The sequence below is a fragment of the Paraburkholderia unamae genome (genome assembly GCF_003096875.1).
Lineage (GTDB): Bacteria > Pseudomonadota > Gammaproteobacteria > Burkholderiales > Burkholderiaceae > Paraburkholderia > Paraburkholderia unamae.
This window is the reverse complement of sequence record NZ_QEOB01000010.1, coordinates 1-56,532: the sequence shown is the minus strand read 5'-3', so window position 1 is coordinate 56,532 and position 56,532 is coordinate 1. Positions and strand designations below refer to the sequence as shown.

The 56,532-nt window shown below is 65.1% G+C and carries 55 protein-coding genes (1 of these 55 only partly in view); 41 read left to right on the top strand and 14 right to left on the bottom strand.

All coding sequences use genetic code 11. From position 1 onward, the window contains the following. Nucleotides 1-616, bottom strand: partial view of an AraC family transcriptional regulator gene (locus tag C7402_RS21175; protein ID WP_116611963.1) — the 5' portion only. It extends 278 nt beyond the left edge of the window; only the first 616 of its 894 coding nucleotides appear in the window; the start codon lies at nt 614-616; its stop codon lies beyond the left edge, outside the window. 149 nt (nt 617-765) lie between these two features. Here C7402_RS21175 and C7402_RS21170 point away from each other — a divergent pair, with 149 nt between their 5' ends. Next, nucleotides 766-1,509 (top strand): SDR family oxidoreductase, encoded by a 744-nt coding sequence (locus C7402_RS21170; RefSeq protein ID WP_116611962.1) that lies wholly within the window; start codon nt 766-768, stop codon nt 1,507-1,509. 25 nt (nt 1,510-1,534) lie between these two features. Here C7402_RS21170 and C7402_RS21165 read toward each other — a convergent pair whose 3' ends face one another. The 5 genes from C7402_RS21165 to C7402_RS21145 all read right to left on the bottom strand — a co-directional run bounded on the left by C7402_RS21165 (nt 1,535) and on the right by C7402_RS21145 (nt 6,848). Then, complete coding sequence (locus tag C7402_RS21165; protein ID WP_112171777.1) at nt 1,535-2,314, bottom strand: class II aldolase/adducin family protein; 780 nt, start codon at nt 2,312-2,314, stop codon at nt 1,535-1,537. 36 nt (nt 2,315-2,350) lie between these two features. Next, complete coding sequence (locus tag C7402_RS21160) at nt 2,351-3,232, bottom strand: amidohydrolase family protein (protein WP_116611961.1); 882 nt, start codon at nt 3,230-3,232, stop codon at nt 2,351-2,353. 45 nt (nt 3,233-3,277) lie between these two features. Further along, nucleotides 3,278-4,564 (bottom strand): MFS transporter, encoded by a 1,287-nt coding sequence (locus C7402_RS21155; protein ID WP_112171779.1) that lies wholly within the window; start codon nt 4,562-4,564, stop codon nt 3,278-3,280. Between the two features lie 355 nt (nt 4,565-4,919). Beyond that, a complete protein-coding gene (locus C7402_RS21150; RefSeq protein WP_112171780.1) occupies nt 4,920-5,789 on the bottom strand; it encodes an IclR family transcriptional regulator in 870 nt (289 codons plus the stop codon). A gap of 174 nt (nt 5,790-5,963) precedes the next feature. Then, nucleotides 5,964-6,848, bottom strand: coding sequence for a LysR substrate-binding domain-containing protein (locus tag C7402_RS21145; RefSeq protein ID WP_112171781.1), 885 nt, complete (start codon nt 6,846-6,848; stop codon nt 5,964-5,966). Between the two features lie 326 nt (nt 6,849-7,174). Between C7402_RS21145 and C7402_RS48030 the strand changes: the two genes are divergently transcribed. From C7402_RS48030 to C7402_RS21060, 17 genes are all read left to right on the top strand, one after another. Beyond that, on the top strand, nt 7,175-7,891 hold the full coding sequence (locus C7402_RS48030; RefSeq protein ID WP_165841943.1) for an amidohydrolase family protein: 717 nt from the start codon (nt 7,175-7,177) through the stop codon (nt 7,889-7,891). After that, on the top strand, nt 7,834-8,271 hold the full coding sequence (locus tag C7402_RS48025) for an amidohydrolase family protein (RefSeq protein WP_116611959.1): 438 nt from the start codon (nt 7,834-7,836) through the stop codon (nt 8,269-8,271). The genes C7402_RS48030 and C7402_RS48025 overlap by 58 nt, the downstream gene beginning before the upstream one ends. Beyond that, on the top strand, nt 8,261-8,614 hold the full coding sequence (locus tag C7402_RS21130) for a Rieske (2Fe-2S) protein (RefSeq protein WP_116611958.1): 354 nt from the start codon (nt 8,261-8,263) through the stop codon (nt 8,612-8,614). Before C7402_RS48025 ends, C7402_RS21130 begins: the two co-directional genes overlap by 11 nt. Before the next feature lie 39 nt (nt 8,615-8,653). Further along, nucleotides 8,654-9,055 (top strand): carboxymuconolactone decarboxylase family protein, encoded by a 402-nt coding sequence (locus C7402_RS21125; protein ID WP_112171784.1) that lies wholly within the window; start codon nt 8,654-8,656, stop codon nt 9,053-9,055. Then, the gene (locus C7402_RS21120; RefSeq protein WP_116611957.1) at nt 9,052-10,299 is read left to right on the top strand and encodes an NAD(P)/FAD-dependent oxidoreductase; all 1,248 of its coding nucleotides are present in this window, start codon (nt 9,052-9,054) and stop codon (nt 10,297-10,299) included. Before C7402_RS21125 ends, C7402_RS21120 begins: the two co-directional genes overlap by 4 nt. 15 nt (nt 10,300-10,314) lie before the next feature. Then, complete coding sequence (locus tag C7402_RS21115; RefSeq protein WP_112171786.1) at nt 10,315-10,635, top strand: 2Fe-2S iron-sulfur cluster-binding protein; 321 nt, start codon at nt 10,315-10,317, stop codon at nt 10,633-10,635. Between the two features lie 33 nt (nt 10,636-10,668). Next, nucleotides 10,669-11,583 (top strand): NAD(P)-dependent oxidoreductase, encoded by a 915-nt coding sequence (locus C7402_RS21110; protein WP_116611956.1) that lies wholly within the window; start codon nt 10,669-10,671, stop codon nt 11,581-11,583. Nucleotides 11,584-11,600: 17 nt separating this feature from the next. Next, nucleotides 11,601-12,935 carry an Nramp family divalent metal transporter gene (locus C7402_RS21105; RefSeq protein WP_244314905.1) on the top strand — a complete coding sequence of 445 codons (1,335 nt, stop codon included), beginning with the start codon at nt 11,601-11,603 and terminating at the stop codon, nt 12,933-12,935. 160 nt (nt 12,936-13,095) lie between these two features. Further along, nucleotides 13,096-13,827 (top strand): IclR family transcriptional regulator, encoded by a 732-nt coding sequence (locus C7402_RS21100; protein WP_116611954.1) that lies wholly within the window; start codon nt 13,096-13,098, stop codon nt 13,825-13,827. Nucleotides 13,828-13,870: 43 nt separating this feature from the next. Next, entirely contained in the window at nt 13,871-14,671 is an 801-nt protein-coding gene (locus C7402_RS21095; protein WP_116611953.1) for an enoyl-CoA hydratase/isomerase family protein, read from the top strand. Nucleotides 14,672-14,744: 73 nt separating this feature from the next. Then, nucleotides 14,745-16,370 (top strand): acyl-CoA mutase large subunit family protein, encoded by a 1,626-nt coding sequence (locus C7402_RS21090; RefSeq protein ID WP_116612177.1) that lies wholly within the window; start codon nt 14,745-14,747, stop codon nt 16,368-16,370. After that, nucleotides 16,367-16,825, top strand: coding sequence for a cobalamin B12-binding domain-containing protein (locus C7402_RS21085; RefSeq protein WP_224045232.1), 459 nt, complete (start codon nt 16,367-16,369; stop codon nt 16,823-16,825). Before C7402_RS21090 ends, C7402_RS21085 begins: the two co-directional genes overlap by 4 nt. After that, the gene (locus C7402_RS21080; protein ID WP_116611952.1) at nt 16,822-17,973 is read left to right on the top strand and encodes a CaiB/BaiF CoA transferase family protein; all 1,152 of its coding nucleotides are present in this window, start codon (nt 16,822-16,824) and stop codon (nt 17,971-17,973) included. Before C7402_RS21085 ends, C7402_RS21080 begins: the two co-directional genes overlap by 4 nt. Next, nucleotides 17,970-18,893, top strand: coding sequence for a GTP-binding protein (locus C7402_RS21075; protein WP_116611951.1), 924 nt, complete (start codon nt 17,970-17,972; stop codon nt 18,891-18,893). Before C7402_RS21080 ends, C7402_RS21075 begins: the two co-directional genes overlap by 4 nt. 66 nt (nt 18,894-18,959) lie before the next feature. Continuing rightward, the gene (locus C7402_RS21070) at nt 18,960-19,979 is read left to right on the top strand and encodes a TRAP transporter substrate-binding protein (protein WP_116611950.1); all 1,020 of its coding nucleotides are present in this window, start codon (nt 18,960-18,962) and stop codon (nt 19,977-19,979) included. 10 nt (nt 19,980-19,989) lie between these two features. Next, nucleotides 19,990-20,550, top strand: a complete 561-nt coding sequence (locus C7402_RS21065; protein ID WP_116611949.1) for a TRAP transporter small permease — start codon at nt 19,990-19,992, stop codon at nt 20,548-20,550. Next, nucleotides 20,547-21,857, top strand: a complete 1,311-nt coding sequence (locus C7402_RS21060) for a TRAP transporter large permease (protein WP_116611948.1) — start codon at nt 20,547-20,549, stop codon at nt 21,855-21,857. The genes C7402_RS21065 and C7402_RS21060 overlap by 4 nt, the downstream gene beginning before the upstream one ends. Here the strand turns inward: C7402_RS21060 and C7402_RS21055 are convergent. Together C7402_RS21055 and C7402_RS47015 are read right to left on the bottom strand one after the other, a co-directional pair. Beyond that, nucleotides 21,841-22,872: a ketopantoate reductase family protein gene (locus C7402_RS21055; RefSeq protein ID WP_116611947.1), complete on the bottom strand. Its 1,032-nt coding sequence runs from the start codon at nt 22,870-22,872 to the stop codon at nt 21,841-21,843. The genes C7402_RS21060 and C7402_RS21055 overlap by 17 nt on opposite strands. Before the next feature lie 9 nt (nt 22,873-22,881). After that, the gene (locus tag C7402_RS47015; protein WP_165841942.1) at nt 22,882-23,592 is read right to left on the bottom strand and encodes a 4-carboxy-4-hydroxy-2-oxoadipate aldolase/oxaloacetate decarboxylase; all 711 of its coding nucleotides are present in this window, start codon (nt 23,590-23,592) and stop codon (nt 22,882-22,884) included. 223 nt (nt 23,593-23,815) lie between these two features. Between C7402_RS47015 and C7402_RS21045 the strand changes: the two genes are divergently transcribed. The 7 genes from C7402_RS21045 to C7402_RS21015 all read left to right on the top strand — a co-directional run bounded on the left by C7402_RS21045 (nt 23,816) and on the right by C7402_RS21015 (nt 30,940). Next, the gene (locus C7402_RS21045; protein ID WP_116611946.1) at nt 23,816-24,712 is read left to right on the top strand and encodes an IclR family transcriptional regulator; all 897 of its coding nucleotides are present in this window, start codon (nt 23,816-23,818) and stop codon (nt 24,710-24,712) included. Between the two features lie 212 nt (nt 24,713-24,924). Beyond that, the gene (locus C7402_RS21040; RefSeq protein WP_112171798.1) at nt 24,925-26,145 is read left to right on the top strand and encodes an alpha-hydroxy acid oxidase; all 1,221 of its coding nucleotides are present in this window, start codon (nt 24,925-24,927) and stop codon (nt 26,143-26,145) included. Between the two features lie 41 nt (nt 26,146-26,186). Further along, nucleotides 26,187-27,191 (top strand): TRAP transporter substrate-binding protein DctP, encoded by a 1,005-nt coding sequence (gene dctP, locus C7402_RS21035; RefSeq protein WP_208948965.1) that lies wholly within the window; start codon nt 26,187-26,189, stop codon nt 27,189-27,191. A 4-nt stretch (nt 27,192-27,195) separates the two neighbouring features. Next, nucleotides 27,196-27,780 carry a TRAP transporter small permease gene (locus tag C7402_RS21030; protein WP_116611945.1) on the top strand — a complete coding sequence of 195 codons (585 nt, stop codon included), beginning with the start codon at nt 27,196-27,198 and terminating at the stop codon, nt 27,778-27,780. Then, nucleotides 27,777-29,081, top strand: coding sequence for a TRAP transporter large permease (locus C7402_RS21025; RefSeq protein WP_112171800.1), 1,305 nt, complete (start codon nt 27,777-27,779; stop codon nt 29,079-29,081). Before C7402_RS21030 ends, C7402_RS21025 begins: the two co-directional genes overlap by 4 nt. Nucleotides 29,082-29,103: 22 nt before the next feature. Further along, nucleotides 29,104-30,021 (top strand): SMP-30/gluconolactonase/LRE family protein, encoded by a 918-nt coding sequence (locus C7402_RS21020; protein ID WP_116611944.1) that lies wholly within the window; start codon nt 29,104-29,106, stop codon nt 30,019-30,021. Nucleotides 30,022-30,061: 40 nt separating this feature from the next. Further along, entirely contained in the window at nt 30,062-30,940 is an 879-nt protein-coding gene (locus C7402_RS21015; RefSeq protein WP_165841941.1) for a TauD/TfdA dioxygenase family protein, read from the top strand. Between the two features lie 29 nt (nt 30,941-30,969). Here the strand turns inward: C7402_RS21015 and C7402_RS21010 are convergent, their stop codons facing one another. Next, nucleotides 30,970-31,257 (bottom strand): hypothetical protein, encoded by a 288-nt coding sequence (locus C7402_RS21010; protein ID WP_112171803.1) that lies wholly within the window; start codon nt 31,255-31,257, stop codon nt 30,970-30,972. Between the two features lie 307 nt (nt 31,258-31,564). Between C7402_RS21010 and C7402_RS21005 the strand changes: the two genes are divergently transcribed. The 16 genes from C7402_RS21005 (at nt 31,565) to C7402_RS20935 (ending at nt 50,293) form a co-directional block, all read left to right on the top strand. Then, nucleotides 31,565-32,803 (top strand): porin, encoded by a 1,239-nt coding sequence (locus C7402_RS21005; protein WP_116611943.1) that lies wholly within the window; start codon nt 31,565-31,567, stop codon nt 32,801-32,803. 107 nt (nt 32,804-32,910) lie between these two features. Further along, the gene (locus tag C7402_RS21000) at nt 32,911-34,137 is read left to right on the top strand and encodes an alpha-hydroxy acid oxidase (RefSeq protein ID WP_116611942.1); all 1,227 of its coding nucleotides are present in this window, start codon (nt 32,911-32,913) and stop codon (nt 34,135-34,137) included. A gap of 93 nt (nt 34,138-34,230) precedes the next feature. Then, nucleotides 34,231-35,139: an NAD(P)-dependent oxidoreductase gene (locus C7402_RS20995; RefSeq protein WP_116611941.1), complete on the top strand. Its 909-nt coding sequence runs from the start codon at nt 34,231-34,233 to the stop codon at nt 35,137-35,139. A gap of 46 nt (nt 35,140-35,185) precedes the next feature. Next, nucleotides 35,186-36,634, top strand: coding sequence for an NAD-dependent succinate-semialdehyde dehydrogenase (locus C7402_RS20990; RefSeq protein WP_116611940.1), 1,449 nt, complete (start codon nt 35,186-35,188; stop codon nt 36,632-36,634). Nucleotides 36,635-36,670: 36 nt separating this feature from the next. After that, entirely contained in the window at nt 36,671-37,576 is a 906-nt protein-coding gene (locus tag C7402_RS20985; protein ID WP_116611939.1) for an alpha/beta hydrolase, read from the top strand. Between the two features lie 185 nt (nt 37,577-37,761). Then, entirely contained in the window at nt 37,762-38,679 is a 918-nt protein-coding gene (locus C7402_RS20980; RefSeq protein WP_112171809.1) for an SMP-30/gluconolactonase/LRE family protein, read from the top strand. Between the two features lie 125 nt (nt 38,680-38,804). Further along, nucleotides 38,805-40,124, top strand: coding sequence for an MFS transporter (locus C7402_RS20975; RefSeq protein WP_244314893.1), 1,320 nt, complete (start codon nt 38,805-38,807; stop codon nt 40,122-40,124). 12 nt (nt 40,125-40,136) lie between these two features. After that, nucleotides 40,137-40,760, top strand: a complete 624-nt coding sequence (locus tag C7402_RS20970) for a cadmium resistance transporter (protein WP_116611937.1) — start codon at nt 40,137-40,139, stop codon at nt 40,758-40,760. 174 nt (nt 40,761-40,934) lie between these two features. Further along, complete coding sequence (gene dctP / locus C7402_RS20965; RefSeq protein WP_208948964.1) at nt 40,935-41,939, top strand: TRAP transporter substrate-binding protein DctP; 1,005 nt, start codon at nt 40,935-40,937, stop codon at nt 41,937-41,939. 1 nt (nt 41,940) lies between these two features. Further along, nucleotides 41,941-42,531 carry a TRAP transporter small permease subunit gene (locus C7402_RS20960; RefSeq protein WP_116611936.1) on the top strand — a complete coding sequence of 197 codons (591 nt, stop codon included), beginning with the start codon at nt 41,941-41,943 and terminating at the stop codon, nt 42,529-42,531. Nucleotides 42,532-42,543: 12 nt separating this feature from the next. Further along, nucleotides 42,544-43,848 carry a TRAP transporter large permease gene (locus tag C7402_RS20955; protein ID WP_116611935.1) on the top strand — a complete coding sequence of 435 codons (1,305 nt, stop codon included), beginning with the start codon at nt 42,544-42,546 and terminating at the stop codon, nt 43,846-43,848. 22 nt (nt 43,849-43,870) lie between these two features. Continuing rightward, on the top strand, nt 43,871-44,788 hold the full coding sequence (locus C7402_RS20950; RefSeq protein WP_112171814.1) for an SMP-30/gluconolactonase/LRE family protein: 918 nt from the start codon (nt 43,871-43,873) through the stop codon (nt 44,786-44,788). A gap of 64 nt (nt 44,789-44,852) precedes the next feature. Further along, nucleotides 44,853-45,671, top strand: a complete 819-nt coding sequence (locus tag C7402_RS20945; RefSeq protein ID WP_112171815.1) for an IclR family transcriptional regulator — start codon at nt 44,853-44,855, stop codon at nt 45,669-45,671. Between the two features lie 66 nt (nt 45,672-45,737). Beyond that, a complete protein-coding gene (gene catC / locus C7402_RS20940) occupies nt 45,738-46,013 on the top strand; it encodes a muconolactone Delta-isomerase (protein WP_112171816.1) in 276 nt (91 codons plus the stop codon). 430 nt (nt 46,014-46,443) lie between these two features. Then, on the top strand, nt 46,444-46,638 hold the full coding sequence (locus C7402_RS46335) for a hypothetical protein (RefSeq protein ID WP_133254518.1): 195 nt from the start codon (nt 46,444-46,446) through the stop codon (nt 46,636-46,638). Between the two features lie 142 nt (nt 46,639-46,780). Next, complete coding sequence (locus tag C7402_RS20935) at nt 46,781-50,293, top strand: pyruvate carboxylase (RefSeq protein WP_116611934.1); 3,513 nt, start codon at nt 46,781-46,783, stop codon at nt 50,291-50,293. A gap of 158 nt (nt 50,294-50,451) precedes the next feature. On the opposite strand, the gene C7402_RS20930 is transcribed toward C7402_RS20935, so the two are convergent. The 5 genes from C7402_RS20930 to C7402_RS20910 all read right to left on the bottom strand — a co-directional run. After that, on the bottom strand, nt 50,452-51,768 hold the full coding sequence (locus C7402_RS20930) for an MFS transporter (RefSeq protein WP_116611933.1): 1,317 nt from the start codon (nt 51,766-51,768) through the stop codon (nt 50,452-50,454). Between the two features lie 82 nt (nt 51,769-51,850). Continuing rightward, complete coding sequence (eno, locus tag C7402_RS20925; RefSeq protein ID WP_116612174.1) at nt 51,851-53,143, bottom strand: phosphopyruvate hydratase; 1,293 nt, start codon at nt 53,141-53,143, stop codon at nt 51,851-51,853. Nucleotides 53,144-53,151: 8 nt separating this feature from the next. Then, nucleotides 53,152-54,570 (bottom strand): pyruvate kinase, encoded by a 1,419-nt coding sequence (gene pyk / locus C7402_RS20920; RefSeq protein WP_116611932.1) that lies wholly within the window; start codon nt 54,568-54,570, stop codon nt 53,152-53,154. A 12-nt stretch (nt 54,571-54,582) separates the two neighbouring features. Further along, a complete protein-coding gene (locus C7402_RS20915) occupies nt 54,583-55,899 on the bottom strand; it encodes a glycerate kinase type-2 family protein (protein ID WP_116611931.1) in 1,317 nt (438 codons plus the stop codon). Between the two features lie 195 nt (nt 55,900-56,094). Next, nucleotides 56,095-56,532, bottom strand: a 438-nt coding sequence (locus tag C7402_RS20910) for an isocitrate/isopropylmalate family dehydrogenase (protein ID WP_244314892.1), incomplete at its 5' end; no start/stop codon positions are given.

Below are 56,532 nucleotides of genomic sequence, written 5' to 3'. Positions count from 1 at the left end.
AATCTTCCCGGTAATGGCGCCGGATATAGGCCACGGCTTTCTGTATCCGCCTGATGCGTCCTGTCTGGTACACGATCTGGCGCAGCATGCCGGCTTGCGGCCCGCGCAACAGACGGTAAAGAATTTCGCGTTCGATCAGCGGCGCGAGCGCGCGCACGTCCTCGGGCGTATCGAGCAGATGGAGGAGGCGCGCGGCCGCGTCGATGAGTGGCGGCGTGGCCGTTCCCACCGCGATGGCGGGCGAGGCGCGCCCGGCGTCGTGCGGCGCGTGCGGCTCGTCGTGAATGAGCACGTCGGCGAGCGTTTCGCGGTTCAGCGGCAAGCGCACGCTGAGATACGGCGCGCCCGCGCTCGCCTCGACCACGGCGCCGATCACCGGCAGGTCGAGCCCGACGACCAGATAGTGCGCGGGATCGTATTGATACTCGCGGCCGCCGACGCTCGCGCGCTTGCGTCCTTGCGCAACGATGCAGCACGAGGGTTCGTAAAGCGTATGAACCGGCTCGGTTGCCGCCGACGCGCGCAGCAGGCCGACGCCCTCGATGGCGGTGTCGAGCGAGCCGTCCACGGGCGCATGGCGCGCGATCAGGTTCGCGAGATCGTCGATATTTTCCATGGGGCGAGTGTCGCATGGCAAGGCGCGTTGCGCATGAGCGCTCGCGCGGTTTCAGAGAATCGTGCAAGAAACTCGGAGGACCAGGCTAACGGTCGGACGTGCGCTCGCGCGATCCTGTCGGCTCATCCAGAACGAATCGGGAACCTGAAATGAATAGCGAGAACATCGAAACGAAAGTGGTGCTGATTACCGGCGCGAGCAGCGGCATTGGCGCGGAAACGGCGCGCTATCTGGGCGCGCGCGGCGCGCGGCTGCTGCTGGGCGCTCGCCGCACGCAGCGGCTTGCCGCGCTCTGCGAAGACATTCGTTCGAGCGGCGGGACGGCGGCCTGGCGCGCGCTCGACGTGACGCGCCGCGAGGACAACGTCGCGTTCGTGGAAGCGGCGCTGGCGGAGTATGGGCAAGTGGACGTGATCGTCAACAACGCGGGCGTCATGCCGCTTTCGCCCATGAATGCGCTCAAGGTCGACGAGTGGGACCGCATGGTCGACGTCAACATCAAGGGCGTGTTGTATGGCGTGGCGGCGGTGTTGCCGGTGATGAACCGCCAGGGCTTCGGGCAGATCGTGAATGTGTCGTCCATCGGCGGGCTGCGGGTGTCGCCCACGGCGGCCGTCTACTGTGCGACGAAATACGCGGTGCGGGCGATCTCCGACGGTCTGCGCCAGGAGAACGACAAGCTGCGCGTGACGAGCATTTGCCCCGGCGTGGTCACGTCCGAGCTTGCCGACACCATCACGGACCCGGCCACCGCCGCGGCGATGGCCGCGTACCGCAGTATCGCGCTGGACCCGCGGGCCATCGCGGCGGCCATCGCCTACGCCATTTCGCAACCGGCCGACGTCGATGTGAACGAGATCGTGGTGCGCCCCACCGCGACGGTGGGCGGCTGAAGCGAGGGTGGCTGCCGCGGCCTGATCAGTTTCGGTACGACGAATCTCGTCGGTCAAGAAAGCGAAGCATGGCGGGCCACTCCATTTCTCCGTACGGGCGCCGTGTGGATGGCTTGTACAAGTAGTTGGTCTTCTCGATGACCTCGTCGGTTGGAAGATGCAGCTCGGCCTGGCAGGACATGGCGTCGACTTGCGCGCGGCACGCATTCTCGAACCAGTAAGCGGCATTGAACGCCTGAGGAATGGATGCGCTGGCAACGAGCAGTCCGTGGTTGCGCAGCAACATCACTTCGGCGTTGCCGAGGTCCCGGGCAAGCGATTCGCGTTCCTCAAGATCGACAGCGACGCCTTGATAGTCGTGATAGGCAACGGTGCCGAATCGCATGGCCGTTTGCGTGAGAGGCAGCAGGCCGCATTTGAGCGCGCCAATGGCCATGCTCGCGCGGCTATGCGTGTGGATGACACACGTCACGTCCGGCCGGGCCGCGTGCACGGCGCTATGAATGACGTATCCGGCCCGGTTCGCACCATACGTGCCTTCCAGAGGATTGAGCAGCTCGTTGCCTTCCAGGTCGATCGCGATCAGGCTCGATGCCGTGATTTCTTCATACAGGTAGCCATATGGATTGATGAGGAGGCGTTCCTCCTCGCCGGGTACGCGAGCGGTAATGTGGTTGTAGATCAGGTCGCTCAAGCCGAAATGCGGCATCAACCGATAGCATGCGGCAAGGTTCACGCGCGTGGTCCACTCTTCGTCGGATACGAGGTCGCGGACTTTCGAGAGTTTGTCTGTCTTGGTCAACATGGGGGCGTTCCTGAAGCGAAAGAGAAGAATCGGATCTCAAGAAAACTGGTAGAGCTTGGCAGGGTTATCCACCAGCACCTTCTGCTGGACCGCTGGATCGGGCGCCCAGCGCATGAAGGCATCGAGCAATTCGCCGTCGTCGGGAATCGTGCCCTCGAATGAGGGATGCGGCCAGTCCGTGCCCCAGACGCACCGCTGCGGCGCGTACGCGATCAGGTTGGCTGCGATGTCGTCGACGTCTTCGAAGGGATACCCGGCGGCGGACGAACGGTACGCGCATACCTTGAGCCACACGCGGCCGCTGTCCAGGAGGGAGCGCAACGCGTCGTAAGCGGGGTGCTTCACGCCCCAGGTGCAAGGAACGTGGCCGAGGTGGTCGATCACGACTTCGGTTGGAAGTGCCTGGAGCGTCGGCGCGATCTCGGGCAATGCTGCGCCGTTGAGGAACACTTGCGTGTGCCATCCGAGCGGCGCGATCCGTTTGGCGAGCGCGCTCAAATGCGCGACCGGCGGCCCGCCCGGTGTGACCAGGTTGACGCGGACGCCGCGCACGCCCGCGTCGTGCATCCTCTTCAACTCGGCGTCGCTGATCGACGGATCGACGACCGCGACGCCACGGGCCCGCTTTTGCCCGAAGTGTTCGAGCGCGGCAAGCGTGCAGCGGTTGTCCGTGCCATAAACGCTTGCCTGGACGATGACGACCCGCCCTGTACCGAGAATGTCCTGCACGGCCTCGTATTGCGCGATCGACGCTTCGGGCGGCGTATAGGCTCGGCTCGGGCTCAGCGGAAACCGGGCGTGGGGGCCAATGATGTGAATGTGACAGTCGCAGGCGTTCGCGGGTGCCTTTTTCAGCGGATGGCGGATCGACTGCCTTGCGGGCTGGCAGAGTGGTGGAGCAGTTGTTGCGGCATGCATCGCGATAGAACTCCTTGCAATGTGCGAAGGGTGGGCGGAGCACGATCAGGCCGTGTACCCTCTCGTGGCGTCGTTGTCCGTCTCGGGTGAACCAGCGGCTTCGTCCTCGGGCAAACTGCGGCCCAGTGTTTCCGGCAGCGTGAGGATGGCGAGAACCATGACCGCGTAAGCGCCGACGCCAAATATGGCGATGGCGTTCGCCAGCCCGACCTCGCTCGTGAGTTTGCCGACCAGCGCCGGGAATAGCGCGCCGATACCGCGGCCGAAGTTGTAGCAAAACCCTTGCCCCGTGGCGCGGACACGCGTGGGGAAGAGTTCGGTCATGAACGGCCCCATCGGCGAGAACATCATGAAAGCGCACAGTCCGAGCGGGAACCCCAGAAACAGCATGGTTTCGTTGCCGAAGGGCACCAGCATGTAGAGGGCGAGCAGAATCGCGGCGCCCACCGCGCTGACGAAGAAGGTCTTCTTGCGGCCAATGAGGTCGGCGAGATAGGCGCCCAGCACAAACCCGACGAATGCGCCGGCGATCATGACGAAGGTATAGCCAGTAGTGCCAATGACCGAGAGGCCGCGCGTTGTTTTAAGGTAAGTCGGCAGCCAGATCAGGAATGTGTACGACCCGCCGATCGAACCTGTTGCCAGCGCCGACACGCGCAACGTGGTTGTCAGGTACTCGGGACGGAAGATCGCGAGCAGACCCGACGATTCAGCATGTTCTTTCCGGTTGCGCTGCTGCCCGAGATAAAGGTGCGACTCGGGAACGTGGCGCCGAACCCAAAAGACCAGCAAAGCAGGCGCGAGGCCGATCCAGAACAGCGCGCGCCACGCGATCGCTTCGGGCATGATCGAGAAGAACAAGCCGAACAGCAGCGCCGCGAGCCCCCAGCCTACCGCCCAGCCGCTCTGCACGATGCCCACGCTGCGGCCGCGATACTCCTTTCGAACGACTTCGCCAATCAGGACCGCGCCGGTCGCCCATTCGCCGCCAAATCCAAAACCCTGTAGCGCGCGACAGATGAAGAGTTGCTCGTAGTTCTGGGCAAAGCCGCTCAGAAACGTGAACAACGCGTACCAGAAAATCGTCACCTGCAATACGCGGACTCTTCCGAATCGATCAGCGGCGAAGCCCGAAAGCCATCCTCCCACCGCGGAGAGCAGCAGCGTGACGGTACCCAGCACGCCCGCCTGTGACGTATTGATATGCCACGTCAGCATGAGGGTCGGTATGACGAAACTGAAGATCTGGACGTCCAGCGCATCCAGCGTCCAGCCAAGGAAGCAGCCCGTCATCGTGCTTCGCTCAGTCTTGTTGAGATGCTTTATCCACATGCCTGTCTCCATTGCCGTGCGCTTTTGGCAGCGCTTTTTTTAAGGAACCTGGCGCGAACGCGATCAGGCGCGCGCAGGCCGCGCGTACCAGGTGGAGGAAGCTCCGGGTGCAGTCGATTCGTCAGTACACGCTAAATTGATGATACGGATTTTCCTCGGCCGCAACTTTCGCCGCCGAGGAATAGTTCACGGGTTGAAATTCGTTGCCTTACGCCGGCGTTTCGCCGTGGGTGTGCATTGCGCTGCACGATGGGCGATGGCGTGCGGGGGCGATGCGGCGCGTTGAGGTAGCGAGCGTACTGGCGAGAAGGATTGCTGCAATGCGATCAGCAGGCGCAGTTTCTGCGCCGTGCTTTCATGTTTCGAGAACCGCCGATTCAATCTCCAGCGCGTCGGCGACGCGGCGCAGCTTCAAGCGGAGTTCGTCAACGCTCGACTCGGGAAACTGCTCCGGCTTGCCCGTGATGACGAAGGCCGCAAATGTCTCGCCTGCACGATTGCGCACGGGCAGTGCATACGCGAATGAATGGGGCACGAGGTCGCCGAGATTGAGGCCCATGCCATATTGAGCGGAGCGCTCTCTCATTCGCTTGAGGCCGTTGAGCCGGCCGTGGCCATGCCGCTTGATTTCCTGCTCGGTGTTTTCAGCGACGATGCGGCTGGCTTCGCGCTCCGGCAACGTCAGCAGGATGGCAAGCCCGCCGGCCGAGGTGATCAATGGCCTGCGGGTGCCCGGATGCATCATGGTTCCCGTATGAAGCGCGCTGCCCTCGCGCACCGCGCACACGAAATCGTCACCGCTTCTCAGGAGCAGCATGGCAACGCAATTCATTTCGTGTGCGAACACGCGAAGTATGGTTTCCGCGCTGCGCTGAAACTGGGCGTGCTCGGGCAGGGCGAGTCCGAGTTCGAACAGCAATGGGCCCGGCAGATAGTGACGGTCATCATGGCGCTGCCGCACCAGCCGCTCGTCGACGAGGCGTGTCAATACGCGGTGCACGGTGGCCCGGTCCTCCTCGCATGCGTGGGCCAGGTCGCTGAGGCGCCATCCGATGCCTGGCCGGCTGGCGACCATGCGCATCACCTTGATGCTGCGCGAAAGACTGCGTGTGCCCGGCCGTTCCTGGGGCGCGCGAACCTGCTGCGCTTCGTTAGAGGGCGAGCCGCGAGACTCGGTCACCGCGCTGGCCACGCCGGTGGTGTGTGGATTCGCGACCTCGCGCATGACAGGACTCCAGGTTGGGGCGGGCTGTTGCTCCCCATGGCGCGGAGCGGTACAGCGTTTTATACGGGCTTGCCGGGCTTGTTGATCCGTATATGCATACGAGTCGTGGAAAGTACCAGGAGCGATGTGCGCCCGGAAAGCCCTGTTCCACGCCCTGGCGGGACGTTATTTCATTCACCCCGATCTTAGGGTTTCCATCAGGTCCCGCACGCAGCCAGGCATGCCGTCGAGTTCGCGCACGAGCAGGCTGCGCTCGCGTATCGCCCACGGCTCTTCGAGCGGTACGGTAACGAGCCGCATCGTTTTGCGGTGCCGCACAGCGGCGGACTCCGGAATAATGCCGATGCCGACACCCGATTCGATCATCCGGCAGATTGCCTCATAGCTGGCAAGCTGAATACGCATGGGCAATGTCCGGCCGAGGTTCTCCACGTGTGACGCGACAAGATCGAACAGCGTGCTGCCTTCACGATAGGTGATGTGAGGATAGTCGAGGGTCTCGGCGAGCGTGACGGAGGGCTTTGCCGCGAGCTTGTGGCCCTCGGGCAAGGCCAGCAGAAGCCGGTCGGTGCTGTGGTGAATGACTTCGAGCCCCTGAGCTTCCACTGGACCTGCGATCAGGCCGATGTCCGCCGAGCCATCGAGCACGCCTCTGACGATTTCGCGCGACAGCCGCTCCTGAAGATCCACGGTGACCGCGGGGCGGGTGGCCAGGAATTGCGCCAGCACCTCCGGCAGATGCTCCGTTACCGCGGTGGTGTTGGCAAAGATGCGAACGTGGCCAAAGAAGCCGCTCCCATACTCCGCGAATTCGCTCTTCACATAGTCGACCTGACGCAGGATCACTCTCGCGTGCGTCAAGAGTTTCTCGCCGGCGGGCGTGAGTGTCACGCCCCGGCTGTCGCGATAGAGCAGCCGGGCGCCAAGCTGGTTCTCCAGCGCCTTGATGCGCGCGCTGGTCGCGGCCGGCGACAGGTTGGCGCGCCGGGCGCCCTGGGTGACGCTCGACGACTCCGCTACGTGAATGAATACACGGATATCCGCGAGATCAAAGTGCATGCCGGATTGTTCCTGTTGCACGACGAGGGGCGCCCGACGGGCCGCTGCCTCGCGCGTCTGTGTCGGGCGGCGAGAGCTTGAGCGACGGCGGCAGTTCGCGAGCGTTCGGCTCAGCCGAATCCGGGTCCCCAAAAAGCAAGATTCGCCGAACGCGCGGCCAATAGTAGCATCATCGAACGCTCAACAACAACGCGATAAACGACAACGGCGGCGGCCAGGGCGTGGGTTGGAGCGGGTATCGCGAGGGCCCGGGAGAAGGTGCCGGAGCCGCCCATCATTACTTCACAGTACTAATGAGTTTGAAACGATCAATGGTGAATTCACGCATGAAAATCATCGATTCGGATGTTCACCCGTGGGTGCCGGGCGATATCGACGGCCTCAAACCTTATATGAGCAAGCACTGGCAGATGAAGTTCGAAGGCAAGCGCGCGACGCTGCCCGACCATCCGCTTCGTCCGCCGCTGGCGGGCGCGACCTCGATCCGCCGTGACGCCACGACACCGGCTGGCGGCATCGGCGGCTCCGACCCGCACTTCCTGCGCGAGGACCACCTGGACAAGCTCGACATCGAATATGCCGTGCTGTCGTCGATCCAGGCGGGCAAGCTCGTCTCGCTGCCGAACGCGGGTGAAGCCGTTGTCCTCGCGCGCGCCTTCAACGATTACTTCATCGACAAATGGCTGGACGTGGACAGCCGCTACCGCCTTGCCATGTGCGTGGCGGCGCATGACCCGCACGAGGCCGCGAAGGAGATTCGCCGCATTGGCGGCAGGGAAGAGATCGTGGCGGTGTACTTGCCGCTCGTGAACATCCTGATGGGCAACACGCACTATTTCCCCATCTACGAGGCCGCCGAAGAACTGGGCCTGCCGATCTTTCTCCACCCCACGGGTACGGAAGGCGCGTTTCAGACCAGCGTGGCGTTCGCGGGCGGCGTGCCCAGCAGCTTATCGAGCGGCATTCCTGTTTCCCGCAAATCGCAATGGGAAACATCGCCAGCCTCTTGTTTGAAGGCGTATTCGTGCGCTTTCCAAAGCTGATGATTCTCGCCGCCGAATTCGGCTTCGGGTGGGTGCCGCATATGCTCTGGCGCTTCGATCAGAACTGGCGCCAGTTCCGCCGCGAAGTGCCCTGGCTCGAAAAGGAACCGAGTACTTACGTGCTGGACCACGTTCGCTTCACCAGCCAGCCGCTGGAGGAGCCCGAAAAAGACGAGTACCTGACGCAGATTCTTGAAATGGTGCATGCCGAACGCACGATCCTCTTCAGCACCGACTACCCGCACTGGGACACGGACTATCCGCAGACCACCTTCCAGCGTTTGCCCGCGGCCATGAAGCAGCGCATTTTCCATGACAACGCGGCCGAGTTGTTCAACCTGAAATCGCACTGCGCATTGGGAGCCACACATGGAGCATAACGTCGGCCGTCTGGACGAACTGCCGGAAAACGACGCGTTGACGCTCGACGTGGACGGCAGACCCGTGGGTGTATTCAAGGTCGGTCACAAGGTGTACGCCGTGAGGAACCTGTGCCCGCACAAGCGGGCGCCGCTGGCGCGAGGCACCGTTGAAGGCACGATGCTGCCCACCGCGTGCGCAGGCGAATACCGCTTTGGCATGGAAGGTCAGGTGCTCAAGTGCCCGTGGCATGGCTGGGAACTCAACATCGAAACGGGCCAGTGCCTGTTTGGCGTGAGCGACAGCCGCGTCAAGACCTACCGGGTCTCCGTGCGGGACGGGGACGTGTACGTGGACATTTGAAAATTCCTTGAGAACCGCTCGAAATTATTGGGAAGCGATATGAACGAAGCAAAGCGAAGCGAGAAATTCGAACGAGGACTGGCAACGCGGCGTGCGGTGCTCGGCGACGAATACGTGGCGAAGGCGCTTGACAGCGCGACGGAATACAACTGGCCGATGCAGCAGCTCGTCACCGAATATTGCTGGGACGAAATCTGGAATCGCCCCGGGCTGAGCCGCCGGGATCGTTCGCTGCTCAATCTCGGCATGATCTCGGCGCTCGGCCGCATGACCGAACTGAAAGCGCATGTGCGAGGCGCGATCAATAACGGGTGGACCCGCGAAGAACTGCGGGAGGTGTTCATGCAGGTCATGGTGTATTGCGGTGTGCCGGCGGCGGTCGACAGCTTTCGGATAGTGCAGGAGGTGATCGCAGACATGGAAAGCGCCGGGAAATCATGAGGAGACCGAACGGAGGTGTCGTCATCGTCGGGGCGGGGCAGGCGGGTGTATCTTGTGCGTTCAAGCTGCGGGCGCTTGGCTACGCTGGCGAGATCACGATAGCCGGTGGCGAACCGCATTTGCCCTATCACCGGCCGCCGTTGTCGAAGAAATATCTGAGCGGAGACGGGGACGCAGCGCGCCTGCTGATCAAAAGCCGTGACCTTTACGAGAGCGAGCGCATACGGTTGCGGGTGGATTGCCCCGTCGTCGCGATCCACCGCGAGGAGAAACACGTCGAGTTGGCCGACGGCGGGGTGCTCGGCTATGACCATCTGATACTCGCAACGGGTGCGCGCCCTCGGTGCTTGCCCGTGGTTCATGGCGCGAGGGCGCCGAAAGTCCACCTGTTTCGCACGCTTGCCGATGCAGAGGCACTGCGCGAGAGCCTGGTGCGAGACCGGCACCTGCTCGTGGTGGGCGGCGGCTTTATCGGGCTCGAAACGGCGGCGGTGGCGAGGAATCTCGGCATGCGGGTTACCGTCATCGAGCGCGACCAGCGAATTCTCTCACGCGTGGCTTGCGCGGAAACCGCCGCATATTTCAGGGCGCTGCATGAGGACAATGGTGTGCGTGTGCACGAAGGCGTGGCGTTGACGCGGCTGGAGCAGGGCGAGAACGGGACGATTGCCGCGCGCCTGTCCAATGGCGTTTCGATCGAGCCGGACGTCGTGGTGGCGGGCATCGGCGTGGTGCCCGAAACGGGTCTCGCCGGGCAGGCGCACTTGCTGGTGGACAACGGCATCGTGGTTGACGGATCGGGACGCACGAGCGATCCCTTCATCTATGCGGCTGGCGACTGCGCGCGCTTTCCGTATCGGGGCCAGCGGGTACGGCTCGAGTCCGTTCAAAACGCGGTTGATATGGCCGAAGCCGTGGCGCGTGCGATCGTTGGCGAGAGCGTTGAATATCGGCCGGTTCCGTGGTTCTGGTCCGATCAGTATTCGACCCGGCTGCAAATCGCCGGCCTGAATCTCGGCTACACGCACGTGGCCGTGCGCAAGGCACAGGGGGCGGCGCGCTCCGTCTGGTACTACGAGGGCCCTCGCTTGCTGGCGGTGGACGCCATCAACGACACGAAAGCCTTCATGAGCGCGAAGCGGTGGCTGGAAGCCGGGTGGAGCCCCGTTGCGCACGAAATCGAAAATCCGAACGTGGCGTTGGCCGATGTTTCGTTGTCGGGACAAAGCGCATTGATCAATTGAAGCGGGAGCAACGTGATGCCCACCATCATTTTTATCGAGCCAGGCGGCAAGCAACGCGAAGTGAGCGCGGAGGCGGGCCAATCCGTCATGGAGGCCGCGGTCCAGAACGGCGTGAGAGGCATAGACGCGGATTGCGGCGGCGCATGCACTTGCGCCACCTGCCACGGGTATGTCGACGAAGCGTGGCGTGATCGGATCGCGCCTGCCGAAGCAGTCGAAGTCGACCTGCTCGACTTCGCATACATGCGCGCCGAGGGATCGCGGCTCACCTGTCAACTCAAGGTCTGCGACGGCATGGACGGTCTGTTGATCCGGCTGCCGGAATCGCAGGGCTGAAAAGCGGATCCATACAACGTGTCAGGGGCAATCATGAAGCAGCGTATTGCAGTTGTGGGGCTGGGGCAAATGGGCGGGCGCATCGCCGGAAGGCTGCTGGATACGGGCCACCGTATCGGCGTTTTCGACACCGATGGGAGCCGGGCACAAGCGCTGGCCGCACGCGGCGCGACGCCCTACGCCAACCTTCGAAGTCTCGGTTCGGAACATGACGTTGTCCTGACTGTTCTTCCCGATGCCGACATCGTCAGGCGTGTCGTGCTGGACGAAGGCGGGCTGGCAAGTGGCATGACCCGCAGCAGCCTCCTGATCGATGTGACGACTTCGGTGCCGTCAGTCACGAAAGAGATCGCCGGTGCGCTCGCGCAGCGCGGCATCCTCATGCTCGATGCGCCGGTGAGCGGCGGCGTGCAAAAGGCCGAGACCGGCGCCCTCACGATCATGGCCGGAGGCGACGCGGGGGTGCTGCGGCAGGCCATGCCGGTCTTGCAGGCGATTGGCGCGCAGGTGTTTCACATGGGCGCCATTGGGGCGGGCCACACCGCCAAGGCGCTGAATAATCTCATCACGGCGACGACGCTCGCCATCACGTCCGAGGCGATGGCGCTGGGCGTGAAGCTGGGCGTAGACGCGCAAACGCTGCTCGACGTCATTAACGCAGGTAGCGGGCGCAGCGCCGCGAGCGAAACCAAGTTCCCCCAGCAGATTCTTTCCAGAAAGTTCGAACCGGGCTTTTCGATGGCGCTCATGCTCAAGGACGTGGGCATCGCGCTTGCCATGGCGCGCGACGCGCATGCGCCCGCGCATGTCGGGGCGGCCGTTCATGCGCTTTGGAAGCACGGGGTCGATCAAGGTCGTGGCGGCATGGATCATTCAGCGATCGCCCTGGTCGTCGAGGAGATGGCCGGCGTGCAGATCGGCGCCGATTCGGCTCGCGCAAGCGCATGAGCAACCGGTCACTGCCTTTGGAGGGCGCGGACGCTGCTGTACGTGCGCCATGCAACAACGCTCGCGCCAGCGCGTGGCTACGCCGCTCGCTACGCGCGCGCACGCGCTGGTTCTCCTTGCGCGGCGCGGGCGCCCTGGTCGCGGTTGGCTATATGGACCCCGGGAACTGGGCCACGGCGCTGGGAGGCGGGGCGAAATACGGTTATCAATTGCTGAGCGTCGTATTCGCGTCGAGTTTGATGGGCTTGCTGCTGCAATGGCTGGCTTCGAAAGTCGGCGTGGTAACCGGGAAAGATCTCGCGCAGTTGTGCCGCGAGCGCTACAGTCCGCGCTTAACGATCATGCTTTGGCTCGGCTGCGAGATTGCGATCATCGCGTGCGACGTTGCGGAGGTCGTCGGCAGCGCGGTCGCGTTGCAGCTATTGCTGGGCGTATCGCTTTCGGCTGGCGTGATGCTTTCCGCCATCGGGACCTTTGCGATGCTCTCACTTCAGCGTCGTGGCCGCGCGCCATTGCAAACCGCCGTCACCGCGCTGATTTTCTTTGTGGCGTGCTGCTTCGTGATCGAACTGGCGCTGGCGAGCCCGTCATGGCATCGCGCGGTGGCCGGGCTCGTGCCGCCGGCCGCGCTGCTGCGCGATCCCGGCATGCTGTGGCTGGCCGCCGGCATGTTGGGCGCGACGGTGATGCCGCACAACCTCTACCTCCACTCCGCGCTCGTGAAAAATCACGCCCTCGGGCGCGATGACCGCCTGGTCTCGAAGGCCATCAAAGCCGTCAATGCCGACACGCTGATTTCCCTCAGCCTCGCCTTTCTCGTGAATGCCGCGCTGTTGATCGTGGCCGCGGCCGTGTTCCACGCGAGCGGCCATGACGAAGTCAGCGACCTGGCCGAGGCCCATCGCCTGATTGCGCCGCTTGTCGGCAGCCACTGGGCAAGCCTTGTTTTCGCGGCCGCGCTGCTGGCGTGCGGACTGAACGCGACGGTCACCGGTACGCTGGCCGGACAGGCGGTGATGGAAGGCTTCCTGCAATTGAGAAGCGCGCCGTGGGCGCGTGCGCTGCTGACCCGAACGCTCGCGATCGGTCCCGCACTGCTCGCCGTGAGCGCGTTTGGCGAGCAAGGGTCGAATCAACTGCTCATTGCCAGTCAGGTCGTGTTGAGTATTCAGCTGCCGTTTGCCGTCGTTCCGCTCGTGCGCTTTGCCGCCGACGCGGGCCTCATGGGGGCATTCCGCGTCAAGCGCATTCCGCTTGCCCTTGCGTGGGCGTGCGTTGCGATCGTCGTCGCATTGAATCTGGTGCTGGTTTGGCAGGTCGTGACGGACAGCCCGGCGCAAAGCCTGTTTTGATGCGGGGTTGAGAAGGCCGCTCGCACGCGTGTCGCGCTGCAACATGCAAGAGCCGCGCATTGACCAGGTAATCCACCAGGTATCGAAACTTTGGGACTTCCAGCGAGTTGTGCCTATACTGAATTCGAAATAGCAAATTACTTTTCGCCATTTCGAAAAAATGAAGCCTACCGACCGAGCATTGGGAATTTTTGAAGCCTTCGAGGCCGAGGGGCGGCCCATGACATTGAGCGAGCTCTCGCAGGCAGCGGGGCTGCCGGTCAGCACCAGTCACGGCATCGTGCGTGTGCTGATGGAGCGCGGCTACCTCTACCTCACGAGCCGCCGAAAGGACCTCTTTCCCACGCGCCGCCTGTATGACATGGCGGAAAAGATCATGGCGCACGATCCCTATCTGGAGCGGCTGGAGCCCTTTCTGGAAACGCTGCGCGACGCGACTCAGGAAACCGTTATCGTCGGCAAGCGCCAGCACGACGAGATTGTTTATCTGCGCGTGCTCGAAGGGCCGCAAACCATTCGCTACAGCTCGGCGGCGGGCGCGCTGAAGCCATTGCATTCGACATCGATAGGCAAGGCCATGCTGAGCCGTGTGGCGCCCGAGGAACTGCGCCGCCAGCTCGCGCAAGCGCCGTTGCCCGCCGTCACGGATCACACCCTGACTTCGCATGAGGCCCTGTTCGAGGAAATCGCTCAGGCGCGCGAGCACGGCTACTTCGTGACGCGCGGCGAAAGTGTGAGCGACGTCTACGCGGTTGCGGTTCCCGTGAACGTGAATCGCGACGTGCTCGGCATTGCGGTGGCCGGGCCGCGCCATCGCATGGAAGGCGTCATCGAGCGCGTTGCGGGGCTTCTGCTCGACGTACAGCGCGATATCGAGCGAGGCAACCCATGAGTGGGGCGCTTCATGGTGAGCACGCAATCAGGGAGCAACGCCGATGAGCGATGCCGAACGCCTGGTTGTCAGCCACACGCGCGACGGCGTCCTGTACGTGACGATCAATCGCGCGGAAAAGCGCAACGCGTTGAGCCGGGCGACACTGGCGGCATTGCGCGAAACGTTTGCGCACGCGGCGCGCGACGAAGCGTTGCATGCGGTGGTGCTCTCGGGCGCGGGCGATCGTTCGTTCGCGGCGGGCGGCGACTTGCGCGAATTCGACACGCTGCGCAGCGAGGCCGATGCGATCGCGCTGTTCGACCACGCCGCCGCCACGCTCGACGCCATTCGCGCCACGCCCGTGCCGGTGATCGCCGCGCTCAACGGCAGCGCGCTCGGCGGCGGGGCGGAACTGGCCATGGCCTGCGACTACCGCGTGGCCGCGCCGCACGCCGCGATCGGTTTTATCCAGGCCACGCTTGCGATCACCACGGGTTTCAGCGGCGCGGCCGATCTTTTCGCACTGCTTGGCGCTTCGCGCGCCATGCGCGTGCTGGCCGCCGCGCAGGCGATGGAGCCGCGCGAGGCGCAAGCGCTCGGGCTGATCGACGAGGTCTGCGGCGACACACAGCCGCTCGACGCGCTCGTGGCGAGCTTCGTCGCGCCCTTCACCGCGCGCCCGCCGCACGTCTTGCGCGCCATCAAGCAACTGGCGAACGCGCATCGGCGCGTTGCGTGGCAGGCGATGCGCGACGCCGAGCGCGACGCGTTCGCCGCGACCTGGATTGCGCCGGAGCACTGGGCGCGGGCGCAGCAGTTCCTGGAGCGACGACGCGCACCAGCGCACGGCGCGAGCACATAGGACCGCGAGAGCGGCTTCGAGGCGAGCAAGCCCGGCCACGATGCGGCTGGCGAGTTCTTGGGGAGTGCATGAAGTGAAGTCAAGTACAGCGGAACTCGACGAAGCGATGAGCGTGCCATACCCGGATCGCACGCCCTCCGGGCTGCGCGTGCCGGTGGTCGCGGGGCCGGCACAGGAAGACCCGCATGCGCGCATCGGCGAGCCTGGCCGTTTCCCGTTCACGCGCGGCATTTTTCCCGACGGCTATCGCGGCCGGCTCTGGACGATGCGCCAGTACTCGGGTTTCGGCACGGCGGAAGAGTCGAATGAGCGCTATCGATTTTTGCTCCAGCAAGGGCAGACAGGACTTTCCGTCGCGCTCGACTTGCCCACCCAATGCGGCCTCGATCCCGAGGACGCCATGGCGCGTTCGGAAATCGGCAAGGTGGGGGTGTCGCTTTCGAACCTCTCCGAAATGGAGTTACTGTTCAAGGGCATCGACCTGAGCCGCATTTCGACTTCGTTCACGATCAACGGCACCGCCGCGATGATCTACGCCATGTACGTGGCCTGCGCCGACAAGCAGGGCGTGCCGCGCGAGAAGCTCACCGGAACGATACAGAACGACATCCTCAAGGAATATGTCGCACGCGGAACGTGGATCTTCCCGGTGCGCCCCTCGATGCGCCTGATCGCCGACTCGATCCTCTACTCGAACGACGTGTCGCCGCGCTTCAACCCTATCTCCATCGCGGGCGCGCACATGCGTGACGCGGGCTGCACGGCAGTGGAAGAAATGGCCTATACGCTCGCCAACGGGCTCGCCTATGTCGATGCCGTCGTGGCGCGCGGTGGCGATGTGGCGAAATTCGCGCGGCGGCTGAGCTTTTTCTTCTACGTCCACATGGACCTGTTCGAGGAAGTGGCGAAGTTCCGGGCAGGGCGGCGCGTGTGGGCGCGGCTCATCAAGGAGCGCTACGGCGTGGACGACGAAAAGGCACAGATGTTCCGCTTCGGCGTGGTGTGCGGCGGTTCTTCGCTGACTTCCGCGCAGCCCTATAACAACATCGTGCGGGTAGCCATCGAAACCTGTGCGGCGGTGATGGGCGGGGCGCAGTCGGTGTTCACCTGCGCGTATGACGAAGCGTTCCAGATCCCAACCGAGTTTTCGGCCGAAATAGCGTTGCGCACGCAACAGATCATCGGCTACGAAAGCGGCATTGCCCGCTCGGTGGACCCGCTCGGCGGTTCGTACTTCGTTGAGGAGCTGACCGACCGCAGCGAGGCGCGCGTGCGCGAGCTGATGTCCGAGATCGATGACTACGGTGGCGCGGTGAAGGCGATCGAAGACGGCTGGCTGCAATTGCGCATCGCGCAGAGCGCGTTGCAGCGCAAGCGCGACACGGACGCGCAGGAGCGGATCGTGGTCGGCCAGAACTGCTTCAGGCGCGAGGACCAGGCCGAGCAGCCGGGCGAACTCTTTCACCTCAATCCGCAGGCGAGCGCGACGGTTCTCGAGCGCTTCGAGCGCCTGCGCGACACGCGCAACGAGGCCGAGGCGCGCAAAACGCTCGCGGCGCTTGGCGAGGCGGCGGCGCGCGAGGAAGGCAACCTGATGCCGTATCTTGTCGACTGCTGCCATGCCTATGCAACGGTCGGCGAGATGGTCGCGCAACTGAAGGCGCAGTGGGGCGAATTCGAGGAGCCGGTACATCTATGAACGCACTGGATCAAGCAGCACCCGCGGCGGGCGCCGCGCAGCGGGCGGGCACCAGCGCCACCCCGCTCAAGGGCAAGCGCATCCTGGTTGCGAAGCCGGGTCTCGACGGTCATGACATCGGTGCCAAGGTGATCGCCCTCGCGCTGCGCGACGCCGGCGCAAGCGTGATCTACACGGGATTGCGCAAGAGTCCTGACTATATCGTGCGGGTGGCCGTGGACGAAGACGTCGACGCCGTCGGCCTCTCCATTCTCTCGGGCAGTCACAACGAACTCGTCGCGCGTACCGTGGCGTTGCTCGCGCAAAGCGGCGCGGGCGATATTCCCGTGTTCGTGGGCGGCACGATTCCGGCCGATGACCGTGCGGCCTTCCTGCGCGCGGGCATTCGCGGCGTGTTCACGAGTGACATGCCGCTCGACGACGTGATCGACGCCGTGGCGAAGGTGCTGCGATGAACGCGCATTCGCGCGCGGCGCAAGGCGGCCCGCTCGCGGGCATCCGCGTGATCGAAGTCGGGCACATGCTGATGGGCCCTTACTGCGCGATGCTGCTGGCCGACCTCGGCGCGCAGGTCATCAAGATCGAACCGCCCGAGGGCGACATCGGCCGCGCGATCAGCCCGCATTCGATTGGCCCGCACAACGCGTATTTCGCAAGCTTGAACCGCAGCAAGGAAAGCGTCGTGCTCGACCTCGCGAGCGAAAGCGGACGGCGCTCGCTGGCGGCGCTCGCGCGCGACGCGCACGCGCTCGTGACCAACCTGAGGCCGCAGGCCATACGCAGGCTGGGCCTCACCTACGAGCATCTGCGCGAGTTCAACGAGCGCATCGTGTGCGTGGCGCTCACCGGCTTCGGGCTCGACAGCCCGCATGCGGACCTGCCCGCGTATGACTATGTGATTCAGGCGCTCACCGGCATCATGAATCTCACGGGCGATCCGGGCGGGCCGCCCACCAAGGCGGGCTACTCGGCCGTGGACAATTCCACCGGCATCATGGGCGCCGTGGGGCTGCTGGCGAAAATCGTGGAAGGACGCGGCGGCCAGGTGGACATCGCGATGTTCGACGTCATGGTTTCGCAACTGAACTACCTCGCAGGCGCGGTGCTCAATGGCGGCGAGACGCTCGTGCGCCATCCGCTGTCCTCGCATCCGTATATCGTTCCGGCGCAACTCTTCAAGACCCGCGACGACTGGCTCATGGTCTTCATCACCCACGACAACTTCTGGCGCATTTTCGCGCAGCGCGTGGGGCGCCCCGAGTGGGTCAAGCAGCCGGGGTTCGCGACCATGGCCGAGCGGCGCGCGCACCGCCCGGAGGTGCTGGCGGCCTTGTCTGCGCTGTTCGAGCGTGAAACCACCCAGCACTGGCTCGATTGCCTCGCATCGTCGGGCGTGGTCGTTTCGCGGCTCGCGAGCATCGCGGAGGCGCTCGCGAGCGCGCAGAGCGAGGCGCGCGAGATGGTGGTCGAGATCGAGTCGGAAGCGGGGCCGCTCAAGGTCGTCGGCAATCCCGTGCGCATCGACGGCGTGCGCACGCGCTATGGGTTGCCGCCGCTGCTCGGCGAGCATACGGCCGCCTGGGCGGCCGAGGTGCCGACATGAGCACGGCGCAGACGCGGGTGCAGCCAGACGAAGCCGGGTTGGCCGCGCGGCGCAGGCTCGCGCGCGACCTCTCGCGTCTCGCCGATGCTTCGGTAACCGAAGCATTGGCGGCGTTGTGCGACGAGCCGCAAGCGGCGGCCCGCCGCGTCGGCTTCACGGGGCCGCCCGGCGCGGGCAAGAGCACGCTGATCGGCCGCCTCGCCAGGCTGCGCGCCGCGCGCGGCGAGGCGCTCGCGATCGTCGCCATCGACCCGAGCAGCCCGAAGTCTTCCGGTGCGTTGCTGGGCGACCGCGTGCGCATGGACGCGCTGCTGGCGGGCACCGACGTGTATATCCGCTCGCTCCCTAGCGGCCGCTGCGCAGACGGTCTGAGCGATAACCTGGCCGACGTGCTGGCCGCCATCGCGGCCGCGGGCTTCGGCGAGATCCTGATCGAGACGGTTGGCGTCGGCCAGATCGAAGCGGGTGCACGCTCGCTCGTCGATACGCTCGTGCTGATGATGGGTCCGCAATCGGGCGACCAGATCCAGGCGATGAAGGCGGGCGTGCTCGAAACCGCGGACATCGTGGTTGTCAACAAGGCCGACCTGCCGGGCGCCGAGCGCATGGCGCAGGATATTCGCAACGTGCTCGAACGCCAGCGCGGCGCGGGGCGGCGCGTGCCGCCGGTGCTGCTCACGCAGGCGAGCGAGGGTGCGTCGATCGAAGGCCTGTCACACGCAATCGACGAGCATGAAGCGTGGCGCGCGGCCCATGCCGACCTCGCGCAGGCAGCCGAAACTCGCAGGCTCTGGCACGCGCGCGGCCTGCTCAACCGCCGTGTGGCGGAACTGCTCGATGCGCTTCCGGCTGGCGTTCGCGAAGCGGGCGTCGTGCAGATTTACGGACATGTGGCGCGCATGCTGAGCGAGCCACGCTGATCCGGCCGCGCCAGTCCGCCGGTTCGTTAGTCGGTCAACAACGCCATGTGATTGCAGGAGACACGGATGAGACGGTTTCGTAACCTGATGTTCGCCCTTTCTTGCGCCGCGCTGTGCCTGTGCGCGACCTTGCCCGCCGCCCGCGCGGACGACACGATCACCCTGAAAATGGCCCACCAGTGGCCCGACGATCCGAACGACTACGTGGTTGCCACGGGCAAGAAGTTTGCCGAGGAGGTGACGCAGCGCTCGGGCGGCAGAATCCACATCAACATCTTCCCTGCGGAATCGCTCGTCAAGGCGCTCAACATGCACACGGCGCTGCGCAACGGCAGCGTGGATCTCGCTATCTACCCGTATATCTACGCGGCCGGCGCGATTCCCCAGCTCAATCTGATCCTGCTGCCGGGTCTCTGGAAGACGCCCGAGGACGTCTACCGGTTCCGCACTTCCGCGCCGTGGAAGGAACTGGAGGCGAAGATCGAGGCATACGGCTTCAAGACGCTCTGCTGGATTCAGATCTCGGGCGGCATGGCCTCACGTTCGAAGCCCATCAATGTGCCCGGCGACCTGAAGCAGCAGAAGGTGCGCGGCGCGGGCAAGATGATGGAGGCCGCCTTGCAGAGCGCGGGCGCGAGCACCGTGTCGATGGCTTCGTCCGAAACCTATAGCGCGATGCAACTGGGCCTGCTCGACGGCTTGTGGACGTCGTCGGGCACGTTCGGCTCTTACCGGCTCTATGAAGTGGCGAAGTATTACAACTCGCCCGAGCAGTACAGCATCTACTACACGATCGAGCCCATCGCGATCAGCATGAAAACGTGGAACCGCCTCACGCCCGCGCAGCAGAAGATCATGACCGATGTGGGACAGAGCCTGGAGCAGGGCGCATTCGAAGGCGCCAAAGCTGACGACCGGCGCGTGGCGCAGCTATTCGCGAGCCACGGGGTGCAGATCCACAAGATGACGCTCGACGAGTGGAACCAGTGGGAGAAGCTGTTCCAGCAGGTGAGCTTCCCGAAGTTTCGAAGTGAAGTGCCGGATGGGGCGCGTCTGCTCGACGAGAGCCTGGCGCTCTACAAGTAGGGGCAAGGGCATGCAACGTCCATTCGAGCGGTGGGAGCGGCGGCTCGATGCGCTTTACAAAGGCATCGAGCTTTCGGTTGGCATGGCCGTGATCGCCACGGTCGCGGTGATCTCATACGGCGTGCTTGCGCGCGAGGTACTGCATTTCTCCGATGTCTGGGTGACCGAGGTGACGACGTATCTCATGGCGTACATGACGTTCGTCGGCACGGCGGCGCTCGCCTGGCAGTCGCGCCACCTCCAGGTGGATGTGCTCGGGCATTGCGTGGGCGAGGGCGCGCGGCGCGCTCTTGCGTTCGCCGCGGCGCTGGTCGCGACCGCCGTGGCGTTGGTGGTCGCCGTGCTCGCGCTCGAATTCTGGTGGGATGCGTGGACGAGCGGCGAGCGGTCGTGGGGCATGTTCTCGCTGCCGCTGTGGATTCCCTATCTATGTCTCGTAGCCGGCTCGGCCATGCTCGTGCTGGCCCAGGTCGCGCGCCTCGCTTCGCTCGCCTTCACGGCCAAAGGCGCGCGGCGAGCGCCGGGCGCACACGACAAGCTCGACGAGCTCGCGCTGGGGAGGGAGAAGTGACGCAGATCTTCATCGGTGCGGGCATGTTCGGCGGCCTGCTCGCGGTGCTCTCGTTTGGCGTGCCGATTGCGTTTGCACTGCTGTTCGTCGCGCTCGTCTCGCTCTTTGTGACTGGCGGCGGGTGGGACGCACTGAACCTGATCGCGAGCACGTATTGGGGATCGGTCGCGACGCTCACGCTTACTTCGGTGCCGATGTTCATGTTCATGGGCGCGATCGTTTCCGCCTCGGGCATGGGCGCGCGGCTCTACGGCGCGATGGCGACGATACTCGACGGCGTGCCGGGCGGTCTTGCCGTGGCGACCACTTTGGCCTGCGGCGTGATGGCCGCCGTGTCGGGTTCGAGCGTGGCGACGGCGGCTGCCGTGGGCGGCTTCGCGGTGTCGGAAATGCGCCGGCACGGGGTGCCTTCCGGGCAGGCTTGCGGGTCGGTGGCGGCCGGCGGCACGCTCGGCATTCTCCTGCCGCCCAGCATTCCGCTGATCGTCTACAGCGTGATTGCCGAGCAGTCCATCGGGCGGCTCTTCGTGGCGACACTGGTGCCGGGCGCCATCATGGCGGCCGCGTTCGGCGCGTATCAGATCGCGCTTGCGCTGCGCCGGCGCGAGCAGGGCGGCGCGGGCCGCACCCGGCCGCTCGCGCCGCTCAAGGCGCGTGTTCTCGCGCTCAAGGACATCGGTCCATTCGCACTGCTGATTCTCATCATTCTCGGTTCGCTCTACCGCGGTCTGGCCACGCCGCAAGAGGCGGCCTCGCTCGGCATCGTGGCGAGCCTTGTTCTGGCCGGTGTCGTGTATCGCGAGCTGACCTGGCAGAAATTTCGCGAGATTCTCGTGAACGCCGCGCAAAGCAGCGTGATGATTCTCGCCGTGATTTCCTCGGCCATCGTATTCGGCTATGTGATGACCACGAGCCAGGTGGCGATTTCGCTTACGCAGGCCGTGGCGGGGGCGCACGTCGCGCCGTGGGTGCTGTTCGTGAGCATCAATCTGCTGCTGATCTTTCTGGGCTGCTTCATGGAGACGATCGCGATCATCGTCGTGACGATGCCCGTTCTCGTGCCGGTGGTGCAGGCTTACCACTGGAATCTCATCTGGTTCGGCGTGGTGGTCGTCATCAACATGGAAATGGCGCTGATCCATCCACCGGTGGGGCTCAATCTCTTCGTCGTGCGCAGCGTCGCGCCCGACGTGCCGCTGCGCCGCATCGTGCTCGGCACGCTGCCCTATGTGTTCATCATGGCGGCGGTGCTCGCGCTGATCGGCGTGTTCCCGCAGCTGACCATGCTGATCACCCCGGCGACTTGAGACCGGGGGCATCCGCGTCCTCCGGCCGCGGAGCGTGTGCAAGACCGCGCAACAGCGCGAGTACGGTTGTGATGGCCGGACAGGGCACGCCGGCTTGCTCGCCGAGTTGCCTGACCAGGCCGACGATGGCTTCCACTTCGAGCGAGGCGCCGCGCAGGACGTCTTGCAGCATGGAAGGCTTCACGCCCTGCCATGGCGGCGTGCCCGCAGGCGCGCCGCCGCTCGCGAGCGCGGCCTCGATGCGCGCGGGCGCGTCCGCGATCTCCGCGCCGCATGCGTGGGCAATGGCCGCGACCTCGCAGGCAAGCTGGAGGCAAAGGTCGGGGAGGCCGGGTACGCCGCGAAGCGCATCGATGGGCAGCCGCGTGAGTGCACACACGACATTGAGCGGGACGTTGCGCGCCACCTTCGTCCAGATCTCGCGGCGCAGGTCGGTGCACGCCTCGGCGGCGAGCCCCGCTCGCGCGAGAAGTTCGGCTGTGGTTTGCAGACGCCCGCTGAGCCTGGCATCCGGCTCGCCGAACAGCCAGCGGTTCTGGCCGCTGTGGCGAATCACGCCGGGGGCGACGAATTCGTTGGCCGAGTAGACGACGCAACCCAGTGCGTGCTCGGGCCGCACGACGCTCCAGAGGCGCGCGTGCGGATCGACGAGCGGCAACGCAGCGGGCTGGCCGGTGCCATGCCGCCACCACCAGGGGATGCCGTTCGCGACGAACACGACCCAGCCCGAGGCCGCGCGCAAGCGCGCTATCGACTCGGCGGCGCCGCTCTGCGCAAACGCCTTCAGGGTGACGAACACGATGTCCTGCTCGGGCAACGCGTCTGGGGCATGCGTGGCGGCGGCCGGGTGCGCGACATATCGTTCGGTACCCGAAACGATGGTGAGGCCGTTGGCGCGTATGGCGGCCAGATGCGCGCCGCGCGCGACGATCGAGATCTCATGGCCGCCGCTCGCGATCAGGCGGCCGGCGAGATAGCCGCCTACCGCGCCCGCGCCGAAAACGGCGATTTTCATGGGGCGGGCTCAGGCGCCGCGCGGGCAGGGTGCGTCGATTTCCTCGACGTCGAGTTGCGCATAGGCGCTCGCGGCGCCGCTCGTGTGCCATGGGTGCGCGCCTTCGGCCACGGCGCGGATCGCGGCTTCGTCGCGCGCCATGCGCTGGAACGCGGCGTCGATGACCGTCTGCGCTTCGCCATGCGCGACGACGACGACGCCGTCACCGTCCGCGATCACGAGGTCGCCGGGGTGGACGAGCACGCCGTCGCAGGACACGGGCGTATTGACCGCACCGTGCCCGGACTTGAGCGGACGCGCGGGCGAGATCAACGTGGACCACACCGGAAATCGCATGTTTTCAAGCGTATTCGTATCGCGGATGCAGCCTTGGACCACCACGCCGCCAAGCCCCTTGGCGGCGGCGTAATGAGCGGCTACGTCGCCCCATTGCGCGCCCGAGCTTTGCGCGTGCGTGACGACCACCAGCACGTCGCCGCGCTGCGCGAGATAGAGCGCGCGGTGCATCATCAGGTTGTCGCCTGGCGCGCAGACGGCGGTGACAGCAGGCCCGGCGATCGTGAGTCCCCGGTTCAGGGGGCGCATGCGCGGCGTCATGAGGCCGCTACGGGCGTTCGGGCCCATGGCTTCGTGAACGTCCGCGGTGCTCAACTGAACGGCGCGCTCGCAAAGGGCTGCCGGTACGCGCTCGACTTGTGTGTAGACCTTCGAAATGCCCATGGTGTCCTCCGTGAAGATGGACTCCGATATTGAATGGCGCGATCGAGGCGGACAAGCACGCAGGCCGCGCGTGTTTTGCAATGTGAACCGTTGCCTGTTCAGCCGGTGCTTGCGGGATTTCTCTAGCGGTACTAAAGAGCGCATCGCGCTAGTATCGAAAGGCGCGCCCGCCGGCAGGGGGCTTTGCTTATTCCGGCAATGAGCGACTACGCGAGGACATGCGATGCGACTCGATACCTTTGACACTGCCGCGATAGCCGCCACGTCGATCCAGCGGATCGTGGCGGGCGGTTTGGCCGCGGCTTGCGCGCCAATGGACGAAACGTCTGCGCCCGATGAGGCGGGGCGCCCTCGCTCGGGCACGCAGAGCCTGGAGCGCGCCGTTTGCCTGCTGCGCGAGCTGGCCTCGCGCAATCGCGCCGGCTGGCGGCTCGGCGAACTGGCGGCGCGCTGCGGCATCGACAAGGGCTCGGCGCACCGGTTGCTCGCCTGCCTGGTGCGCGAGCGCCTCGTCGAGCAGCGATCGTCCGACCGGCGCTATCAGCTCGGCCCGCTGTTGTGGGAGCTCGCGCTTTCCGCGCCGGCCCGCGCCGCATCGCCCGACGTTTGCCGCGAGCGTCTCGCGGGCGTGGCGAAGCGCTTTGGCGGACTCGCCTTCCTGATGGTCAAGAGCGGCAACGAGTACGTGTGCGCAATGCGCACGGGCCACGCGGAACTTCGCGCGGTGTCGGTCGAAGCGGGCACGCGCCGTCCGCTCATCACCTCGGCGGGTGGCGTTTCCATTCTGCTGGCGCTGCCGGAAGCCGAAGCGAATTGCATTCGCGAAAACAATATCCGTCAGGAGCTCTCGCGCTGCGGCGACGTGCGCATGCGCAGTCTCGACCAGATGTACCGGCGCTCCCAGGCCTTCGGCTACGGCGTGAATCTCGGCGACGTGGTGCCCGGCATTCATGCCGTGGGCGTGCCCGTGTTCAGCCGCCCCGGAAAGCCGGTCGCCTCGCTTTGCCTCATGACGTGGTCGGCCAGTCTGCCCGAGGCGCGGGTGGACGAAGCCTGTGAGGCGCTCATGGCGCAAGCGCCCGCCGCCGCGGCGTGTTGCACTGCTGAAGCGGCGCCCTGACTTTGCTCCCTGAAGTGTGGCGCCGCAAGGGCCGCACGCCGTCTCCCTTCCCTGCGCTGCACAATCCATAAGCCGCGCGGCGATGCCTCGCGCGCTTCTCCCCTTGCGCAGCGCAAAAAAGTTCACACTGCAAAACGCCGCGCCGCCGCTCGATTGCCGCTGTCCTGAACGCCCGACACAATGAATCAACAGGACAACGTAAGAGGACGGGAATGGACATCGAGAAGGCAATCAATCTCGACGATCTGCGGCGGTTGGCGAAGAAGCGGCTACCGCGCATAGCGTTCGACTTCATCGAAGGCGGTGCGGACGACGAGCACTGCCTCACGCGCAATCGCGAGGCGTTTCAGCGCTATCAGCTCGTGCCGCGCTACCTCGTGGATGTTTCGCGCCGCGACCAGTCCTGCACGCTGCTCGGGCGCACCTACGCAAGCCCCTTTGGCATCTCGCCCACCGGGCTCGCAGGCCTCTTTCGGCCGAACGCGGACCTGATGCTCGCGGCCGAAGCGGCAGCCGCGAACATTCCTTACCTGATGTCGAGTGCGAGCACGGATTCGATCGAGGAAGCGGCAAAAGTCGCGCCGCACAATACGTGGTTTCAGATTTACGGCACGCGCAACGACACGATCAATGACGATCTCGTTCGCCGCGCCCGCGACGCCGCGCTCGAAACCCTGGTGTTGACCGTGGACGTGCCCGTCAATTCGAATCGTGAGCGCAACCGCCGCAATGGCTTTACGCGACCGCTCAAGCTTTCGCCGGCCATCGTGTTCGAGGCGATGGGCCACCCGTTCTGGGTGCTGCGCTACCTGCGCAGCGGCGGCATGCCGATGATGAAGAACTGGGCGAACTACGCGCCGCCCGGCGCGCGGGCGGGCGATGTGGCCGACCTGTACGGCACGCTCACGCCCGCGCCCGCCACGACGTGGCGCACGCTCGAGCGTGTGCGCAACCTGTGGCCTGGCAAGCTCGTCGTGAAGGGCGTCTTGCACCATCGCGACGCGGCGCTTGCCATGAACGCAGGCGTGGATGGAATCATCGTTTCGAATCACGGCGGGCGGCAACTCGACGGCGCGCCATCGCCGCTCGAGATGCTGCCTGCGATCAAGGCGGCCGTGGACGGGCGCGTGGAACTGATGCTCGACAGCGGCGTGCGCCGAGGCTCGGACGTGATCGTGGCGTTGTGCCTCGGCGCGCGCGCCGTGACCTTCGGGAGACCCACGCTGTACGGGGCGGCCGCAGGCGGCCAGTCCGGCGTACGCAAGGCCATCGAGATCATGCGCCGCGAGGTGGATGTCGTGATGGCGCAAATCGGTTGCGCGAGTTTGAAGGAGCTGGGTGCTGCGAATCTTCACGGCTGGCCTCAAGCCGGCGAATCGCGGCGCGACGCCCTGCTGCGGCGCGAAGGCGACGCGGTACTCAACGTTGATTAGGGGCCGCGCAGCGGTCTTGATACCAAAACAGGAGACACCCAGTGAAAAAGCCTATGCCTTTCGCGACCACGCCGTGGGTTCGCGGCGCGCTCGCCGTGTGCGTGCTGTGCACCGCAGTCTATGCGCACGCGGCCATCATGTGGCGCGCCTATACCTATAACGCGGCGGCGACCGTCACCGCCGTGAAGGGACTCAACGCGCTATTCGAGCAAATCCGCGCCGACACGGACAACGCGCTTTCCATCCGGCTCAATCTCGGCGGCACGCTTGCCATCAGCGCGACCAATATCACGGAGGCGGTGGCGGGCAACGTCGTGCAGATGGGCGACGACGCCTTCTTCGTGGGCAGCGTGCCGGTGGGCGGCACCGTGCGCCTGCCCATGCTGATTGGCGACCGCGCGGCGTTCGACCGCGGCTGGGCGGCAGAAGCGCCGTTTCTCAAGGCGGCCTACGACAAGAAGGGCATTGTGCTGCTGGGTCACTATACGTTTCCGATCAACGTGATCTGGTCGCGCAAGAAGCTCACCTCGCTTGCCGATATCGCAGGCCAGAAGATTCGCGTGATTTCGCCGGAGCAGGCCGAATTCATCCAGCGCCTTGGCGGCATTCCCGTGACGCTCGGCACCTCGGAAGTCGCGGCGGCGCTCGACCGCGGCGTGATCGACGGCGTGACGACCGCTAGTTCGGGCTACGGTTATATCTGGCGCGATCTCCTCAAGTACCGCTACAACCTCAACATCAGCTTTATCGATTCGCTGATCCTGGTGAACAAGCAGGCGTGGACCGCCTTGCCGCCGCAAACCCAGACGAAGGTGCAGCACGACGTGGATGCGGCCACGGCCCGCATTTCCGACGCCATGGCGCAGGAAGAAGACCAGTTGACGAGCCAGCTCGGCAGCAGCGGCATTACGGTCACCACGCCCACGCCCGCCGACATGGCGCAGGCGCGGCGCCTCATCGCGCCATATTGGGACTCGTGGGCCACCGCACGCGGCGACACGGCGGAGCAGGCACTGACGAAGGTTCGTGCCGCAATCGAGAGGTGAGACCATGAAAGCAGGCATTGTCATGAGCAAGCCCGCCGATGCGCCCGAGATTGCGGCGAGCGCATTGGCCGGGAGCGAAATGCCGGACGAGCAGGCCGATGAAAGCCGCATCGACTGGCTGTGCCGGTGGATCACGCAGCTCGCCGTGATCGCGCTGATCCTGATGATCGCGACCGAAGTGATCGCGCACAGCGTGTTCCACCTCTCCCTCGAAGTGACCGACGAACTGGGCGGCTATGCGCTGATCGTCATCACGTTCGTGAGCTTGCCCACCTGCCAGGCGCAGGGGGCGTTCCATCACGTGCATTTTCTCGACGCAAAGCTCGGGCCGCTCGCACGCGCCGTGCTGCGTGCCGTGTTCAGTGCCGTTAGCCTTGCCGCCATCGCTGTCCTGTTCTGGCAGTTCGTGCTGTTCGCCATCACGAGCTGGCAGTCGGGCGACGTGGCGGCAACCACGCTGCTCACGCCGCTGTGGATGCCGCGCGCGATCATGTGCTTCGGCTCCGCGTGTCTGTGTCTTTCGCTGTGCCGCACGCTGCATCGTGACTGGCTTTGCATCGCGGCCCTCTTGCAAAGGAGAAACGGATGATCGCGCATCTCCAACTCGTCGTGACGTTTCTGCTGTTTCTCGGCCTGCTCGGCGCGGGCATGGCGGTGCCGTTCGCCATTCTCGTGCCCGCGCTCGCCTATCTGTACATGCAAGGCGGCGTTGCCGCGTTCAGCGGTATCGGGCTCACGAGCTGGGGCAGCATGAACAGCTATACGCTCACGGCCATTCCGCTCTTCATCCTGATGGCCGAGTGTATTCAGGCGAGCGGCCTGGGCTTTCGCGTGTACGGGGGCCTCGCGCGCCTCTTCCGGCGTATGCCCGGCGGCCTCATTCAGACCAACCTGATCGGCTGCGCGCTGTTCGCCGCGGTGAGCGGTTCGAGCATCGCCACGGCGGCAGCGGTGGGCAACGTGGCGCTGCCGCAGCTTGGCGCGCGCCGTTACGACCGCAAGCTCTCCACCGGCTCGCTTGCCGCCGGGGGCACGCTCGGCATCCTGTTTCCGCCGAGCATTGCGCTCATCGTGTACGGCACCTTCACCGAGACTTCGGTCGCCAAGCTCTTCATGGCGGGCGTCGTGCCCGGCATCATGCTCACGACGCTGTTCGTCATTTACGTGGCCATTCGCGCGCTCATGCGTCCGGACCTCGTGGAGCGGCCCGACGAAACGCCTACGCGCCTCGCCATCCTGATTCGAGCGCTCTGCGACGTGCTGCCGCTCGGTCTGCTCGTGGGCGGCGTACTGGGCGCGATCTACGCGGGCATTGCCACGCCGACCGAAGCGGCGGCGGTGGGCTGTGTCGCAGCCATTGTCATCTGCCGGCTATTCGCGACCTTCACATGGCGAACGCTCACGACGTCGCTGCGCAAAGCCACGCTCATCGTCGGCAACATCATCTTCATCACCTACGCCGCGTACATTTTTTCCTATGCCATGACCTATGCGGGCGTTGGCGAAGAGATCACCTCGTTCATCGTGGGCCTGCATTTGACGAAGCCGCAGTTCTTCATCGCGCTGCTCATCCTGTACACGGTGCTCGGCGCGTTGATCGAGAGCCTTGGCATGATCGTCATTACCGTGCCGCTGCTCGCCCCGGTGCTGGCGAGCTACGGCATCGATCCGGTCTGGTTTGGGGTGGTGGTCGTGATGTTCATCGAAATGGGGCAGATCACGCCGCCCATCGGCATCAATCTATTCGTTATCCAGAGCATATCGAAGGGATCGATTACGGAAGTCGTGCAAGGCACGATACCTTTTCACCTCATCATGTTCGTGCTGCTCGCGCTGCTGATGGCGTTTCCACAAATCGCCCTGTGGCTGCCCACGCGCATGATTGGCTAATGACAATATCGGAGACGCATTCATGTTCGACCCGCCGAAGAGACTGAAGCCGGAACTGTTCGCGAAGATTCCCGAGCGCCTGCACGCGCGCGAGCGCACCTCACAATGGGTCAACGTGCAGCAGCACGGCAGCCCGACGCCCGTGTTTCTGGAGGGGCCGTCGTTCGATCGGGAAGGCAACCTGTGGGTCGTCGACATTCCGTGGGGGCGCCTCTTCAAGATCACGCCGCGTGGCGACGTGACGCTCGAAATCGAGTACGACGGCGAGCCGAACGGGCTCAAGTTTCATCCGGACGGGCGGGCGTTCATCGCCGACTACCGGCACGGCATCATGGTGTTCGACCCGAAAACGGGTGTGATCGAGCCATATTTCGTGCGGCCCACACTCGAACGCTTCAAGGGGTGCAACGACCTGTTCTTCGCTTCGAATGGCGATCTCTACTTCACCGATCAGGGGCAGACCGGCCTGCACGACCCGACGGGCCGGCTCTACCGGCTGCGCGTCAACGGCTGGCTCGAATGCGTGCTGAACAATGTGCCGAGCCCCAACGGGTTGGTGCTCAATCTGGACGAAACGGCGGTGTATCTGGCGGTGACGCGCGACAACGCGATCTGGCGCGTGCCGCTGCTCGAAGACGGCACCGCAACGAAGGTCGGTGTTTATCTCCAGATGTCGGGAGGCGGTGGCCCGGACGGGATCGCGCTTGACGAGCAGGGTGGTCTCGCGGTCTGCCATGTGGGCTTCGGCGCAGTGTGGATTTTCAGTCCGAAGGGAGAGCCGCTTTACCGCATCGACTCGCCGTATTCGTTGACCACGACGAACTGCGCGTATGGCGGCCCCGAGAATCGCGATCTTTATATCGTCGACTCGCGCGCGGGCTGCATCTTGAAGGCCGAGGTGCCGGTGGCCGGCAAGCTCATGTATTCCCATGCCGGGTGAGGCAACGAGCCCGGTTGAACATTCATCATGGAGCGATGGAATGGATACGTTGGACAGGTTGAACGGTACGCCGCTCAAGGAAGGCATGGCGGTGGAGGTGCATGCGGACGTGAACGACTTTCTGCGCGGCACGAGGTCGGTCGATGAACTGGAGGCGCTCTGGCGCGCGTACCCCGTGCTGATCTTCCGGCGTCAGGCGGTGCTGGAGGAGGAACTGGTGGGCTTCTCGTCGCTGCTAGGCGAGTGCGAGGTCGTGAGCCGGAAAGACATTCTGTCTCCGTACTCCGACAAGGTCATTTACTTCAGCACGCTGCGCTATGCGGACGGCCGCAACCTGGGCGGCTTCGCGGGCGGCGAGGACGTGGACTGGCATTCGGATCAGACCTTCAGACCCGCGCCCTCCACTGGCGCGATACTTTATGGCGTCGAAGTGCCGCGCGACGGTGGCGACATTTACTGGGCGGACCAGTATCACGCGTGGTCGCTGCTGCCCGAGGAGGTGCGCAGCAAGATCGACGGACGGATCGGCACGTATCGCTACGCGAAGCGTCTCGCGATCATGAACGCCACCGAGCTGAAGGGAAAATTCGACGAGCTTTCCCGCGCGCCCGACGTGCGCCACCCCGTGGTGCTGGAGCACCCGCTTACGGGCCGCAAGGCGCTTTATGCCGACCCGACCACGCTTGTTTCCATCGACGGGCTGACCGAAGCGGAGAACGCGCGCATCCTGCCACTGCTTTTCGCGGCCGGCGGCGACCCCTCGGCGGTCTATCGGCACAAGGTGCTGTCCGGCGACCTCATGATGTGGGATAACGGCTGCACGATGCACCGCCGCGACGTGATGACGCTCGAACAGCCGCGTCTGATGAAGCGCACGACCTTCCGGCTGCCGGCCGCGAAGTACTGCGTGCCGCACTGAGCCCCAAGGGACATGCCGCGCTTGCTACGCTAGTCGCGGCACTCCGCGCGGTCGTCGCTGGAAGCGCACAGCAGTTCGTCCAACCCGATGAGCGCGCCTAGCCGCTTCGCGAACAACTCGACAGCGTCGCGGCAATCCGAGCCCACCCGCAGCCAGGCGTGGCAGTGAACGCCGCGCCTCATCACGCGTAGCGACAGCAGTTCAACGCCACTTCGTCTCGCACATCCCGTCACGCGCTCAATCGATGCATAGGCATCGTCATTGTCGCTCGTGAACGTCACCTGCAACTGGTGGTGATAGCAGTTGGTGTCGGACATGGTGATCTCGGGCGGGGCGTGAGTCAACTCGGTTCCTGGCAGTTTAGCGGGGCACGGCTGGCCCCGTGGCCCGTGTCCGAGACGAAGTTCACATTGCAACATTTTCGTGCGCAGGAAATTTGTCACGCCGCGCAAAAGAGAAAATTCAACATGTGAAATACGCCATGTGAGCGGGGCTTCTGCCCGGTGAAGTCCCGCGATATCGTTGACGGGTTCGCAACTGGCGAGTGGCTCCTCAATCGCCAGCGTGGTACGCAAGCTAACTGGGTAGTAAGTGATCCTCATAAATAATCACAAGGAGACTTTCATGGCATCACGTTCCGTCGCCCGTGTGGTGGCGGCCAGCTCGTTGCTGGCCGCCGCTTCGGCCCATGCGCAGAGCAGCGTCACGTTATACGGCGTGATCGACGCCGGCCTGAACTACATCAGCAATGTGCAGACCGGGCGCACCGCGTCCGGCTTGCAGGGCGAGCACCAGTATTCATTTCAGGACGGCGCGACCGGCGGCATTCGCGGCAGCCGCTGGGGGTTGCGTGGCACCGAGGATCTGGGCGGCGGTCTCAATGCGATCTTCGTGCTGGAGAACGGCTTTTCGATCAACAACGGCACGCTCGCGCAAGGCGGCGCGGAGTTCGGCCGCCAGGCTTACGTCGGCCTGCAAAGTCCCTACGGCAACGCAACGGCTGGGCGCCAGTACGACTCGGTGGTCGATTTCATTCAGCCGTTCCTTTCGGGCGCTGCATGGGCGGGCTATTTCGGCGCGCATGCGGGAGACGTCGACAATACGCTGAACACCCGCCGGATCAATAATTCCGTCAAGTTCATGAGCATCGACTACGCGGGGTTCCGCTTCGGCGGCCTTTATAGTTTTGGCGGCGTGCCGGGCAGCGTGGGGCACAACCAGGTCTGGTCGGCGGGCGCGAGCTATCGCAACGGCTCGCTTGCGCTGGCGGCGGCATACCTCAACGCGCGCAATCCGAACCTGTCGTTCTACGGCACGAATCCAAACGCGGGCACGACGGCGGCGAGCAATAACCTCGGCAGCGTGGGTTCGGCAACCTCGCCGCAGTCCAATCCGATCTATGCCGGTTATGCGTCGGCTTCGACTACGCAAATCGTCAGCGCGGCGGGCTCGTACCAACTGGGGCCGGCCTCCGTCGGCCTCATTTACTCGAACGTGCAGTTCAGGGGGCTCGGCTCGTCGTCCGGTCCCAACCCGTTTGGCTACTCCGGCACGGCGACGTTCAACAACGCGGAAGTCAACCTGCGCTACCAGATCAATTCCGCGTTGCTCGCGGGCGTGGCCTATATGTACACGCACAACTCGGGCGCGGACAACACGGGCAGCGCGAGCTACAACCAGGTGCAGGCGGGTACCGACTACTTCCTCTCCAAGCGCACCGACGTGTATCTCATCGTGGCGTATCAGCATGCATCGGGGCACGATTCGCTCAATCAGCCCGCGGTTGCTTATATCACGGGTCAAACGCCTTCGGCGAACAATCATCAGGTTGGTGTTCGCATCGGCATGAGCCATCGCTTCTGACGCACGCTGCACGCCGGGTTCAACATGTGAAACTGTCGAGGGCGGCACGGCTTCACAGGTTTTCCCGGTGCACATAAGGTAAGGACTCGTCCCATCGGATTTCGAGCATGAAGAATCAAACAGCCATCAATCTCGAAGACCTGCGCCAGCAGGCCCGGCGCAAGCTGCCGCGCATTGCGTTCGACTTCATCGACGGCGGCGCGGACGACGAGCGCTGCTTGCAGCGCAACCGCGACGCGTTCTCGCGCCACTGTCTCGTGCCGCGCTATCTGCGCAACGTCAGCCGCCGCGATCAGAGCGTCGTGCTGTTCGGGCAGACCTACGCGAGCCCGATTGGCATTTCGCCCACGGGCCTCGCGGGGCTTTGGCGCCCCGACGCGGATCTCATGCAGGCGGCGGCCGCGCGCGAAGCGAACGTGCCGTTCCTGCTGTCGAGTTCGAGCAACGCCTCGCTCGAAGAAACGGCGGCGCTCGCGCCCGGCAACGTGTGGTTTCAGATGTATTGCACGAGCGACACGCACATCAATGCCGATTTCGTGCGCCGCGCCACACGGGCGAACGTGCGCGTGCTGGTCGTGACGATCGACGTGCCCGTCAACGCCAATCGCGAGCGCAATCGCCGCAACGGTTTTTCGCGGCCGTTTCGCATGACGCCCGGCGTCGTGCTGGAGGCGCTCGGCCACCCGGCCTGGGTGCTGCGCTACCTGCGCACCGGCGGCATTCCGATGATGCGCAACTGGCAGCCCTATGCACCCGAAGGCGCCAGCGCGGCGCAGGTCGCCGACATGTTCGGCACGCTGACGCCGGCGCCCATGGTCTGCTGGGACCATCTGCACCGCATTCGCGAGGCGTGGAGCGGCCCGCTCGTGATCAAGGGCCTGCTCCACCCCGAAGACGCGCTCGAGGCCGTGCGCGTCGGCGCGGACGGCCTCGTGGTGTCGAACCACGGCGGCCGCCAGCTCGACGCCGCGCCGTCGCCGCTGGAGATGCTGCCCGCGATCCGCGCCGCCGTGGGCGAGCGTGTGGAGCTGATTCTCGACAGCGGCGTGAGGCGCGGCTCCGACGTGGTGATCGCGCGCTGCCTCGGTGCAAGCTCCGCGGTATTCGGCCGGCCTTCGCTCTATGGCGTCGCGGCGGCTGGCGAGGCGGGCGTGGCGCGCGCGCTGCATATCATGCGCAGCGAGATCGACATGGTGATGGCGCAGATCGGCTGCGCGGCGTTCAGTGAGCTCGACGCGCGCTATTTGTGGCAAGCCGGGCGCGATGGCGCCGCGCCGGAGAGGCAGGCGATCGAGCCCGCCATGCTGGCCGCGAGGTTGGGCGCGGCGGCCTGAACGCAGCGCGATGCATGCACGTAAAAGGCGCGTGCCGATCGAAATAAATTCGGCATGCTAACGAAAGTGTTGAATTCCACTGGAGAGAGTGACATGAACGAGGTCATTGGATTTGTAGGCGTGGGCAGCATGGGCGGGCCGATCGCTTCGCGGCTGCTCGATACCGGGCACGAACTGGTGATTTACGACACGCGGCCGGAGGCGCTTGCTCGCTTTGCGGACCGCAAGGTGACGGTGGCTCAGTCGCCGCGCGAGGTGGCGGAGCGCGCGCGCATCGTGCTCGTGAGCCTGCCCACGCCCGACGTGGTGAGGAAGGTGGCGACGGGGCCGGACGGCCTGTGCGAAGGCGAGATGATGCGGATTTATGTCGACCTCTCCACCACCGGCCCGCAAACGTCGGAGGAAGTGGCGGAACGGCTCGCGCGCGGCGGCGTGGGCGTGGTCGATGCGCCCGTGACGGGCGGCGTGACGGGCGCGGCCAGCGGCAAGCTGGTGTTCATCGCCGCCGGGGCCGAGGCGGTGCTCGCGCAGGTCATGCCGCTGCTTGCGCATCTGGGGCAAGTCGAAGTCGTCGGTGCGAGGCCCGGCATGGGGCAAAGTCTGAAGCTTATCAACAACGTGCTGGCGGCCACGCATATGGCGATCACCGCCGAGGCCATGGTGCTGGGCGTGAAGGCAGGGCTCGATCCGGACACCATGCTCAAGGTGCTCAACAAGGGCTCCGGGCGCAACCCCTCCACGGAGGAGCGCTTTCCGAAGTTCGTGCTCACGCGCAAGTTCGACAACGGCTTTGCGAACGCCCTGATGCGCAAGGACCTCAAGCTTTGCATGGAGATGGCGGAAACGCTTCAGGTGCCGCTCTGGGTGGCCACGGCGGTGGACCGGTTGTGGATGCAGACCGTGGTCCAGGTCGGGCCGCACGAGAACACCACCACGATTGTCAAGACCATCGAGCAGTGGGCTGGCGTGGAAGTGCGCGGCCAGGCGGCATCGGCTGCATGAGCAACGGTTTCGCGGCGACGCGAGGCATACCTATGAGGGACCTGACATGAAGCTCAAAGACCCCGGACTGTTGCGCGAGGCCGCGTTCGTTGCCGGCGCGTGGCGGCCGGTTCGCAACGACGGCGCAACGGTAAGCAACCCCGCCAACGGCGAACGCGTGGGCGAGCAACCCATGCTCGCGCTCGCCGAAGTGGAGCAGGCAATCGAGTCGGCGCACGCCGCGTTTGGCGCCTGGCGCGAGCATACCGGCAAGGAGCGCGCGGCGGTGCTGCGCCGCTGGGCCGATCTCGTCATGGCCAACGCGGACGATCTCGCCTGGATCATGACCGCCGAGCAGGGCAAGCCGCTGGCGGAAGCGCGCGGCGAGATCGCCTATGCGGCCAGCTTTCTCGAATGGTTCGGCGAGGAGGCAAAGCGCGGCTACGGCCACACGATTCCCGAGCCGAGGCGCGGTCAGCGCATCAAGGTCATCAAGGAACCGCTGGGCGTGTGCGCGGCCATCACGCCGTGGAACTTCCCTTCGGCGATGGTCACGCGCAAGGTCGCGCCCGCCATTGCCGCGGGCTGCACCGTCCTGCTCAAGCCGGCGCCGCAAACGCCGTTTTCCGCGCTGGCGCTATGCGTGCTGGCCGAGCGCGCGGGCTTGCCGCAGGGCGTGTTGTCGGTGCTGACGGGCGAAGCGCGGATGATCGGCGAGGCGTTCTGCGAGAGTCATCTGATCCGCAAGATTTCGTTTACGGGGTCGACGGCGGTGGGCAAGTCGCTGATGGCAAACGCCGCCGGCACGCTCAAAAAGCTCTCGCTGGAGCTTGGCGGCAATGCGCCGTTCATCGTTTTCGACGACGCCGACGTCGAAGCGGCGGTGGCGGGGGCGAAGGCCTCGAAGTTCAGGAACGCCGGGCAAACCTGCGTGTGCGTCAATCGCTTCTTTGTGCAGCGGGGTATTCACGACGCGTTCGTCGCACGCCTGAAGGCGGCCGTGGCGGACCTGCGGGTAGGCGACGGCTATGCCGAGGGCACGACGATCGGGCCGCTCGTCAACCACGCCGCGGTCGAGAAGGTGGAGCGGCTCGTCATGCAGGCGATCGATGCGGGCGCAACGGCCGATCTCGTCGTGCGGGCGCCGGCGGGCGGATCGTTCTATGCGCCCACGGTTCTCACCGGGGTACAGCCGTCGATGCAGATCTCGCGCGAAGAGATCTTCGGGCCGGTGGCCGCGATCACGCGCTTCGATACGGAAGACGAGGTCATCCGGCTCGCAAACGCCACGCGCTATGGTCTGGCCGCCTACGTCTACACGCAGAACATGCGCCGCGGCCACCGCATCGAGCGTGAGCTCGAGTACGGAATCATTGGCGTGAATGAAGGGCTGATCTCGACCGAAGTTGCGCCGTTCGGCGGCGTAAAGGAATCGGGTTTCGGCAAGGAAGGCTCGTTTTACGGGCTCGATGAGTATCTCGACAGCAAATACATCTGTCACGGCGGCGTTGCCTGAGCGCGAGGGCAACGCACGACACTACCGGAGTTCGTCATGAATCAAGCAGGAAGTCCATCGTTCGACGTCGAGGTTCGCGACGTCGATTATCTCAACAAGGCCGGCACGCCGATGAAGGCCCGGCTCTATCTGCCCCAGGGGGCGGGCCCGTTTCCCATGGTCGTCGAAATTCACGGCGGCGCCTGGTGCCGGGGCAGCCGGCTCGACGAGCACAATCTGAACGTGACGCTTGCACGGCGCGGCATCGCGGTTGCCGCCATCGATTTCACGATGCCGCCGGAAGGCAGCTTTCCCGCGTCGCTGCGCGATATCAATCACGCGGTGCGCTGGGTGAAGGCGACAGCCTCGCAATGGCGCACGCGGCCCGAGCTGGTGGGCTTGCTCGGCGTTTCGAGCGGCGCTCATCAGGCCGTCGTGACGGCCATGCGGCCGCGCGAACCGCTATTCGCGGCCGAGCCGCCCGAGCCGTCTGCGCCGCCGGCGAACGTTGACGCGGGCGTGGCCTTCGTCGTCGCGTGCTGGCCGGTCATCGACCCGCTTGGCCGCTATCGCTATGCCAAGGCGTTGCAGGCGAGCGGCAAGCCGTATCCCGAAGCGATCGATCGCGTGATCCCGGACCAGGAGAAGTACTGGCTAACCGAAGAGGCAATGGGCGAGGGCAGCCCGGCGGCCGCACTGGAGCGCGGCGAGGGGTTCGAAATGCCCCCTCTGCTCTATATCCAGGGTGAAGACGACATCGTGCATCCGCGCGCCCATCTCGACCGGTTCGTGGCCGCCTGGCGCCGTGCGGGCGGTACCTTGACGTTGCAGCTCTATGCCGGCGAAGCGGAGAGTTTCATCACGCGCCGCCCCGGCTCCGCGGGAACCGCCGCCGCCATTGCCGATATCGGCGACTTCGTGCTGAAGCAGGGGCAAGCCATCCTGGCGGATTCCCTCTCCTGAACACACCCACGCGCATGCGTCCCGGGACGTTGTCGGCACAAGGTTCAACATGTGAAACAACGGCCCGTGGCGGCGGTCCTTGCCAGAAAGGGAAAGGGCTAACATGAATCCACGCTGGCCCGCTCGACAAGCGGCAAACCAGGCATCCACATAACCCATCGATCCCGCGCCGAGGCACCCATCACATGAAGGTATTAGCAGAAGGTTTGAAATTTCCCGAAGGTCCGGTCGCAATGGCCGATGGCTCCGTCTGCTTCGTCGAGATCGCCGCGGGGCGCGTATCGCGGGTGAGCCGCACCGGCGTCGTCACGGAAGTCGCGAAAACCGGTGGCGGCCCCAACGGTCTCGCCGTGGGCCCCGATGGCGCGCTGTACGTCTGCAACAACGGTGGTTTCCTCACCCGCGAGGTCGACGGTGAAACCCACGTCATTCACGGCGAGTTGCCCGCCGACTACGTGAGCGGCTCCATCCAGCGCGTCGATCCGCATACGGGGGAGGTCACGACGCTCTATACCCGCTGCGGCGACGTGGCGCTGAGCGCCCCGAACGATCTCGTGTTCGACGCCTACGGCGGCTTTTATTTCACGGATTTCGGCAAGATCCGCAAGCGCAGCCGCGACACGGGCAGCGTGTATTACGCCTTGCCCGATGGGCGCTCGATCCGGGAGGTCGTGCATCCCATCGCGAATCCGAATGGCATTGGTCTCTCGCCCGACCAGCGCACGCTCTATGTGGCAGAAACCGAAACGTCGCGGCTGTGGGCGTTCTCGATCCGCGAGCCGGGCAGCGTGGAGAGGCACGGCTTTCCCTCGCCGAACGGCGGCCGGCTGGTGTGCGGCTTGCCGGGCTACCAGCGCTTCGACAGCCTCGCGCTGGAGGCGGGCGGCAACCTCTGCGTGGGCACGCTGATCGCCGGGCAGGTGACGGTGATCAGCCCCGAAGGGCAGGTCGTGCGCCAGGTGGCCATGCCCGAAGCGTATCCCACGAACATCTGCTTTGGCGGGCACGGCATGCGCAAGGCTTATGTGACGCTCTCGCATACCGGCCGGCTGGTCGAGCTCGACTGGGATGCGCCGGGACTCGAACTGAACTTCAACGCCTGAGCGGTTCTGCACGCCGGGGCTCTCCCGGCGCAATACCGGGCAACCGGACAAGCAACCGGACAACCAACAAGACAAGCGGCTCGCACCGGATCGGCGTCGTATGGAAGCGAGCGCGAGGAGACATGATGAACATGACGAACGACGGGAGCGCGCGGCCAGCGCTCTGGCGAGTGTGCGTGGCCGCCGTGGCCGGGTCGACCATTGAAGGTTTCGATTTTCTCGCCTACGGCACGGCCTCGGCACTGGTCTTCGGGAAGGTATTTTTCGCGAATCTCGATCCGACCACGGCCACCATCGCCTCGTTTGCGACGTTTGCCACCGGCTTGCTCGCGAGGCCCGTGGGTGGCGTGATCTTCGGCCACTACGGCGACCGCGTCGGCCGCAAGGCCATGCTTTCCATCAGCCTCATCCTCATGGGCATTTCCACGCTGGGCATCGGGCTCGTTCCGGGTTATGCGGCGATCGGCGCGCTCGCGCCCATTTTGCTTGTGCTCTTGCGCATGATGCAGGGCGTGGCGTTCGGCGGCGAATTCGGCGGCGCGATTCTGATGGCCGTGGAGCATGCGCCGCCGCGCTGGAAGGGCGTACTCGGCGCGCTGCCGCTCGCGGGCGTGCCCATGGGGCTGGTCCTTTCGGCGCTGTCGTTTTCATTCTTCACGCGATTGCCCGAGGCCGACTTCCTGAGCTGGGGATGGCGCTTGCCGTTCATCGCCAGCATCGTGCTCGTGGCGGGCGGCTACTATATCCGCTCGTCGATTCCGGAAACGCCCGACTTCGTCGAAGTGCAAAAGCAGCGCCGCACCGCGAACGTGCCGTCGCTGGAGGTCCTGCGCGCGCACGGCAAGCTGCTGCTGCTCACCATCGGCAACAAGCTGGGTGAAGTGACGCTCTATTACACCGTTACGGTCTTCCTGATCGCTTATGCGGCGAAACTCGGCTTCAGCAAGGCCGACACGCTGCACGCGCTGCTGGTTGGCGCGTGCTGCCAGGTGGCGGGCATGATCGTGGTGGGCTGGCTGTGCTCGAAAGTCGGCGGCCGCAGCATCGCGCGCATTGGCGGCGTGGCCATGGCGCTGTCGATTTCCGCGTTGATCGCGATGATCGAAACGCATGATCCGTTCTACCTCACGCTTGCGCTCGCCCTCGCGCTGGGCGTGGTTCATCCGCTCGTTTATGCGCCGCAGGCGGCGTTCTACAGCGCGCAGTTTCCCGCCGAACTGCGTTACTCGGGCCTTTCGCTCGCCATTCAGCTCGGTGCCGCCATCGGGGGCGGCATGGCGCCGATCATCGCCACCCAGTTGAGCGCCCAATACGCGAGCCTGACGCCGATTGCGTTCTATGTCGGCGGCGTTGGCTTGCTCGGTACGCTGTGCGCCTGCTTCATGCGCGCGGGCGATGCGCACGAAAGCGAGGAACCCGCACTCGGCGCCGCTCGCACCCATTGAGGCGGGGCGAACGTGACGGCCTGGAGCGTGCCCGCCGTGACAGCCGGCATGACGCTGTCCATCCTGCTCGCGTTCGTGACTTCCAGCATCGACGACTTCGTGCTGCTGGTCTGTCTTTATGCGGAGCGCCGCGTGCCGGCTCGCGAGGTCACCGTTGCGAAACTGGCTTGCGCCGCGCTCTCGCTCGGTCTGGCGCTCGCTTGCGCGAGTGCGTGCCTGGCGTTGCCGCTTCCCGTCTCGCGGGCCGTGGGGCTCGTGCCGCTCGCCCTCGGCATCAAGCGCCTCGCCGAACGGCGCTCGGCGCCGCAGGGCGTTTGCGCCGAACCGGAACCCGAACGATCGGGCACGCACGCGGAGCGTGCCGTGCGGCGCTTCGCACGGTGCCTCTTCATTCTCCTTGCGGCAAGCCTCGACAATATCGCGCTCTATATTCCGCTGTTCGCGCAGGGAAGTCGCGGCGAAGCGGCGCTCGCATGCGCCGTCGTCATGCCGATGACCTTGCTGCTGTGCACGGCTGCGCTGGTGTCGAGCCGCCTGCGCGTGCCGCTTCGAGCACGCCGTCTGCGCCTTGACGCCGTAGTGCCGTACCTGATGATTTATATCGGTATCAAGGCGCTCGCAGCCTCGCTGCTCTGAAGTGCGCTCGTACCCGTACCGGCGCCACGCCTGAATGCCTGCCGCCTCGCGCACAGTTTCAGCATTCGAAACTTCGGCCGCGCGCGGTGTTATCGGGCGTACGTGAAGCGGCTATCGTTATCTGGTGCCGCCGACATGAACCGGCGGCCCAACAAACACCAAACGGAGACAACGATGACGATCACAACGCGCGGCTGCCGAAGCCGCTGGCTCATGCATGCCTGCACCGTCGCGCTTGCGGCCTGTAGCGTGAGCGCCGCGAGCGCCGCTGAGAACTGGCGGGCCTACACGTATAACGCGGTCGCGACCGTCACCCCGGTCAAGGGCATGCAGGCCATGCTGGACGAGATTCGCGCCGAAACCGGAGGACAACTGAATATCCGCCTCAACGTCGGCGGCACGCTTCCCATCACCGAGAGCAATATCACCCAGGCCGTTGCCGACAACATGGTGCAGATGGGCGACGACGCGGGCTTCGTCGGCAACCTGCCGGTGGGCGGGCTCGTGCGTCTGCCGCTGCTGCTGGGCACCCGCGCGGATTTCGACAAGGCGTGGCGCATCGAGGCGCCGTACCTGCGCGACGAACTGCGGGCCAAGCATATCGTGCTGCTCGGCCGCTATATCTACCCTGAGAACGTGATGTGGTCCAAGCGCAAGCTGACATCGCTCGCGGACCTGCAAGGCCAGAAGGTGCGCGTGATATCGCCGGAACAGGCGCAGTTCATCAAGGTGCTCGGCGGTATTCCGATTACGCTCGGCCCGGCGGAAGTGGCGCCGGCGCTCGACCGTGGCGTGATCGACGGCGTGCTCACGGCAACCTCGGGATACGGCTATGTCTGGCGCGATCTTCTTAAATATAGCTACCGATTGAATGTCAGTTATATCGACTCGCTCATTCTCGTCAACGAGGACGCCTGGAACACGCTGTCTCCCGAGGTGCAGGCCAAGGTGCAGGCATCGGTCGACAAATACACGTCGCTCATCACGACGCAGATGGTGACGGAAGACGACCAGCTCACGAAGAAGCTGGCCGCTTCCGGCATGGTGATCACCGAGCCGAGCGCGGCGGATCTCGCAGAGGCCGAGCGGCGCATCAGTCCGTACTGGAAGGCATGGGGCGAGCGGCGGCCGGACCTGCAAAGCGCCTTGCAGAAAGTGCGCACTGCGGTAGGGAGGTGAGATGAGCGAGATCGGCAAACCCCTGCCCGTTGCTGGCGGGATGAACGTTGCCTCGGCCGCGTGTGAGCTCGACGCCGGACACGCCGCGCCCGCCACGGAAGGCATGGTGGAGACGCTGGCGCGCTGGGTCGTGCACGCCGTCGTGATTGGCCTGCTGGCGATGATGGGCGTCGAAATGTTCGTGCGCGCGGCGCTCGGCATGTCGATGCAGATCAGCAACGAGGTGGGCGGCTATGCGCTGGTGGCAATCTGCTTTCTGTCGCTGGCGTCCGGCCAGTCGCTTCATGCGTATCACCGCGTGCAGTTCGTGGGCCGCTGGCTGGGAGGCGCGGCGCAGGCATGGCTGAAGCTCGTGTTCGACGCGCTTTCGCTGTTGGTTGCGTGCGTGCTGCTCGGCGAAATGGTGCGCTTCGAAATGCTCACATGGCAATCGGGTGACGTGGCGGCGACTTCCCTGATGACGCCGCTCTGGCTGCCGCGCGCCGCCATGCTGCTGGGCGTGGCCGGGCTGGCCTGCGCGTTGGTCCGCACGCTGGCCGCCGACGCGCGCCGTATCCGTGGCGGCCAGTCCGTCGAACCGCGGCGCGCTTGAAGGAGAATGAATATGGATGGTGCAGTGCTGATCGTGACGATCTTTGTTCTCTTCATCGGGTTGCTGGCGGCGGGCATGGCCGTGCCGTTCGCCATTCTTCTGCCCGCCGTGCTCTACCTGTTCCTGCAAGGCGGTTGGGCGGCGCTGCACGGTCTTGGCATGGCGAGCTGGGGCAGCATGGACAGCTATACGCTCACGGCCATTCCGCTGTTCGTGCTGATGGCCGAGATCCTTCAGGGCAGCGGGCTTGGCGTGCGCGTGTACAACGGTCTCGCGCGTCTCGTGCGGCGCGTGCCGGGCGGTCTCTTGCAGACGAATATCGCGGGCTGTGCGGTGTTCGCGGCCGTCAGCGGTTCGAGCATCGCGACGGCGGCGTCGATCGGGCAAGTGGCGCTGCCGCAGCTCAAGGCGCGCAAGTACGATATGCGTGTGGCCACAGGCTCGCTGGCTGCGGGCGGCACGCTCGGCATTCTCGTGCCGCCATCGATCGGCATGATCGTGTATGCGTCGTTCACGGACACATCCGTGGTCAAGCTGTTCATGGCCGGTGTCGTGCCCGGCGTGGCGCTCACGCTCATGTTCATGGCCTACGTGGTGGTGGCCGCGCTGCTGCGTCCGCATATCGCGCCCGACAATAGCGGCGACGCACCGCCCATGAGCGCACTGCGGGCGATTTTCGACATCGTGCCCTTCATGCTGTTGATCGCGGGCATCATGGGCGCGATCTATAGCGGCATTGCCACGCCCACCGAGGCGGCGGCCGCCGGTTGTCTCTTCGCGCTCGTCATCGCACGCGTGTTCGGCACGCTGACGTGGCGCGTGCTGTATGAAGCGCTCAAGCGCTCGATGCTCACCGTCAGCAATATCCTCTTCATCACGTATGCCGCTTTCATCTTCTCGTATGCCATGGCTTTTGCAGGCGTTGGCGAGGAAATCACCCGCTTCATCATCTCGATGCAGTTGAGCAAGGCGGGCTTCTTCGTCGCGCTCTTCGTGCTGTTCACGTTGCTGGGCGCATTGGTGGAAAGCCTCGGCATGATCGTGATTACCGTGCCCTTGCTCTACCCGCTGCTGTCGAGCTATGGCATCGACCCGGTGTGGTTCGGCGTGGTCGTCGTGGTGTTCATCGAAATGGGGCAGATCACGCCGCCTATCGGTATCAACCTGTTCGTGATTCAGGGCATCTCACGCGGGAATCTCGCCGACGTGGTGGCCGGCACCGTGCCCTTTCACGCGCTGATGTTCGTGCTCCTCTCACTGCTCATGGTGTGGCCGGAGCTCGCGCTGTGGCTGCCCAATCATCTGGCCGCCGGTTGAGCCGGGGCCTCTGGAGATCATCATGTTCGCAACACCCGAGAAGTTGAAGGCTGAGATATTCGCGCGCATTCCCGAGAAGTTTCATATGCGGGACCGGCATTGCGACTGGACGAGAACGCAGTTGCACGGCGCGCAGGCGCAACTCTTCATTGAAGGGCCGTCGTTCGACCGCGACGGCAACCTCTGGGTCACGGATATTCCGTGGGGCCGTATTTTTCGCATCGACAAGACGGGCCATGTCGAGCTCGTGGTCGAGTACGACGGCGAGCCGAACGGGCTGAAGTTCCATCCCGACGGGCGCGCGTTCATTGCCGACTACCGGCGCGGCATCATGGTGCTGGACCCGCTGCGCGGCACGGTCGAGCCGTTGCTCGAGCGCGCGCGGCTCGAACGCTTCAAGGGCTGCAACGATCTGTTCTTCGCCTCGAACGGCGACCTGTATTTCACCGATCAGGGGCAAACGGGGCTGCACGACCCGAGCGGCAGACTTTTCCGCCTGCGTGCTTCAGGGCAACTCGACCTCGTGCTGGAGGGCATTCCCAGCCCGAACGGTCTCGTCCTCAATCTCGATGAAACCGCGGTCTATCTGGCTGTCACGCGCGACAACGCGATCTGGCGCGTGCCCTTGATGGCCGATGGCACCGCCACGAAGGTGGGCGTCTACATCCAGATGTCGGGCGGCGGCGGCCCCGACGGCATTGCGCTCGATGCGGCCGGCGGCCTCGCGGTCTGCCACGTCGGCTTCGGCGCGGTGTGGCTCTTTAGCCCGCGCGGCGAGCCGCTGTACCGCATCGATGCGCCGGAAGGGCTCGCAACTACCAATTGCGCCTACGGTGGAGACGGCAATCATACGCTCTACATGCTCGAATCGCGGACCGGCACGGTTTTCACCGCGCGCGTGCCCGTAGCCGGGCAGCCGATGTATTCGCATCGGCGTTGAGCGCGCGGAGCCAGTGAGAGCGCCGCGCGGTCGGGCCGCTTGCGCAAAACAAGGAGAAGGGCAGATGGACCTCGCAGACATGGTTGCCGTAGCGCCCGGCGCGCCCGGTGTGTCCTCGCGTTTCGGGACGCAGAGCCTCGCGCGCGGCATCAGGCTGATGCGGGTGATCGCGACGAGACCGCTGGTTGGCTGGAGACTGACCGACCTCGCCATTGCCTGCGATCAGGACAAGGCGACCGTGCGCCGCATGCTGGCCTGCCTCGTGGAGGAGCGGCTCGTCGAGCAGCGCGAGAGCGACCGCCGCTATCTGCCCGGACCGCTGATGTATGAGCTTGGGCTTGCGTTGCCGCAGCATGGCGCTTTCCAGCGGCGCGCGGAGGTCATTGTCGAGGACTTCGCTTCGCGCATGGGCGGCATTGCCCTGTTCCAGTTGCGCAGCGGCAGCGACTTCGTATGCAGCATTCGTGCGGGCACTGTGCAGATGACCGGGGCCATGGTCTATCCGGGCGGCCGCCGGCCGTTGTTCACTTCGGCCGGCGGCGTTGCGATCCTGCAAACCTTGCCGCCCGAAGAAGCCACGGCCGTTCTCATGGATAACGTGAATCAGGAGATCAAGCGGCACGGCCCGGTGCGCCTCGCCTCGCTACAGAAAATGCGCGATCGCTCGGAGCGGCACGGGTTCGGCGTCAACTTCGGCTATGTCGTGCCGAACTCCTATGCCTTTGCGGTTCCGGTACGCGGTTCGGATGGCCATGCATTTGGCGCGGTCTGCATCATTGGCACGCCCGAGGCTTACGGCGAAGAACGGCTCGACGACGTGCACGAGGCGTTGGTGGCCGTGCAGGCGCGCCTCGAAGCCGCGGCGCGCGAGTGCGGTCTGTAAGCGCACTGGGCGGAACGCCCCGGCACGAAAAAAACCCGTTATTTTAATGAAAGCAAGGAGAAGGTGATGCTTTATTACGTAGCAATGCAAATTAATATTCCGGAGACGCTCGATGCCGAACGGGTCGAGACGATCAAAGCCGCAGAGCGCTCACGCGCGATCGAGATTCAGGAAACGGGCAAGTGGCCGCATCTATGGCGCGTAGTCGGCCAATACGCCAATGTCAGCATCTTTGATGTCGAAAGCAACGACGAGCTGCATCAACTGCTGTCGTCGCTGCCGCTTTTTCCGTATATGTCGATTCAGGTCACACCGCTCTCGCGTCATCCCGCGGCCATCTGACGTTCCCGCCGCCGCACGGACGCATTTCCGGTGCACAGCGGCTGCGCTGTGGCGCTTGCCTTGACTGGCGCCTCCGCGTTTCGTAGTGGTGGAGGGATTCGCCTCTACACGAGCGCGATGCAAGGCGGGTGTGCTGGACGGTGTGGCGGCCATTCTGGCACCGAAAGCTGAGCCATCCTTTGCCCACCTCGATCTGGATCTGTGATGGCCTCCAGATTTCAAAACTGCAATCTCCGGCGTCAAATTTGAAATATCCGGGTGCCGTGGCGGAACGTTCAGGCTGCCTGGAATGAAGCTTTTCCTTGTGTGGCATGAATTGGCGCGCGTCTTGCTTAAAGGACCGCCACCGCACCACGCGGAAAGTCGCGAAATCGTCGCCTGTCTTCAACGGAGCGGTTGCCGACACAGAACCATCAGTGAGGAGACAAACATGAACGATAGCGAAGCAGCCGCGCGATTGGCGCGCGCAAGCCGAACGGCGCCATCAGCGCTGGAGAGCAGCCCGGGCGGTGATTGCCGCCGCAGTTGCACGCGCCACCCCGCGAACTGGGCGTGGGCAACCTTGTACAACCAATACGACTGGATGGATGTGCACACGCTCTCCGGCGAGTTAGACCCGCTCTGAGACGCAGCGCGTCGCCTCGACACGTCCAACGCCCGGCGCGCTCCACACCGGCCATCTCCTTCGACAGCACTGCGGAGTGCGGCCGGGCCCGCCAATCCATCGTCATCACCTCGCTCGCCCGGCTCGGCGCGAGCCATACACCATGACTTACGCCCCTATCAAATCGCTGCTCATTGCCAACCGCTCCGAGATCGCCATCCGTGTGATGCGTGCCGCAGCGGAGCTGGACATTCGCACGGTCGCCATCTATTCGAAGGAAGACCGCCTCGCGCTGCATCGCTTCAAGTCCGACGAAAGCTACCTGGTTGGAGAGGGCAAGAAGCCCCTTGCGGCCTATCTCGACATTGACGACGTGCTGCGCATCGCGAGGCAGGCAAACGTTGACGCGATCCATCCCGGCTATGGCTTTCTCTCCGAGAATCCGGAGTTCGCCCAGGCGGTGATCGATGCGGGCATGCGCTGGGTCGGCCCGGCTCCCGAAGTGATGCGCATGCTCGGCAACAAGGTCGCGGCGCGTAACGCGGCGGTGGCGGCCGGCGTACCGGTGATGCCGGCTTCCGATCCCTTGCCGCACGACATTGAACAATGCAAGCGCCTCGCCGCGCAAATCGGCTACCCGTTGATGCTCAAGGCGAGTTGGGGCGGCGGCGGCCGCGGCATGCGCGTGCTGGAGAGCGAGCAGGATCTCGCCACGTCGATTGCCGCCGCGCGCCGCGAAGCGCTTGCCGCATTCGGCAATGACGAAGTCTATGTCGAGAAACTGGTGCGCAACGCGCGCCATGTGGAAGTGCAGGTGCTCGGCGACGCGCACGGCAATCTCGTGCATCTCCACGAACGCGACTGCACGGTGCAGCGGCGCAACCAGAAAGTCGTCGAACGGGCGCCCGCGCCCTACCTCGATCCCGCGGGCCGCGCCGAACTCTGCGAAGCGGCGCTGCGCCTGATGCGCGCGGTCGGCTACACGCATGCGGGCACGGTGGAGTTCCTCATGGACGCCGACACCGGCCGGTTCTATTTCATCGAGGTGAATCCGCGCATTCAGGTCGAGCACACGGTGACGGAAATGATCACCGGCGTCGATATCGTCAAGGCGCAGATCCGCATCACGGAGGGCGGGCGCATCGGTCTCATCGAGGACAGCGTGCATGAAACCGGTGCCGTTGCCGAGCGCGCGGCGGGCGTGCCCGCACAGGGCGACATTCCGCTGAATGGCCATGCGCTGCAATGCCGGATCACGACCGAAGATCCCGACAATGGCTTCCTGCCCGACTATGGGCGCTTGTCTGCATACCGCAGCGCATCGGGTTTCGGCGTGCGTCTCGACGCGGGCACGGCCTATGGCGGCGCGGAAATCACCCCCTACTACGATTCACTGCTGGTCAAGGTGACGACGTGGGCGCCGACGGCCGTCGAATCGATTCGACGCATGGATCGTGCGCTGCGCGAGTTCCGCATTCGCGGCGTGGCGTCGAACCTGCAATTCCTCGAAAACGTCATCAACCATCCGGCCTTCGGGCGGGCGGAGGTCACCACGCGATTCATCGATCGCACGCCCGAGCTGCTCGCCTTTGCGAAACGGCGCGACCGCGCCACCAAGCTGCTGCGCTATCTCGGCGAGACCAGTGTCAACGGTCATCCGGAGATGGCGGGCCGCTCGCTGCCCGCGCTGCCGCTGTCGAAGCCGGTGCTGCCTTGTGTGGACACGGGCGTGCCGTTGCCAAAGGGCACGCGTGACCGTCTGCGCGAGCTTGGCGCGGACCGTTTTGCGAAGTGGATGCTGGATCAGAAACAAGTGCTTCTGACCGACACCACGATGCGCGACGCACACCAGTCGCTGTTCGCAACCCGCATGCGAACCGCCGACATGCTGCCGATCGCGCCGTTCTACGCGCGCGAACTTCCGCAGCTGTTTTCAATGGAGTGCTGGGGCGGGGCGACGTTCGATGTGGCGCTGCGCTTTCTCAAGGAAGACCCGTGGCAACGCCTCGCGCAATTGCGCGAACGGGTGCCCAATATCCTCTTCCAGATGCTGCTGCGCGGCTCGAATGCCGTCGGCTACACGAACTACGCGGACAACGTCGTGCGCTTTTTCGTGCAGCAGGCGGCGGTTGCGGGCGTAGACGTGTTCCGCGTATTCGATTCGCTGAACTGGGTGCGCAACATGCGCGTAGCGATCGACGCCGTACGCGAGAGCGGCGCGCTGTGCGAAGGCGCGATCTGCTATACCGGCGATGTGTTTGACCAAGCCCGCCCGAAGTATGACCTGAAATACTACGTGGGGATCGCACGCGAACTCCAGCAAGCCGGGGTGCACATTCTCGGCATCAAGGACATGGCGGGCATTTGCCGACCGCAGGCCGCCGCGGCGCTCGTGAAAGCGCTCAAGGAGGAGACCGGCTTGCCGGTGCATTTCCATACGCATGACACGAGCGGCATTTCGGCGGCTTCGGCGCTCGCCGCGATCGAGGCGGGCTGCGACGCAGTCGATGGCGCGCTCGACGCCATGAGCGGGCTGACGTCGCAGCCCAATCTCTCCAGTATCGCGGCCGCGCTGAGCGGGAGCGAGCGAGATCCGGGGCTCAGCCTCGAACGGCTGCATGAAGCGTCGATGTACTGGGAAGGCGTGCGCCGCTACTACGCACCGTTCGAATCGGACATCCGCAGCGGCACCGCCGACGTGTACCGTCACGAGATGCCGGGCGGGCAGTACACGAATTTGCGCGAGCAGGCGCGCTCGCTTGGCATCGAGCATCGCTGGACCGAAGTGTCGCGCGCTTATGCCGATGTCAACCGGATGTTCGGCGATATCGTGAAGGTGACGCCCACATCCAAGGTGGTGGGCGACATGGCGCTCATGATGGTGGCGAACGACCTGAGCGCTGCCGACGTGCGCGACGCGGCGAAAGACATTGCGTTTCCGGAGTCGGTCGTGTCTCTCTTCAAGGGCGAGCTTGGCTTCCCGCCCGACGGCTTCCCTGCGGACTTGTCGCGCAAGGTCCTGCGCGGCGCCCCCCCCGCGCCCTACCGGCCTGGCGACCAGCTTGCCGCGGTCGATCTGGCCGCGGCGCGCGCGCAGGGCGAGGCGGCCTGCGAGCATCCGCTCGACGACCGGCAACTGGCTTCGTACCTGATGTACCCGAAGCAGACGGCTGACTACCATGCGCACCTGCGGACGTATAGCGACACGTCGGTCCTGCCGACGCCGGCGTTCCTCTATGGCCTGCAACAGCAGGAGGAGATCGCCGTCGACATCGACGCGGGCAAGACGCTGCTCGTCTCGCTCCAGGGCCAGCACGCGGACGGTGACGAGGGCATGGTGAAGGTCCAGTTCGAACTGAATGGCCAATCGCGCACGACGACCGTCGAGCAGCGCCGCGCCGCGCAGGCGTCCGCGGTACGCAATGGCCGGGCAGTCGCCGATCCGGAGAACCCGCTGCATGTCGCCGCGCCGATGCCAGGCTCCGTGGTGGCCGTGACGGCTCAACCCGGTCAACGCGTTGCCGCCGGCAGCACGCTGATCGCGCTGGAGGCCATGAAGATGGAGACGCATATCGCGGCTGAGCGCGACTGCGTGATAGCGGCCGTGCACGTCCAGGCAGGGGATCGTGTTGCTGCGAAGGATCTGCTCATCGAACTGCGGGAAGCGGGCGGTTGAGCGAATACTTTTCGTGTGTGGGGTGGTGGCTCGCAATCAGGGCGGTGTTTTCATAACGCCCGGCACCAACGTGCCCGATTTCGGAATGCCGCCACCGCTCCCGTCGATCTGGAACCGGACTGTCCTAGCCGCCACGCTCCGACAGTCCAGCGTTCACCTCAATGATCGTGCCTAACCTGGCTGATAAGAGGTTGCTGACTTGCCTTTCGGCTCAGCAGCAGCGTCATGACGGCGGAAACCGCGAGCGTCGCCGCGACGACATAGAGCCCAAGCGTGTAGCTGCCCGTCATGCCTTTCAGCCACCCAATCACGGCCGGGCCCACAAAGCCGCCGAGATTGCCGATGGAGTTGATCGACGCGATGCCTGCCGCGGCGCCCGCACCCGAAAGAAATAGGCTCGGCATGGCCCAAAGCGGAGCCTTTGCGGCACTGATGCCAACGTTCACGACAGTCAGTGCGAGCACGATCATCAGCGCCGTATTGGCTTGGCCTGCAAGAACGAAGGCCAGGCATGCAAGCACGCAAGGGATGACCACGTGCCAGGTGCGTTCACCCGTGCGGTCGGAGTGGCGCGCCCAAAGAACCATGACGACGATGGCGATGAGGCTGGGAATGGCGTTGATGAGCCCCGTTTGCAGTGAGTTGAAGCCGAACTGGCCGATCATCAACGGGGCCCAGAGACCGAGCGTGTAGAGCCCGGCAGACGTGCCGAAATAGATCAGCGCAAGCGCGAGCACACGGGGATCGAGCAGCGCCTTGAGCGCGCCAGTCGTGTGGCCCGCGTGGCTTTCCCGAAGATCCGCTTCCTCCTTTAACCTGGCGATGAGCCAGTCACGTTCATCCGCGTGCAGCCATGTCGCTTGCCTTGGCGAGTCGATCAGACGCTTGAGGACCACGAAGCCGAGCACCACGGCCGGAACGGCCTCGATGATGTAAAGAAGCTGCCAGTCAGCAAGACCGAACATCGGCGGCAGTTGCATGATGGCGCCCGAGACCGGCGAGCCGAGCGCGGTGGACAGCGGCGCCGCTGCCATGAACCAGGCTGCGGCTACGGCGCGTTGCTTCGTCGGAAACCAGAGGCTCAGATAGAGAATGATGCCGGGGAAGAAGCCGGCTTCCGCCACGCCGAGCAGGAAACGCAGGACATAAAAGCTGGTCGGGCCGGATACGAAGGCCGAGGCGGCCGACACGATGCCCCACGTGATCATGACTCGCGCAATCCATATCCGCGCGCCCACGCGATGCAGGATGAGATTGGACGGCACCTCGAACAGGAAGTAGCCGACGAAGAACAAGCCACCGCCAAGTCCGAACGCGGCCGGCGAAAGTCCGATGTCCTTGTTCATCGTCATCGCCGCGAAGCCGACATTGACGCGGTCGAGAAAGCTGACGAAGTAGAGCAGCATCACGAACGGAATGATGCGCCACATGAGCTTGCGGGATACCCGGGATTCGAGATCCTGATCTGAGTGCATTGTCTCCTCCTTGAAAGGAAGTCGCACCGGTTGTTTGAACGCGTTGTGGCGGTGCGGTGGTGGAATGGCGAGAAAACCGTGGTTATTGATGCGCGCTGAAACGGCTGAACACGTCGCCGGGCTTCCATGCTGCGGCGTCGCCGAGTTCCGCCTCGATCATGAGCAAGCGGTTGTACTTCGACACCCGGTCGGAGCGGCACAGCGAGCCCGTCTTGATCTGCGAAGCGGCCGTACACACGCTGAGATCCGCAATGGTGGTGTCTTCGCTGTCGCCGGAGCGATGCGAGACGACCGACGCATAGCCGGCTGCCGTCGCGGTTGCAATCGCATCGAGCGTTTCTGTGAGCGTGCCGATCTGGTTGGGCTTGACGAGAATGGCGTTGGCGATTTGCTGGCCAATGCCTTCCTGGAGCGTGCATGCGTCGGTGACAAACAGGTCGTCGCCTACGAGTTGCACGCGCTGGCCAAGCCGTTGGGTCAGCAAGCGCCAACCGTTCCAGTCGTTCTCCGCCATGCCGTCTTCGATGGAGACAATCGGATAGCGGTTGACGAGCGCTTCGAGATACGCCGCGAAGCCATCGGCGTCGAAGCTGCGTTGTTCCGAGGCGAGCGTATAGCGGTCTTCGGCATAAAACTCGGAGCTGGCGACGTCGAGGGCGAGCGCTATGTCACGGCCGGCCCTGAAGCCGGCCAGCGCAATCGCGTCCATGATCGTGTCGAGCGCGGCGGCGCTGGAAGGCAGGTCGGGCGCGAAGCCACCTTCGTCGCCCACGCCGGTGCTTAGCCCCTGCTTGCGCAGCGTGCTGCGCAACGCGTGGAAAACCTCCACGCCCCAGCGGATCGCCTCCGTGAAGCTCGGCGCGCCAACCGGCAATATCATGAACTCCTGAATATCGACGCTGTTGTCCGCGTGGGCGCCGCCGTTGAGGATGTTCATCATCGGCAACGGCAACGTGGGCGAGGTGTTCATCGAGAGGAAGCGGTAGAGTGGGGCGCCCGCGGCTTGCGCCGCCGCTCTTGCGCTCGCCAGCGAGACAGCGAGCAGCGCATTCGCGCCGAGCCGCTGTTTTCCCGGTGACCCGTCGAGGTCGATCATGATGCGGTCGATGCGTTCCTGCGCCGTGGCGTCCTGATCGAGCAGCGCGTTGCGCAACGCGCCATTCACATGCGCCACGGCCTGACGCACGCCTTTGCCGCCGTAGCGCTGCGGGTCCTTGTCGCGCAGCTCGACGGCTTCGCGCTCACCCGTCGACGCGCCGGACGGAACGATGGCGAAGCCCTGCGAGCCGTCATGCAGACTCACACGCGCGGCGACGGTGGGGTTGCCGCGCGAATCGAGCAGTTCGAATCCTTCGATGTTTTGGATACGTGCCATGTCGACGCTCACTGGATTTGCGCGATGCGCATGAGGTTGGTCGTGCCGGCGGCGCCGAACGGCATGCCGGCGGAGATGACGACGGTCTGCCCGCTCACGCCGATGCCCGCGCTACGCACGGTCTCGCACGCCAGTTCGCTGACCGCCGCGACATCTCCGGCTTCCTCGCTCACGACCGGGTGCACGCCCCAGGCGAGCGTGAGCCGGCGCGCGACCGCGAGATGCGGCGTCATGCCGACAATCGGCACGCAGGGCCGCTCGCGCGCCATACGCAGCGCGGAGTAGCCCGAACTCGTGTAGGCAACCGTTGCGACCGCGTCCAGCAACTGCGTGACGTGGCGCACCGCGAATCCGATCGCATCGGGCACCACGGCGCGCGGCGCCGCATGCGAGGCAGCGATAACCTCGCGGTAGTACGGATCGCTTTCGGTGCGCGCGATGATGCGGTCCATCGTGCGCACGGCTTCGACGGGATACTGGCCGCTCGCGGATTCGGCGGAGAGCATCACGGCGTCGGCGCCGTCGTAGATCGCCGTGGCGACGTCGGAGGCTTCCGCGCGCGTGGGGACCGGCGCGCTGACCATCGATTCGAGCATCTGCGTCGCGACGATCACAGGCTTGCCGAGCTTGCGGCAGGTCCGCAGGATGCGCTTCTGGATGGCCGGAACCTGTTCGGCGGGCACCTCGACGCCCAGGTCGCCGCGCGCGACCATGATCGCGTCGGCCTCCTCGACAATCGCTTCGAGGCTGCCGATGGCGGCGGGCTTTTCCAGCTTGGCGAGCAGTGCCGCGCGACCCTGCACGATCTCGCGGACTTCGCGCAGGTCTTCCACGCGCTGCACGAACGACAGCGCGACCCAGTCGACGCCCAGTTCGAGACCGAACGCGAGATCGCGTCGATCCTTTTCCGTCAACGCAGAAAGCGGCAGCACCACGTCGGGCACGTTGACGCCCTTGCGCTCGGAGAGCGTGCCGCCGATCACGACAACCGTATCGGCCGACTCCGCGTCGCAACGCTCGACGCGCAACTGAATGCGGCCATCGTCGAGCAGCAGCGTCGTGCCGGGCTGGATTGCCGCGAAGATTTCCGGATGGGGGAGCGCGACGCGCTCGATGCTGCCCGGCTGCTCGCGTGCGAGGTCGAGCCGGAACGCAGCGCCCGCTTCGAGACGCACGGGTCCGTTTGCGAAGGTGCCGACGCGCAGCTTCGGCCCTTGCAGATCGAGCAGCACGCCGATGGGGCGGCCGACTTCTCGCTCGATCGCGCGGATGACTTCGAGCCGCGCTCGATGGTCCTCCTGGGTGCCGTGACTGAAATTCAGGCGAAATACATCGGCGCCCGCATGAAAAAGCGCTTCGATCGTTTCGCGTCGCGTGCTGGCAGGTCCCAGCGTGGCGACGATTTTGGCATTACGGGTGCGGCGCATGACGAGGGTTCCTTAAGCCGTGGCGGTTTCACCGCCGATATAGATCGCGCGAAAGTCGTTGACGTTGGTGTGGGTCGGGCCGGTGACGAGCGAGTCCCCGAGCGCCTGGAAGAAGCCGTGGCCGTCGTTGTTGTCGAGGCTGGCGGCCGGGTCGATTCCGGCGGCGCGCGCACGGGCAAGCGTGTCGGGCGCGAGGCGCGCGCCCGCGATGTCTTCCTGACCGTCAACGCCGTCGGTGTCGCCGGCAAGCGCGTGGACTTGAGGCAGACCGTTCAGGGCAAGCCCGAGCGAAAGCAGGAACTCGACATTGCGCCCGCCGCGACCCGTGCCGCGCACGGTCACCGTGGTCTCGCCGCCGGAGAGCAGAATGCAAGGTGTCCTGAATGGCTGGCCGCGCTGTGCGATTTGCCTGGCGATGCCCGCCATGACCGTGCCGACTTCGCGGGCCTCGCCTTCAATCGAATCGCCGAGAATATGCACGTCGACGCCTTGCTTCGCGGCGCATTGCGCGGCGGCTTCGAGCGCCATTTGCGGCGTGGCGATGAAATGAGATTCCACGCGCGACAGCCTGGCGTCGCCGGGTTTGAGTGTTTCCAGTTCAGCGGACTTTAGTTGTGCGCGCAATGGATCCGGCACGTCGATCGCGTAGCGCTCGAGAATGCCGAGTGCGTCGGCGCAGGTCGTCGCGTCGGGCACGGTCGGTCCGGAGGCGACGTCGGCGGCGCTGTCTGCGGGGACGTCGGAGATGATCAGGTTGACGACGCGCGCGGGATGGCACGCGGCCGCGAGACGGCCACCCTTGATCGCGGAAAGATGGCGGCGCACGCAGTTCATTTCGGCGATGGTCGCGCCGCTCGCGAGCAGCGCGCGGTTGATGGCCTGCTTCGCTTCGAGCGTGAGGCCGGGCGCCGGCAGGGGCAGCAGTGCGGAGCCGCCGCCCGAAATCAGGCAGATCACGAGATCGTCTTCGCTCAGTCCCGAGACGCATTCGAGCATGCGCTGCGCCGCGCGCAAACCGGCTTCGTCGGGTACCGGATGCGCGGCTTCGACGACCTCGATGCGCTCGCACGGCACGCCATAGCCGTAGCGCGTGACGACGAGGCCTTCGAGCGGTCCATGCCAGTGCGCTTCGAGCGCGCGAGCCATGGCGGCGGACGCCTTGCCGGCGCCGATCACGAGCGTCTTGCCGCGCGGCGGCTCGGGCAGGAAGGCACGCACGCGCAATTCGGGCTGGGCGACGGCCACGGCGGCGGCGAACATGTCTTCGAGTAGCCGGGGGATGTCGACTGGGGCGGCCCCGCGCGGCGAGGTGGGGGAACGGCTTTGCATGTGCGGTTCAGGCCTCGAAAGCGTGCATGGGGAGGGCGGGGAGGCAGGACACACGGTCTCCTTCGTTTCTTGAGGGCGAGCGTCACCACGACGGCGCGTGCGCCGTCGAATCGCGGTGAGGGGGGAGCCGTCGCCGCTGACGGTGGCGCTGCGCTAGCGCGCGCCCGTCAGGGCGAAGACAGGATGCGGTGCCGCTTAGGCGGGTGCGGTCGTCTTTTCGAGCAGGGCGCAGACGGCGTCGGTCACCTGCTTCGTGGTGGCGTTGCCGCCCAGGTCGCCCGTATGCAGCGCGGGGTTGGCCGTCACGGTTTCGATGGCCTGCATCACGTGCGCGGCGGCCTCGTGCTCGCCGAGGTGTTCGAGCAGCATCACGACCGACCAGAACGTGCCGATGGGATTGGCGAGCCCCTTGCCCATGATGTCGAAGGCCGAACCGTGGATCGGCTCGAACATCGACGGATAACGCCGCTCGGGGTCGATGTTGCCGGTCGGCGCAATGCCGAGGCTGCCCGCGAGCGCGGCCGCGAGGTCGCTGAGAATGTCGGCGTGCAGGTTGGTCGCGACGATCGTGTCGAGCGAGGCGGGGCGGTTGACCATGCGCGCCGTGGCGGCGTCCACGAGTTCCTTGTCCCA

Excerpts from the sequence above, each read along its gene's own strand:
- C7402_RS21170 (WP_116611962.1), top strand. The coding sequence starts at position 766 with ATGAATAGCGAGAACATCGAAACGAAAGTGGTGCTGATTACCGGCGCG.
- C7402_RS21165 (WP_112171777.1), bottom strand. The coding sequence starts at position 2,314 with ATGTTGACCAAGACAGACAAACTCTCGAAAGTCCGCGACCTCGTATCC.
- C7402_RS21160 (WP_116611961.1), bottom strand. The coding sequence starts at position 3,232 with ATGCATGCCGCAACAACTGCTCCACCACTCTGCCAGCCCGCAAGGCAG.
- C7402_RS21155 (WP_112171779.1), bottom strand. The coding sequence starts at position 4,564 with ATGTGGATAAAGCATCTCAACAAGACTGAGCGAAGCACGATGACGGGC.
- C7402_RS21150 (WP_112171780.1), bottom strand. The coding sequence starts at position 5,789 with ATGCGCGAGGTCGCGAATCCACACACCACCGGCGTGGCCAGCGCGGTG.
- C7402_RS21145 (WP_112171781.1), bottom strand. The coding sequence starts at position 6,848 with ATGCACTTTGATCTCGCGGATATCCGTGTATTCATTCACGTAGCGGAG.
- C7402_RS48030 (WP_165841943.1), top strand. The coding sequence starts at position 7,175 with ATGAAAATCATCGATTCGGATGTTCACCCGTGGGTGCCGGGCGATATC.
- C7402_RS48025 (WP_116611959.1), top strand. The coding sequence starts at position 7,834 with ATGGGAAACATCGCCAGCCTCTTGTTTGAAGGCGTATTCGTGCGCTTT.
- C7402_RS21130 (WP_116611958.1), top strand. The coding sequence starts at position 8,261 with ATGGAGCATAACGTCGGCCGTCTGGACGAACTGCCGGAAAACGACGCG.
- C7402_RS21125 (WP_112171784.1), top strand. The coding sequence starts at position 8,654 with ATGAACGAAGCAAAGCGAAGCGAGAAATTCGAACGAGGACTGGCAACG.
- C7402_RS21120 (WP_116611957.1), top strand. The coding sequence starts at position 9,052 with ATGAGGAGACCGAACGGAGGTGTCGTCATCGTCGGGGCGGGGCAGGCG.
- C7402_RS21115 (WP_112171786.1), top strand. The coding sequence starts at position 10,315 with ATGCCCACCATCATTTTTATCGAGCCAGGCGGCAAGCAACGCGAAGTG.
- C7402_RS21110 (WP_116611956.1), top strand. The coding sequence starts at position 10,669 with ATGAAGCAGCGTATTGCAGTTGTGGGGCTGGGGCAAATGGGCGGGCGC.
- C7402_RS21100 (WP_116611954.1), top strand. The coding sequence starts at position 13,096 with ATGAAGCCTACCGACCGAGCATTGGGAATTTTTGAAGCCTTCGAGGCC.
- C7402_RS21095 (WP_116611953.1), top strand. The coding sequence starts at position 13,871 with ATGAGCGATGCCGAACGCCTGGTTGTCAGCCACACGCGCGACGGCGTC.
- C7402_RS21085 (WP_224045232.1), top strand. The coding sequence starts at position 16,367 with ATGAACGCACTGGATCAAGCAGCACCCGCGGCGGGCGCCGCGCAGCGG.
- C7402_RS21080 (WP_116611952.1), top strand. The coding sequence starts at position 16,822 with ATGAACGCGCATTCGCGCGCGGCGCAAGGCGGCCCGCTCGCGGGCATC.
- C7402_RS21075 (WP_116611951.1), top strand. The coding sequence starts at position 17,970 with ATGAGCACGGCGCAGACGCGGGTGCAGCCAGACGAAGCCGGGTTGGCC.
- C7402_RS21070 (WP_116611950.1), top strand. The coding sequence starts at position 18,960 with ATGAGACGGTTTCGTAACCTGATGTTCGCCCTTTCTTGCGCCGCGCTG.
- C7402_RS21065 (WP_116611949.1), top strand. The coding sequence starts at position 19,990 with ATGCAACGTCCATTCGAGCGGTGGGAGCGGCGGCTCGATGCGCTTTAC.
- C7402_RS21055 (WP_116611947.1), bottom strand. The coding sequence starts at position 22,872 with ATGAAAATCGCCGTTTTCGGCGCGGGCGCGGTAGGCGGCTATCTCGCC.
- C7402_RS47015 (WP_165841942.1), bottom strand. The coding sequence starts at position 23,592 with ATGGGCATTTCGAAGGTCTACACACAAGTCGAGCGCGTACCGGCAGCC.
- C7402_RS21045 (WP_116611946.1), top strand. The coding sequence starts at position 23,816 with ATGCGACTCGATACCTTTGACACTGCCGCGATAGCCGCCACGTCGATC.
- C7402_RS21040 (WP_112171798.1), top strand. The coding sequence starts at position 24,925 with ATGGACATCGAGAAGGCAATCAATCTCGACGATCTGCGGCGGTTGGCG.
- C7402_RS21030 (WP_116611945.1), top strand. The coding sequence starts at position 27,196 with ATGAAAGCAGGCATTGTCATGAGCAAGCCCGCCGATGCGCCCGAGATT.
- C7402_RS21025 (WP_112171800.1), top strand. The coding sequence starts at position 27,777 with ATGATCGCGCATCTCCAACTCGTCGTGACGTTTCTGCTGTTTCTCGGC.
- C7402_RS21020 (WP_116611944.1), top strand. The coding sequence starts at position 29,104 with ATGTTCGACCCGCCGAAGAGACTGAAGCCGGAACTGTTCGCGAAGATT.
- C7402_RS21015 (WP_165841941.1), top strand. The coding sequence starts at position 30,062 with ATGGATACGTTGGACAGGTTGAACGGTACGCCGCTCAAGGAAGGCATG.
- C7402_RS21010 (WP_112171803.1), bottom strand. The coding sequence starts at position 31,257 with ATGTCCGACACCAACTGCTATCACCACCAGTTGCAGGTGACGTTCACG.
- C7402_RS21005 (WP_116611943.1), top strand. The coding sequence starts at position 31,565 with ATGGCATCACGTTCCGTCGCCCGTGTGGTGGCGGCCAGCTCGTTGCTG.
- C7402_RS21000 (WP_116611942.1), top strand. The coding sequence starts at position 32,911 with ATGAAGAATCAAACAGCCATCAATCTCGAAGACCTGCGCCAGCAGGCC.
- C7402_RS20995 (WP_116611941.1), top strand. The coding sequence starts at position 34,231 with ATGAACGAGGTCATTGGATTTGTAGGCGTGGGCAGCATGGGCGGGCCG.
- C7402_RS20990 (WP_116611940.1), top strand. The coding sequence starts at position 35,186 with ATGAAGCTCAAAGACCCCGGACTGTTGCGCGAGGCCGCGTTCGTTGCC.
- C7402_RS20985 (WP_116611939.1), top strand. The coding sequence starts at position 36,671 with ATGAATCAAGCAGGAAGTCCATCGTTCGACGTCGAGGTTCGCGACGTC.
- C7402_RS20980 (WP_112171809.1), top strand. The coding sequence starts at position 37,762 with ATGAAGGTATTAGCAGAAGGTTTGAAATTTCCCGAAGGTCCGGTCGCA.
- C7402_RS20975 (WP_244314893.1), top strand. The coding sequence starts at position 38,805 with ATGAACATGACGAACGACGGGAGCGCGCGGCCAGCGCTCTGGCGAGTG.
- dctP (WP_208948964.1), top strand. The coding sequence starts at position 40,935 with ATGACGATCACAACGCGCGGCTGCCGAAGCCGCTGGCTCATGCATGCC.
- C7402_RS20960 (WP_116611936.1), top strand. The coding sequence starts at position 41,941 with ATGAGCGAGATCGGCAAACCCCTGCCCGTTGCTGGCGGGATGAACGTT.
- C7402_RS20955 (WP_116611935.1), top strand. The coding sequence starts at position 42,544 with ATGGATGGTGCAGTGCTGATCGTGACGATCTTTGTTCTCTTCATCGGG.
- C7402_RS20950 (WP_112171814.1), top strand. The coding sequence starts at position 43,871 with ATGTTCGCAACACCCGAGAAGTTGAAGGCTGAGATATTCGCGCGCATT.
- C7402_RS20945 (WP_112171815.1), top strand. The coding sequence starts at position 44,853 with ATGGACCTCGCAGACATGGTTGCCGTAGCGCCCGGCGCGCCCGGTGTG.
- catC (WP_112171816.1), top strand. The coding sequence starts at position 45,738 with ATGCTTTATTACGTAGCAATGCAAATTAATATTCCGGAGACGCTCGAT.
- C7402_RS46335 (WP_133254518.1), top strand. The coding sequence starts at position 46,444 with ATGAACGATAGCGAAGCAGCCGCGCGATTGGCGCGCGCAAGCCGAACG.
- C7402_RS20935 (WP_116611934.1), top strand. The coding sequence starts at position 46,781 with ATGACTTACGCCCCTATCAAATCGCTGCTCATTGCCAACCGCTCCGAG.
- C7402_RS20930 (WP_116611933.1), bottom strand. The coding sequence starts at position 51,768 with ATGCACTCAGATCAGGATCTCGAATCCCGGGTATCCCGCAAGCTCATG.
- eno (WP_116612174.1), bottom strand. The coding sequence starts at position 53,143 with ATGGCACGTATCCAAAACATCGAAGGATTCGAACTGCTCGATTCGCGC.
- pyk (WP_116611932.1), bottom strand. The coding sequence starts at position 54,570 with ATGCGCCGCACCCGTAATGCCAAAATCGTCGCCACGCTGGGACCTGCC.
- C7402_RS20915 (WP_116611931.1), bottom strand. The coding sequence starts at position 55,899 with ATGCAAAGCCGTTCCCCCACCTCGCCGCGCGGGGCCGCCCCAGTCGAC.